Here is a 54,255-nt window from a genome sequence, read left to right as displayed (position 1 = left end):
CGACCCTGACCTCGCTGGTCGACCTGGTCGTCTCCACCGTCCTCGGCGGCGGGTCGCCCACGCTCCCGACGCTCCCGGTCACCGCGCCCGAGCTGCCCGTCGCCCCGCCGGTCACCGCGCCCGAGCTGCCCGTCGCTCCGCCGGTCACCGCGCCCGAGCTGCCCGTCGCTCCGCCGGTCACCGCGCCCGAGCTGCCCGTCCGGTAGCACCCCGCACGCCCGTACCGGCCCGGTATCCACCGGGCCGGTACGGCTGTGCGATCGGCAAATAGCACCGGCTCTCATCGATCGGGTGCAGTACCGAGAAATCCTTCCTCCCGGAGTTTCCGGGGCGCTCACTCCTCGTTACAGAAGCAGAACGAAGTACAGGATTCGGCCAAGAGCCCTGTACGGAACGTGACTTGAAAGCACAGAGGAAGGACTCACTCCATGAAGCCCACCAAGGTCGCCGCGGTCGTCGCCGGTTCGCTGATGGCCCTGGGTGCCGCCGCGCCCGCCATGGCCTCCGAGGCGCTGACCCCCACCAGCCTGAACGGTGGCCTCGAAGCGATCGCCGCCAACGGGCTCAAGAGCGACATGCTGAGCAGCACCACGGACGGCTCCCCGGTCCAGACCGTGACCAAGGCGGCCGACCAGCTGAACACCGCCACCAAGGGCGCCAAGCTCCTCGGCGGCCTCCCGGTCCCCGGCGGTCTTCCGCTGGGCGGCTGACAGCACCTCAGTACCCCTGTCCCCACGGGCACTTACGGCGGGCCTCCGGGCCGCTGTTCCTCACGGTCGGCTGATCGAATGATTTTCTGATCAGCTGCCGTGTGGCCCCGGCTTCACGCCGGGTGCCGACCCATACCCTCTGGCCAATCCCACATGAACGGCGGTGTGGATCAGGCCGGGCGGAGCGAGGGGGGATCCTCGCCGGTCTCTCCCTTTGTCCAGAGGAAGAGCGGTATGCGGTCCATCATCAGCAGGAAAGTACTCACCGCGGCGGCAGCGACCGGCGTCCTGTCACTGAGCGGCGGATTCGCCCTGGCCGCGAACTCCCACTCCGGTGCGGGCGACGGGCCGGGCCCCGGCACGGCCCGCCATGTCCAGGCACCCTTGCCGCCCGGCGTCTGCGACATGCACCACGTCGCGGCAGCCGTCGGCGACCTCTGCGGCCAGCCGGCGGAGGAACCCGACGGCTACGGCGACAACGGGCAGGGCCCGACGGGCCACCCGACCCACCACCCGACGGGCCATCCCACGGGCCACCCGACCGGCCATCCCACGGGTCACCCGACGGGTCATCCGACCGGTCACCCGACGGGGCACCCCACTGGCCATCCCACGGGCCATCCGACGGGTTATCCCACCGGCCACCCGACCGGCCACCCGACGGGTCACCCGACCGGCCACCCGACGGGTCACCCGACGGGTCATCCGACGGGTCATCCGACCGGTCATCCGACGGGTCATCCGACCGGTCATCCGACGGGTCACCCGACGGGTCACCCGACGGGTCATCCCACGGGTCACCCGACGGGTCACCCCACCGGCCACCCGACGGGCCACCCCACCGGCCATCCCACGGGTCACCCCACCGGCCACCCGACCGGCCATCCCACGGGCCACCCCGGTGGTCACCCCTCGGGGCACCCCACCGGCCACCCGACGGAGCACCCCACGGGCTACCCGACCGAGCACCCCACCGGGAAGCCCACCTGTGAGCAGCCCGCTCCCGGTGAGGGGCCGCATGGGTGTGGGGAGCTGCCCCACACGGGCAGTGAGCCGATGCTCATGGGGGCGGCCGCGGTGAGTGCCGCTCTGATCATCGGAGGAGGCGTCGTCTACCTCCGGGGCGGACGGATCGCGCGCCGGCACTGATGTCGCGTCAACCAGGGCCCTCGCCTTCACCGGTGAGGGCCCTGCGCGTTGCTGCACATGGGTTAGTACCGCGACGTTTCGGCCGAGGGGCTCGTTCTCCTCACATGAATCTGCGTTCTCACGCGGGCATGGGCCTCCTCATGACCGCAATCGCCTCCGCCGCCCTGGCCTCTCCCGCCGCCGCCGTCGAGGCACCGGTGGTCGTCCCGCTCCAGGGCCTGGAGCCGGTCCTGCCGATGGACGCGCCGACCGTGGCGACCGGCGTTCCCGTTCCGATGCCCGGTGCGCCCACCGGCTTCCAGAAGGGCGTCGGCGCGCTCCCGGACGTCACCCTGCCGAGCGTGCCGCTCACCGGCACCCTGCCGGAGACCGTCGTGGACGCGCCGCTGCCCCGGCTCCTCAAGGGCAGCGAGCCCGGCAGCGCCGGGCTCAGCAGCCCGCACTCGGAGATGAAGGCGTCCACTCCGGGCGCCATCCTCGGCACCCCGGTGGAGGCCCCGCGCGGCAACGGGCTCGCCGGGATCCCGCATCTGGCGAAGCCTCAGCTCGGGCTCCTCACCCCGGTGCTGAGCGGAGCCCTCGACCCCCAGCTCGGGCTGGCGCCGGACGCGGGCTGACGCGGCCGGTTTCCGTTCATTCGTACGACCTTTGACCGGGCGGGTGAAGACACGATTCTTCCCCGCCACCCCAAGGGCTTTCGGTCGTTGCAAGAGAAGGCTTGTCGCATGGCCGCGGCCCGCGGACCGGAGGCGTCCCGCCGCATCCGGCGGCGGACGGAATCCGGGTTCGCGGGCCATTTTTTCGGTTTTCCTTCCTCCCGTTCGGCCCAATGCCCGTGACCAGGTGAGGGGGCGGGCGTTGAACGGAAGTGACGGCCGTGATTCCTGCGGTCGCTTTCCAGCCCAAGGAGTTCTTGATGTCTCGCATCGCGAAGGCTGCCGCTGTTCTCGCCGGCACGGGTGCCGTTGCCCTCAGCGGAGCCGGCCTGGCCGTCGCCGACGCCGGCGCCGAGGCCGTCGCCGCCCACTCGCCCGGTGTCGCCTCCGGCAACGTCCTGCAGGTCCCGATCCACGTTCCGGTCAACGTCTGTGGCAACACCGTGAACGTCATCGGTCTGCTGAACCCGGCGTTCGGCAACACCTGCGCCAACGTCGACGGTGGCCACGGGCACGGCGACGGCGGCTACGGCGGCTACGGCGACTGATCGCCCCCCGCTTCACACGGATGTCCCCCCGGCCGCTGGGCCGGGGGGACATCCGTGCGTGGGGGCTCAGACGTACCGGTAGATCCGGCTGTGGTCGAACATCGAGGCCGGGGTCACGCCCCAGGGCGCCATCGGCTCGTGCCGGGCGGCGACCTTGCGGTACTGGGAGTCCCCCAGCGGCGGCGGCTCGGCCGGCAGGTAGGCGGCCCCGGGGTTCCGCTGCTGCCAGCGCGACCAGATCAGGTCGACGAAGGAGTGGTGCAGCCAGAAAACCGGGTCGTTCACGGAGCCGCCGCCGAGCATCAGGCCGCCGACCCAGCGGTGCACCCGGTTGTGGACGCGGAAGCGCTCGTTGCCCCGGCCCGGCGCCCAGCCCTCCAGGGCGTTGCGGAAGCCGCTGGAGCTCGTCGAGTTCCAGGGGGCCGCGTCGTACACCCGCTCGCGCATCACCTCGTCGAGCTGGGCCGGGGTGGGGAGCGTGATCGGGTCGCGGGGGCGGCCGAAGTCCCTGGTCAGGTACCGGACGTCGGTCATCGACTGGGTGATCGTCCAGCGTCCGGCGGAGGCCGCGAAGGGCCCCGTCATCACCTGGAGGTCGGCGCGGCGGCCGTTGCCGCCCATGAAGTCCTCGCCCCAGATCGAGGAGGCGGGGGAGTTGTCCCGGGTCCAGTCCCAGTACGGGACGGAGACCGTCGGGTCGATCCGGCGCAGGGCCGTCTCGAACTCGAGCAGGAACTTGCGGTGCCAGGGCAGGAAGCTCGGCGTCATGTGGGCGATGCGGAGCCGCCCTTCGCCGTCGGCCGTGTAGTAGTCGATGTGGGTGCGGACGAAGCGGTCGTACGCACCGGTGCGCTTGAGCTCCAGGACGGCGGCGACGAACTTGCGGCGCTCGGCGCCGGTCAGATCGCGCTGGTTCTTACGCGTGTACACCACGCGGGCTCCCTCCCGTCGGATCGGTGTGGACGCCGTGGGCGCCCGCGAGGGGGGAGAGCCGGGCGGTGCCCAGCTCGTCCACGGCCGCGCGGGTGGCCGCCAGGGGCGTCGGGCAGGACTCGTAGTGGTCGATCGGGGTGACCCAGCCGCCGTCGGCGCAGCGCATCAGGTGCAGCGGCCGGCCGTCGACGAGGGCCGTCGGCTCGCCCCCGGGACCGGAGAAGCCGAGCAGCCGGCGGCCCCGGTACATCTCGTCGAAGGCATGCGGATCGCGCGTACCCCCCGATTCCGGCAAGGCCGGTTCCGGCCGGGCCGTGATGCGGCCGAGCGCACCGCCGGTGAAGGCGGTGACGGCCAGGGCGAACAGGGACCGCAGTGCGACGCGGCGCGGGACGATCATCAGTGATCTCCTGGTGGTCGGCTTATGCCCTCAGGGCACAACGATGAAAACCCGCGTTCGTTGCGGCGGATATGGCAGCGGCGTGAATGTCGGCCGTTCGAGTGAATTCGGCACGGGGAACGGGTGGTTGGAGCATTAGCATCCCGATTCATGACCACTTCCAACGTCGTTTCCTCGGCGCGCAGCGCCTCTCCGCTGGGAACTCTCACGGTGATTCCGTGGTCCAGCGAGCCCTCCGCCGAATCGGCGGGAACGCCGTTCCTGATGGCGTATTCGCTCGGCGACGGCCGGGACGGGCCGGAGGCCGGTCAGCAGGCGATGCGCGCGGCCCTGGAGTCGATGGACCTCACGGTCGGCGACCGGCTCTTCGACCTGGAGAAGGACGCCGGGATCAAGGCCTCGCTGCTCGTCGAGGCGGGTTCGGCCGTCCTCACCCTGCCCTTCCTGAAGGTGCAGTGCCCGGTGCCGGACGAGTGGCAGGCGGCGGCGCGCGAGCAGGGCAAGGTGTACTTCATCTGCTCCGTACGCCCCTGGGCCGAGGGCGTGCCCGGACAGCCCGTCGACGAGGCGCGGCTGCGGGCCTTCGTCTCGGACGAGGAGATGCTCGCCGACAGCGCCCACGTCCTGCTGCCGGTCCGCCGCGTCCAGGGCTGAGCGGGAAGGGGCGGGCCATGGCGACGGTGGACGTACGGGGAGGGGTGCCGGGTCAGCGGCGGGACGGGGCCGCGCGGGAGACCGACGGGACGGTCGGCGCGAGCCGGGCCCTGGGCTGGCTGCTCGTCGTCACCGGGGCGGCGGGCGTCCTCGCCGGCTGGGTGATCACGATCGACAAGTTCAAGCTCCTCGAAGACCCCGGTTTCCAGCCGGGGTGCAGCCTGAACCCGGTCGTGTCCTGCGGCAGCGTCATGAAGAGCGAGCAGGCGGCGGTGTTCGGCTTCCCGAACCCGATGCTCGGGCTCGTCACGTACGCCGTCGTCGTCGCCGTCGGTGCCGGGCTCCTCGCCGGGGCCCGCTACCGGGGCTGGTTCTGGCTCGGCCTCAACGCGGGGACGCTCTTCGGGGTCGGCTTCTGCACCTGGCTGATGTACCAGTCGCTGTACGAGATCAACGCGCTGTGCCTGTGGTGCTGTCTGGCCTGGACCGCGACCATCGTCATGTTCTGGTACGTCACCGCGCACAACGTCCGGGAGCGGGTGCTGCCCGCCCCGGCGGGGCTGCGGACCTTCTTCGGCGAGTTCGCCTTCGCCCTGCCCGTCCTGCACATCGGGGTCGTCGGGATGCTGATCCTGACCCGCTGGTGGGACTTCTGGACGAGCTGACGTGAGCCGACCTTCCTCCCGGCTCCCCCGGTTCACCTGGCCGCGGGCCGCACTGACCGTGCTGCTCGCGGCCGTCGCCGTGTGGCTGCTCGTGCCCGACCGCGGCGGGGCGCCGACCGCGCCCGAGGGGGAGCCGGAGCCGCTGACGGGAGTCCCCTCGGGCTTCTTCACCGGCTCGGACGAGGCCGGGGTGCGGCGGATCGCGCAGGTGCAGGAGTGGCTCGGCGGCGACTCCCTGACCGTCGGGCACACGTATCTGCCGGGCGACCGCTGGTCCAACATCGAGGGGCATCCGGCGCTGTTCACGCCCTGGGCGCGCTGGAAGGCGGAGCGGCCGGGGCGCCTGTTCGTGCTGAACGTGCCGATGCTCGACCGCAACGAGGCCGGGCTGCCGGACGCCGAGGTGCGGGCGGGGCTGCGGCGGGGCGCGGCCGGCGGGTACGACGGGCACTTCCGGACCCTGGGGGAGCGGCTCGTGGCGCACGGGCTCGGCGACGCGGTCCTGGTGCTCGGCTGGGAGATGAACGGCACCACGTACAGCCATCGCTGCCGCCCGGACCCGACGGCCTGGAAGGCGTACTGGCGGCGGGTGGCGGGGGTGCTGCGGGGGGTGCCGGGGCAGCGGTTCCGGCTCGACTTCACGCCGAGCCGGGGTCTGGACGCCATCCCGTGGCCGCACTGCTACCCGGGCGACGACGTCGTCGACATCATCGGCATGGACGCGTACGACCAGCCGGCCGGGCTCCCCTTCGAGGAGCAGGTGGACGAGGAGTACGGCCTCGCCCACCACGTGCGCTTCGCGGCGGCGCACGGCAAGCCCGTCTCGTACCCGGAGTGGGGGCTGTTCCGGAACGGCGACGACCCTGCGTACGTACGGGGGATGCTGGCCTGGTTCGCGACGCACCGGCCGGTCTACCAGACCGTCACCGACTACTGCCCGCACGGGGTGTGGGGGTGCACCGACAATCCGGCGTCCGCGCGGATCGTCAGGGGCGCGCTGGGGGCACCGTCAGGCCGGTCCTGAGGGTGTCGACCGTGCGGTCGAGGAGGGTGACGAGGTCGTCGGTGCGGCCGTGTTCGGCCCAGTGGAGGGTGGCCTCGCGGAGCGCGCCGAGGACGGCCGCCGTGAAGATCCGTACTTCGAGGCCGTCGGCGTCCCGGCCGGTGCGGTCGGCGATGGCGCGGGCGAGGCGGCGGCCGGTGGTGGCGGTGGTCTCGGTGAGCCGGGCGCGGACGGCGGGGATCTCCACCATGAGCCGGGCGCGCAGCCGGGTCTCCTCGGGCTCCGTGTCGAGGGCGGTGCGGACGGCTTCGAGGACGACCGCCCGGAGCGATTCGAGCGGCTCCTCCGCGGCGGGGCGGGCGCGCAGCCGGGCTTCGAGCAGGTCGTCGTCCTCGTCGCCGAGGAGGATGTCCTCGCGGACGGGGAAGTAGCGGACGACGGTGGAGGGGGAGACCTCGGCGGCCGCGGCGATGCGGTCGGTGGTGGTGGCGTCCCAGCCGTGCTCGGCGGCGAGCCGGTAGGTGGCCTTCCGGATCGCCGCGCGGGTCTTGGCCTTCTTGCGTTCGCGGAGGCCGGGGCGGTCGTTCATGACCCCATCGTCCCAGCTCAGGCGTGCTGGTAGGCCACCAGCGAGATGCCGACGTAATGGACGATGAAGGCCGCGAGGGTCAGCGAGTGGAAGACCTCGTGGAAGCCGAACCAGCGCGGGGAGGGGTTCGGGCGCTTGATGCCGTAGATGACGCCGCCCGCGCTGTAGAGCAGTCCGCCGACGATGACGAGGACGAGGACGGCGATGCCGCCGGTGCGCATGAAGTCGGGCAGGAAGAAGACGGCGGCCCAGCCCATCGCGATGTAGCAGGGCGTGTACAGCCAGCGAGGGGCGCCGACCCAGAAGACGCGGAAGGCGATGCCGGCGGCGGCCGCGGCCCAGACCGCCCACATGAGCGGCTTCGCCGTGGAGTCGGGGAGCAGCAGCAGGGTGAGCGGGGTGTAGGTGCCCGCGATGATCAGGAAGATGTTGGCGTGGTCGAGGCGCCGGAGCACGGCCTCGCCGCGCGGGCCCCAGTTGCCGCGGTGGTAGAGCGCGCTGATGCCGAAGAGCAGGCAGGCGGTGAGGACGTAGATCCCGCAGGCGATGCGGGCGCGGGGCGAGTCGGAGAGGGCGACGAGGACGAGGCCCGCGACGATCACGGCGGGGAACATGCCCGCGTGCAGCCATCCTCTGAGCCGGGGCTTCGTCGGGAGCGGCGCGGTGCGCTCGGTCGGGATCACTTCCGGCGTGGCTGCAGTCATGGAACGGAATCCTAGCTACGCCTCCGTAGGTACCGGATATGAGTGGCGATGCTCACGTGTGCACCCCCCTGGACATATGGGCGAATGAGTCGGATGATCAAATGAGTGCGGTCGGCACCGGATGAGCAGCTACGACGCATCCGGGTCGCAGCCCCCACGGGGCATACAGCGGAATACACCCCTCAACAAGGAGCAATCGTGGCGCGCGACAACGCGGCTCCCCTTCCCACCCAGCACCAGGAGCTCGTCTCCTGGGTGAACGAGATCGCCGAGATCACCCAGCCGGACAACATCGTCTGGTGCGACGGATCCGAGGCCGAGTACGAGCGCCTGTGCGAGGAGCTCGTCGCCAAGGGGACCTTCAAGAAGCTCGACCCGGTCAAGCGTCCGAACTCGTACTACGCCGCCTCCGACCCGTCCGACGTCGCGCGCGTCGAGGACCGGACCTTCATCTGCTCCGAGAAGGAGGAGGACGCGGGCCCGACCAACCACTGGAAGGCCCCGGCGGAGATGAAGGAGATCTTCGCGGGCGAGAAGGGCATCTTCCGCGGCTCCATGCGCGGCCGCACCATGTACGTCGTGCCCTTCTGCATGGGCCCGGTCGGCTCCCCGCTCTCCGCCATCGGCGTCGAGATCACCGACTCCGCGTACGTCGCCGTCTCCATGCGCACCATGACCCGCATGGGACAGGCCGTCCTCGACGAGCTCGGCACCGACGGCTTCTTCGTCAAGGCCGTCCACACCCTCGGCGCCCCCCTGGAGGAGGGCCAGGAGGACGTGCCGTGGCCGTGCAACTCCACCAAGTACATCTCGCACTTCCCCGAGACCCGCGAGATCTGGTCGTACGGCTCGGGCTACGGCGGCAACGCCCTGCTCGGCAAGAAGTGCTACGCGCTCCGCATCGCCTCCGTCATGGCGCGTGACGAGGGCTGGCTCGCCGAGCACATGCTCATCCTGAAGCTGACGCCGCCGCAGGGCGAGGCCAAGTACGTGGCCGCCGCCTTCCCGTCGGCCTGCGGCAAGACCAACCTCGCCATGCTGGAGCCGACCGTCCCCGGCTGGACCGTGGAGACCATCGGCGACGACATCGCCTGGATGCGCTTCGGTGAGGACGGCCGCCTCTACGCCATCAACCCCGAGGCCGGCTTCTTCGGCGTCGCGCCCGGCACCGGCGAGCACACCAACGCCAACGCCATGAAGACCATGTGGGGCAACTCCGTCTTCACGAACGTCGCGCTCACCGACGACGGCGACGTGTGGTGGGAGGGCATGACCGAAGAGGCGCCCAAGCACCTCATCGACTGGAAGGGCAACGACTGGACTCCGGACTCGGAGACCCCGGCCGCCCACCCGAACGCCCGCTTCACCGTCCCGGCCGGGCAGTGCCCGATCATCGCGCCGGAGTGGGAGGACCCGAAGGGCGTGCCGATCTCGGCGATCCTCTTCGGCGGCCGCCGCGCCTCCGCCGTCCCGCTGGTCACCGAGTCCTTCGACTGGAACCACGGCGTCTTCCTCGGCGCGAACGTCGCCTCCGAGAAGACCGCCGCCGCCGAGGGCAAGGTCGGCGAGCTGCGCCGCGACCCCTTCGCCATGCTGCCGTTCTGCGGCTACAACATGGGCGACTACATGGCCCACTGGGTCAAGGTCGGAGCGAACGCGGACGCGGAGAAGCTCCCGAAGATCTACTACGTGAACTGGTTCCGCAAGAACGACGCGGGCAAGTTCGTCTGGCCCGGCTTCGGCGAGAACAGCCGCGTCCTGAAGTGGATCGTCGAGCGCCTCGACGGCAAGGCCGAGGGCGTCGAGACCCCGATCGGCGTCCTGCCGACCGCCGAGTCCCTCGACACCGACGGCCTGGACCTGCCGGCCGAGGACCTGGAGTTCCTCCTCACGGTCGACCGTGACGTGTGGCGCGAAGAGGCCGCCCTCGTCCCCGACCACCTGAACACCTTCGGCGACCACACGCCGAAGGAGCTGTGGGACCAGTACAACGCGCTCGTGGAGCGCCTCGGCTAGTCCCCCTCGAACTCGTGGTGGGCTGCCCCGAAACACCGCCCTGACCAGTGGGGTCACGACGGTCCACCACGACGCAACCGGCCCCCGGAGCCCCCTCAGGCTCCGGGGGCCGGCGCATGTCCTCAGTCTCCCCGCTCCTCCACGTACCGCGTGTGGATCTCCTGGCGGATCGCCTCCGCGTCCCGGAGGGCGGCCGCGATGGCCGTCGCCTCCTCGTGGAGCGCGGCCAGTTGGCGTTCGAGGTGGCTCTCCGGCGGCTCGGCGCCCGGTGTGAACCGCGACCACCACCGGGTCCGTACGAAGGTGTCGACGGCCTCCGGGATGTCCTGCCGCACCGCGCGGCCCAGGACGTGCAGATGGTCCGGGTCGCTCACCCAGCCCGGTTCGAGCAGGGCCTCGACGAGGGTGGCGAGCCCGGTGAGCTTCTCGCGGGCGGACGGCGGCAGCTCCACCTCGGTGAGGTACGCGCGCAGGGTCGCGAAGTCGGCCCGCAGGGCGTCGAGCTGCTCGCCCGCGTCCGGGAAGCGCGGGGTGCCGGGCCGCTCGGGCGGGGCGATCAGCGCCCCCGCCGCGTACAGGCCGCCGACCACCAGCGGCCACAGTCCGCCGGCCGCGCCGGTGAGGGCGATCCCGACGCCGACCAGGCCGAGGGCGCTGCCGGTGAGGTTCTTGCGGGACTCGGCGTACCGGAGCAGCCGGCTACTGGTAGCCACGGATCTCCTCGAAGGCGCCGTCGAGCGAGCCCTTGGTGGCGTCGAAGAGCTTGCCGCCGGTCAGGCTCGCGATGTGGTCGAGCTCGCCCCGGTCGGAGTCCCCGAAGAGGATCGGGAAGACCGGGGTGCGCTGCTGCCCGGCCGGGAGGGAGCGGTAGAAGGCGTCGAAGGCGGTCGCCGGGTCGCCGTCGGTGTTCTCCCCGTCCGTCATCAGGACGACCGAGGTGAAGGAGTCGTCGCCCGGGGCCTTGCCGAGGAAGCGGTAGGCCTCCTGGAGGCTGGAGTAGACGGCGGTGCCGCCGGAGGCCGAGAGCTTCCCGGCGTCGGCGCGGATCGCGTCGAGCGCCGCCTTCGGGGAGGCCGGGTCGACCGTGTGCGTACGGACCTCGTCCTGCTTCACCGAGGAGCCGAAGGGCATCAGGGTCACCTCCTCCCGGTCGCGGAAGTCCTCGGTCAGCTCGGTGAGCGCCGACTTCAGCCGGTCGAGCCGCTCGCCGCCCATGGAGCCCGAGGTGTCGAGCACGTACACCGTGCGGGAGGGCCTGCGCAGGGTGTTGTCGTACGCGTCGAGCAGCCCGTCGGCGACGGCCCGGCTGCCCGGGAACGGCAGTTCGCGGCGCGGGTCCCGGGCGAGCGCCGGGGCCGGGGGGACCCCGGCGACGACCGGGCGGCGCAGGGTCGTCCCGGTGATCCGCCGCTGGGCGTCCGGGGTGCGCAGCCAGGTGGTGAGCCGGCCCGCCGCCTCCTTCGCCTCGGGGCGGGCGGAGGTCAGCAGGGTGAGCGGGTAGTCGGCGGTCACGACACCGTCGGACGGGCGGATCACGGTCAGCTTCTCGGGCGCGGACAGCAGCACGGACTCGTAGTTCACGAGCGCGTCGACGTCGGTGCGGCGGGCGTAGGCCGTGGCGAGCCAGCCGGAGGAGCCCGAGGTCAGCTTCTGGCCGGTGAAGAACTCCTTGAGCTTCGGGGTGGCCTTGGTGACGTCCTCCTTGGTGAGGGCCGACTGGGCGCCGGAGAGCCCGGAGGCGACCGAGACGAGCGCGGAGAAGCCGGAGTTGGAGCGCTTGGGGTCGGTCATGCCGTACGTCAGTCGACCATCGGCGACGGCTCGGTGCAGCTGTGACCAGGTGACCTTCGCCGGGTCCCAGCCGAGCCGGGCGACGGCCGCGGGCCGCACGCCGACGGCCACCGGCGAGGTCATGATCGGCGTCTCGCCGGTGATCTTCTTCGCGGTGTCCGGGCGGAGCCGGAGGTAGTCGTTCGAGGAGAGCCAGACCGCGTCGTACGCCTTGTCCGCCTCGCCGGACGCGATGCGCTCGACGGCGTCCAGGGTGCCGGCGTAGGTGGGGCGGACGGTGATCCCGGTCGCCTTGGCGGCCTCGTCGAGGACGGGGGCCATGTCGGCGAGCTCGGAGGAGGCGAGGACCCTCAGGGTGCCGGTCCTGTACTCCGTGCTCCGGGCTTCGGGACGGCCGCTGTCGTCACCGCCGCCGTCGCCGCCGGAGCAGGCGGTGGCGAGGAGGGCGAGGGCCAGGCCCGCGGCCGCGCGGGTCAGGGTGCGGGTTCTCATACGGGTTCTCATGCGGGGCCGCCCTCCAGGGAGCTCGTCCGGTGGCTGCGCTCCAAGTGGGCGCTCGCCTCCTGGAGTTCGGCCGTCAGGGACTCGACCGTCGCCGCCATCGACTCCGTCGCCCGCGCCTTGTACGTGTCGATGGCGTCGAGCGTGCGGTAGATCTGCTGGAAGGCGGTACGGAGCGTCTCCGCGCCCACCGCCGGGTCCGCCGCGATCCGCTGGATCTCGCCCGCCTGGCCTTCGAGCATCGCGGCGTTGCCCTCGATCAGCTTCTCGGTCGTCGAGCGCAGCGCCTTCACCTGCTCGGTGACCTTCCGCTGGTTCTCCAGGGCGGCCGCGAGCATGACCGCGATCCGCAGCGCCGACACGGTCGTCGTCGCCGCCCGCTCCACGCCCTTGATCAGCTCGTCGTTGTTCCGGCGGACCACGTCCATCGCCAGGTATCCCTGGGCGCAGACGGCGAGCTGGGTCAGCAGGTCCTGGTGCTTCTGCCGGACCGGGAAGAGGACGTCGGCGCGGAGCGCGTCCGCCCGCGCCGGGTCGGGGGCGAGGGCGATGCGCTCCTCCACGGCCGCGTCGAGGGCGTCGGTGAGCACCGCGTACTCCTGGAGCTTGCCCATGGTCTCCCACAGCCGGGCCCGCTCGGTCCGCAACGCGGCGTTGTCGCGGTGCAGTTCGTCCCGGCCGCTGCGCAGCGCGTCGACGATCCGGTTCAGGGTGGCCTGCGAGGAGGCGTACCGGGCGACGTGGTCGCGCAGCTTGTTGCCGCCGGGCAGCTTGGAGAGGAGGCCCTTGAAGCCCTTGGCGGGGGTGTCGCGGGGGTCCAGGTCCTCGACCGTGCGCCGGAGTTCGACGAGGGAGGAGCCGACCCGGGCCTGCGCGTCGCCGCCGCCCGCGCCTTCGCTCAGGGAGCGGACCGTGCGGTCCAGCATCCGGTTCGACTGCTGGGCGGCGGAGCGCATCTCGCCCGAGCCGAGCGCCGTGATCTCGTCGACCCGGCCGGCGAACTCGGGGGAGCGCGGGTCGAGTCCGGACAGCGCGCCGACGTACTCCTCGGCCCGGCGGGACATCTCCGTGCGGACCGACTCGTCCAGCGGCACCAGGCCGGAGGCCTGCTCGGCGCGGACGGCGGGCACGGGCTCGGGCGGGGTGAGGACGAGCGGGGCGTCGTCCTCGGGCGGTGTCAGGGCCATCGTCCTTCTCGGATCGTTCGGCGTCGTCATGCGGTGTCCCCCTGGTCGCGGGCCCGCAGCGCCATCTGGTGCAGCACCTCGCTGGTGGGCACGGGCGCCTGGCGGACTCCGGTCAGCGTCTGGTTGAGGTATGCGGTGTGGCCGTCGGTCGCGGCGGTGAACTCGCTCGCCGCGCCCTGCGGCCGGAAGCCGTGGCGGACCGCGAGCTTGCGCAACTCGGGGTCGGTGGAGAGGAGTTCACCGAGCGCCCGGCCGTTCTCGGTGAGCGGTACGAGGGTGTGGTCGCTGTTGACCGTGGTGTCCGGGTAGAGGACGACGAGGTCGCCCATGGGGCGCCCGGCGAGCAGCTGGGCGGCGACCTGCGACTCGTACACGAGGACGAGCGGGTTGCCGACGCCGCTGACGAAGTCCCGGAAGGGCGCGTCCGAACTCGACTGCTGGGCGCCCTGCACCTCGACGAGCTTGCGCATGAGCGGGGCCGTGCGGGTGACGGCGGCCTTGTCGCCCGCGACCCGCCCGCCGTCGGCGACGTAGCTCGCGGCGGCGAGGTACAGCGCGCCGGAGCTGGAGGCCACCGGGTCGGTGGAGGTGATGAAGAGGGTGCCGCTCAGCTCGGCGTGCCCGGCGGAGCCCTTGAGCTGCTGCCAGGTCCGGTCGGCGCGGGCCGCCGCGAGGTAGGCGTCCATCTTCAGGGTGCCGCTCGTGCCGCGCGGGCCGAGGGTCGCCAGGCCGTTGGCGGCGAGGACCTGGGCGGCGGCGCTGTGCGCGACGACGACGAGCGGCGAGTAGAAGGGCCGGAGCGGGGCCGACAGCGCCTTGTCCTTCGCCTTCGCCTGCGCCTTGGCGCGGATCTCGTCCGCCGGCCCCTTGGAGGAGGGGAAGGCGAAGTCGTAGCCGTCGAGGGGCAGTTCCTCCATGTCCCAGGACCCGGAGGTCTCGGTGGCCACGGTGAAGCCCTTGGCGGACAGGGCCTTCACCACCTGCGGATCGGCGAAGAACTCGGCCTTCTCCGACCCGATGACTCCTCGCACGGTCTTCGTTGCCGTGCCCGTGTCCTTGTCGCCGCCCGTCACGAGGACGGCGGCCACGCCGCCGAGGAGCAGGACGGCCAGGACGATTCCCAGGATGCGTCTCACGCGGGCAGCGTGCTCGCGGAAACCCACATTCCAGGGGGAGTTGGGTGTACGGCGGGTGAAGGAGCGATCCCGGTACCGAACCGGAGCGGGGGCCGCCGTATCCCGGGTGTTCGGGCTTTGGTGGGCGCCCGGCCCGCGTGGTTCGTGCCACGCGGGCCGGGGCCGTCAGGGGGCGGCGACCAGGGGGGTGTCCCCGGCCAGTGCCGCGGTGTGCGCGTCCATGCGCCCGGCGGCGAGGATCGCGGCGGCCGTGTCGGCCCGGGAGGCGGCGACGACCAGTGCGCGGCCCGCGAGGGCGTGGGCCCTGCGGTGCAGCTCCTGAGCGGACGAGCCGCTCAGTCCCGCGTGCCGTGCGGGGGGTGCGCCGCGCAGCCGCGCCACCTGCCGGGCGATGAGCTCGCCGGCTTCCGTCTCGCCCAGCTCGTCGGTGACGGCGAGCAGGGCGGCGAGGTGTCCGGCGAGCTGGATGTCCAGCTCCTCCTCGCGGGAGCGGTGCGGGTACGTGGCCTGGGCGTCGTCGGCCATCCGGTGGACCGACTTGGAGCGGATCGGTTCGTACATGGGGATGGCCTCCTGAGGTGCTCTGCGGCCATCCTAGCTTAGATTCGGTCTAAAGTTGAGTGTTGTCCGGAGTGGTGGGCTACGGCTGGCTGTACCCGTCCAGGAACCGGCCGATCCGCGTCACCGCGTCCGCCAGGTCCGCGGCCGCCGGCAGCGTGACGATCCGGAAGTGGTCGGGCTCGTGCCAGTTGAAGCCCGTCCCGTGCACCACCATGATCTTCTCGGCCCGCAGCAGGTCCAGGACCATCTGCCGGTCGTCCTTGATCTTGTACACGTTCGGGTCGAGGCGCGGGAAGAGGTACAGCGCGCCCTTCGGCTTCACGCACGTCACGCCCGGGATCTGCGTCAGCAGCTCGTACGCCGTGTCCCGCTGCTCCAAGAGCCGCCCGCCCGGCAGCACCAGGTCCTCGATCGACTGCCGGCCCTGGAGCGCGGCGGCCACCGCGTGCTGCGCCGGCATGTTCGCGCACAGGCGCATGTTGGCGAGGATCGTGAGGCCCTCGATGTACGAGGACGCGTGGTGCTTCGGACCGCAGACCGCGAGCCAGCCCGAGCGGAAACCGGCCACCCGGTAGTTCTTGCTCATCCCGTTGAAGGTCAGGACGAGGAGATCGGGGGCGATCGCGGCGGTCGGGGTGTGCGTGGTGCCGTCGTAGAGGATCTTGTCGTAGATCTCGTCCGAGCAGACGACCAGGTTGTGGCGGCGGGCGATCTCCGTCAGCGAGCGGAGCATCTCGTCGTCGTAGACGGCGCCCGTCGGATTGTTCGGGTTGATGATCACGATCGCCTTGGTGCGGTCGGTGATCTTCCGCTCGATGTCCGCGAGGTCCGGCATCCAGTCCGCCTGCTCGTCGCAGCGGTAGTGCACGGCCGTACCGCCCGCGAGCGAGACCGAGGCCGTCCACAGCGGATAGTCCGGGGCCGGGACGAGCACCTCGTCGCCGTCGTCGAGCAGCGCCTGCATCGACATCTGGATCAGCTCCGAGACGCCGTTGCCGAGGTAGATGTCCTCGACGGAGAGCGGGATGCCCTTCGTCTCGTAGTGGCTCATCACCGCCCGGCGGGCCGAGAGCAGCCCCTTCGCGTCACCGTAGCCGTGCGCCTCGGAGAGGTTGCGCAGCACGTCTTCCAGGATGGCGGGCGGACACTCGAAGCCGAAGGCGGCCGGATTGCCCGTGTTCAGCTTGAGGATGCGATGACCCGCGGCTTCGAGCCGCATCGCCTCTTCGAGCACCGGACCCCGGATTTCGTAACAGACGTTGGCGAGCTTCGTGGACTGGATCACCTGCATGACGAGAGCTTACGGCGAGGTCGGCCGCGACGCGGGGTGTTTTGGGACACGTCGGACAGCGGGCGGGTGCGCCGGCGTGTGACCCGGATCGCATCGACGCTGTCGTGCTCCCTACAATCCGGCCCATGAGCCACCACGACCCCGGAGCCTCCGGACCCCGGCGCGCCCGCCGCCGCCACGCCCCCGCACGCCGGGGCCGCGGAGCGGTGTGGCTGCTCGCAGGCGGCGGCGCCACCGTCCTCGGGCTCGCCGCCGCCCTGCTCGCGGGCGGCCTCGGCAAGAGCGGCGGCTCACGGCCCCCCGTCGAGGGCGGGGCGGACGGGCCGCCCGCGATGATCCAGGCCGACCCGTCGGACGGCACCCCGGACTCCTCCGGCTCCTCCGCCTCCCCGGGCTCCTCGGGCGGCGGCGCCACGTCCGTGCCCGGCGGTGCGTCCCCGTCCGCGTCGCCCACCGCGACGACCAAGGGCACCGCTGCTCCGTCCGGGGCCGCGACCACCGCCCCGGACGCCCAGCCGTCCGCCACCGCCACCACCCCGGACGGCGACCGGCCGGACAAACCGGGCAAGGGGCGGGGAGTCGGCAGGAAGCCGAGGTAGCGGGGCCCGCGCGCGCCTGCGGACCGGCAGCGAATCGGGGGACCCCGGGCGGTCGGGATAGGTTGGCACGTCATGTGGGTCTTCAGTGCTTCCGGATGCCGGTGGCTGGGTGCGGGCGGGTCGCTCGCCGTCGCCGCGGGCGGGTACGCGGCCGGCACCCTTCCGATACTCGGCGGCGGGCCGCTGTGGGAGCCGCGCGGCTCCGCGCCCGCCCTCGCCGGCGCCGTCCTCGCGACCCTCGGCCTGACCCTCCTCGTCGCCGCCTGGTGGCGCTACGGCGTCCTCCTCGCCCGCGGCCTGCGGCACGGGGTCCTCGCCACCCTCGCCTGCTGGACCGCGCCGCTGCTCCTCGCCCCGCCGCTGCACAGCGCCGACGTCTACAGCTACATCGCCCAGGGCGCGATGGTCCTCGAAGGCCACGACGTGTACGGGGCCGGGCCGTCGGTTCTCGGGCCGGGGGATCTCGGGGCCGACGCGGCGGCGAGCGTCGGCGGGAACTGGACCCACACCCCCGCCCCGTACGGGCCCGCCTTCCTCCTCCTCGCCGCCGGCGTCGTGAAGCTGACCGGCGGGGCGATCGTGCCCGCCGTCCTCGGCATACGGCTGATCGCCCTCGGCGCGCTCGCCCTGATCGTCTGGGCGGTACGGGGATCCGGCGGCGGCGGGGGCGCGCTCTGGCTCGCCGCCCTCAACCCGCTGCTCCTCGTCCACGTCGTCGGCGGCATGCACAACGACGGGCTCATGATCGGCCTCATGCTCGGCGGCGTCCTGCTCGCCACGCGCGGGCGGTGGGTGCTCGGCAGCGTCCTCGTCGGCCTCGCGATGATGATCAAGTCACCGGCGGCGGTGGCCCTGCTCTTCATCGGGGTGATGATCGCGCGAGGCGGCGGCGTACGGGGCCTGCTGAAGGGCCTCGTCCTGCCCGGCGCCGTCGCTGGGGCGGTGGCGGCGGGGGCTTCGGTCCTCGCCGGGACCGGTTTCGGCTGGCTGCGGACGCAGAGCGTGGCCGCCGCCATCCACACGCCCTTGTCGCTGACGAGCGACCTCGGCCTCGGTCTCGGGCTGCTCCTCGGGGGCGAGGCGGAGCCCGTGAAGGGCGCCGTCCAGAAGCTGGGGCTGCTTCTCGCTTTCGCGGTCATTGTGGCCCTCGCGTGGCGGGCCTACCGGGGCCGTCTCGATCCCGTCCTCGGGCTCGGGCTCTCGCTGGTCGCGCTCGTGGCGCTGTCGCCGATGGTGCAGCCCTGGTACCTGCTGTGGGGGACGGTCGTCGTCGCGGCGGTCGCCTGGCGGGGACGGGCGGGGCAGGTGCTTGCCGTGCTGTCGGCGGCGCTCGTGTACGAGACGCAGCCGTCGGGGCACACGCCTTGGTACGGGTTCGTGCTGGCTGGGGCGGTGCTGGCGGTCGGGCTTGTGTGGGTGCGGCGGGAGCCGTGGGTCTCCGGAGGAACCGTGGCGGACGTCGTTCCGCCCCAGCGCACGCGCGGTCCGCGACCGGCGGTGGCCCGGGACTCAGTGGACCTCCGTCCTCCGGACTGAGCGGCCCGCCAGGGTGTCCGTCCTCCGGCCGTCCTCCACGACGAACTTCCCGTCGACCAGGACGTGCGGGATGCCCACCGGGAGCGTGCGGGGGTTCTCGTACGTCGCGCCCGACGCGACCGTCGTCGGGTCGAAGAGGACGAGGTCGGCGACGTAGCCCTCCTTCACCAGACCCCGGTCCGGGAGGCGGAGACGGGCCGCCGGGCGGGAGGTGAGGTGGGCTACGCATTCCTCCAGGGAGAGGACGCCGAGCTCGCGCACGTACCGGCCCAGGTACTCGGGGAACGTGCCGTACGCGCGCGGGTGCGGCTTGAGGCCCTGGAGGATGCCGTCCGAGCCGCCCGTGTGCACTCGGTGGCGCATGATCGTCCGGACGTTCTCCTCGTGGCCGACGTGCTGGAGGATCGTCGTGCCGAGGCGGTCGTCGAGGAGGAGGCGGCGGGCGGTGGCCCAGCCGTCCAGCCGACGGCCCACGTGGTCCGCCAGCCCCGGGTCCGTGACGCCCGAGATCTCGATCGTCGCCCAGTCGACCGGCACCCCGTGGCAGCCGTCGGAGCCGAGCTCCTCCAGGTGGTGCCGGACGCGTTCGGCCGTCGTGTCGTCCCGGAGGCGGGACAGGGCGGCCTCAGGGCCGCCCTCGCTCGCCCAGCTGGGGAGCAGTGCGAGGAGGGTCGTGCTGCCCGGGGTGTACGGGTACGTGTCGAGGCTGATGTCGGCACCCGCGTCGAGGGCCGCGTCGAGGAGGGCCAGGAGCTCCGGGGCCCGGCCCTCGTTCACGTCGAAGTTCATGGTGGCGTGGGCCAGGTGCAGGGCGCAGCCCGCCTCCCGGGTGAGGGCCACCATCTCCTCGTACGCGCGCAGCGCCCCCGCCCCGTACGAGCGGTGGTGCGGGCAGTAGTAGCCGCCGTACTCCGCGACGACCCGGCACAGCGCGGTGAGCTCGGAGTCCGGCGCGTACATGCCGGGGGTGTAGGTGAGGCCGGAGGACATGCCGACCGCGCCCTGCTCCAGGCCCTCGGCCACGAGGCGTCGCATGCGGCCGAGCTCGGCCTCCGTCGCGGGCCGGTCCTCCCAGCCCATCGCGTACATGCGGACCGTGCCCTGGGGGACGAGGTACGCGGCGTTGACCGCGATCCCCCGGCCCCCGTGCGCCCGGTCGAGCCGGTCCAGGTACTCGCCGACCGTGCGCCAGTCGAGGTCGACGTCCGAACCGTCGCCGTTCCAGCCGGTGATCGCCCGGCGGACCCCGTCGAGCGTGCGGTCGTCGACGGGGGCGTACGACAGTCCGTCCTGGCCCAGGACCTCCAGGGTCACGCCCTGCGCGGCCTTCGCGCCGTGGTCCGGGTCGCGGAGCAGCGCGAGGTCGCTGTGGGCGTGCATGTCGATGAAACCGGGGGAGAGGACGAGGCCCTCGGCGTCCAGGACGCGGCGGGCCGTCGGGCGCTGGCAGCCGGCGGCCGCGGCCTCCTTGACGATCGAGACGATCCGGCCGCCCTCGACGCCGACGTCGGCCCGGTAGGAGTCACCGCCGCTGCCGTCGACGACCTCGGCGTCCCGGAAGACGAGGTCCATGCCCCTGCCCCCTCTTTCAGAAGAACGTGCGGATGTGGTCGACCACCGTGCCGTCCGCCTCGACGACGGGGATCAGCTGCCACTTGTCGAAGATCGTGCAGGGGTGCGACAGGCCCATCCCCACCCAGTCGCCGACCTCCAGGTCCGCGTCCGGTCCGGTGGCGAGCCAGGCGTGCTGGTCGGAGAGGCCCGTGACGGTGATGCCCTCCGCGGGGCGGATCTCACCGGTGCGGGCGTCGCGGACCACCTGCGCCTCCGGGAGGTGCAGGTCGTGGGCGGCGTCCCGCTTGCCCGCGTTGGTGAAGGCCTGCCCGTCGGTGGGCCGGGAGACGACCTGCGACCAGAGCCGGAACGCGGGCTGGAGCGCACCCTCCTCGGGGATCCGGTTGAAGGGGGTGCGGTCGCGGTACTGGCCGTCGTCGTGGGAGACGTACGCGCCGGAGCGCAGCAGCTTCAGGACCGGGAGGGAGAAGTCGGGGATCTCCGCGAAGACCTCGGCGACCGTGTCGAACCACTCGCTGCCGCCCGCGCTCACGACGATCTCGCCGATGGCGGGGTCGAAGCGGCCCGCCTTGTCGAAGTCGGCGGCGAGCCCGACGAGCCGGTGCAGCCACTCCCGCACGCTGTCGGCGTCCGCGCCGGGCATCGTGCCCTCGTAGCCGGCGACGCCGACGAGCCGCAGGGTGTCGGTGGCCGCGACGGCGTCGGCGACGGCCGCGCACTCCGCCTCGGTCCGTACGCCCGTCCGCCCGGTCGCGCCGGCGGCCAGCTCGACGACGACGTCCACGGGGCGGCCCGCGCCGGCCGCCCGCAGGGCCTCGTCCATCAGCTCGACGCCGCGCACGGAGTCGACGTAGCAGACGAGGCGGAAGTCGGGGTCGGCGTCCAGCTCGGCGGCGAGCCAGCGCAGCGCGACCGGGTCGACGACCTCGTTCGCCAGGAAGATCCGGGCGATGCCGTGGGCGCGGTAGACGCGGGCCTGGTGCGGGACGGCGGCGGTGATGCCCCAGGCGCCGTGCTCCAGCTGCCGGTCGAAGAGCTGGGGGGCCATGGAGGTCTTGCCGTGCGGGGCGAAGGCCAGGCCGTGCCGCTCGGCGTACGTCTCCAGGAGGCGGAGGTTGTGCTCGACCGACTCGGCGGAGAGGGCGAGCACCGGGGTGGTGTAGCCGCCGGTGAAGAGGCTGCGCCGCTGGGCGGAGAGCTCGCCGACGGTCAGGCCCTCGGCGTCCGGGGGCAGGGCCTTGAAGCGGTGGTCGACGCGCTCGTTCGCCAGATCGGGCGTTCGCGGCATGAGGCCTCCTCGTCGTGGGCGTTGCGATATGTGCAACGCTCATTGCGCATAGTGCTCAGGGCTGTCTAACATCCGGGCCAAGGCCGGGTCAATGGACCCGTACGAGTCCGAGGGGGCCCGAGCGTGAGCGGACCAGCGCCCGTCACCATGGCGCCGGACGTCGTCTGCCTCGGCGAGTCCATGGTGACGTTCCTGCCCTCCCGGCCCGGCCGCCTCGCCGACGTCCCCTCCTTCACCCGCGCGATCGGCGGCGCCGAGTCCAACGTCGCCTGCGCGCTCGCCGCCGCCGGGCACCGCGTGCGGTGGGTCGGGCGCGTCGGGCGCGACGGCTTCGGCGATCACCTCGTCGAGACGGTCGCGGCGCACGGCGTCGACGTCGCCGCCGTCGGCCGCGACCCGCACCGGCCGACCGGCGTCTACTTCCGCACGGACGAGGACCGGGCCACCGACGCCCACGAGGTCGTCTACTACCGGGCCGGTTCCGCCGCCTCCGCGATGTCGCCCGCGACCGTCCCGTACGACTCCGTCGCCGACGCCCGGATCCTCCACCTCACCGGCATCACCGCCGCGCTGTCCGCGGACTGCCTGGCCCTGCTGCGGGACCTCACGGCCCCGCGCCCCGGGCGCCCGCTCGTCTCCTTCGACGTGAACCACCGGCCGGGGCTGTGGCGGGACGGCGCGGCGCCGGAGGTGCTGCTCGAACTCGCGAGGCGGGCGGACGTCGTCCTCGTCGGAGCGGACGAGGCGGAGCGGTTGTGGGGGGTGAGCGATCCGGACGCGATCCGGGGCGTTCTGGCGGAGCCGGGAGTGGTGGTGGTGAAGCGGGGCGGGGAAGGCGCGGTGGCGTTCGAGCGCCGCGCGGCCTCCCCGCGCGGCGACACCGTCACCCGCGCCCCCGCCCCCCGCGTCACCGTCGTCTCCGCCGTCGGCGCCGGCGACGCCTTCGCCGCCGGGTTCCTCTCCGGCACCCTCCGGGGCCTCGATGCGAGGGCCCGGCTCCGGCACGGGCACCTCGTGGCCGCCGCCGCGCTCACCGTCCCCGGGGACGTCGCCGTGCCGCCCCAACGGGCCCGCGCCGACCGCCTCGCCGCGCTCGACGACGAGGCCTGGGGCACACTTCACCTCGGCCCCGGCTGGACGGGGGACGACCAGGAGGTACGCACGCCATGAGCCAGACCGTCGACCGGGCGCTCAGCATCCTGCCGCTGCTCGCCCAGGGCCCCGCCGACCTCGGGCAGGTCGCCGAGCGGCTCGGCGTGCACAAGTCCACGGCGCTGCGGCTGCTGCGCACGCTCCACGAGCACGGGCTCGTCCACCGGCAGCAGGACCAGCGCTACCGCCTGGGCGCCCGGCTGTTCGCGCTCGCGCAGGAGGCCGTCGAGAACCTCGACGTCCGCGAGATCGCCCACCCCTACCTCGCCGCCCTCAACGAGCGGATCGGGCACACGATCCACCTCGCGGTGTACGAGGAGGGCGAGGTCGTCTACATCGACAAGGTCGAGTCCCGCTACCCGGTCCGCATGTACTCGCGCATCGGCAAGCCGGTCGCCATCACCGTCGCCGCCGTCGCCAAGCTGCTCCTCGCCGACCTGCCCGAGCCGGAGCGGCGCGCGGTCGCCGCGCGGCTGGACTACCCCCCGTACACGCCCCGTTCGACGCCGAACGCCGCCGCCTTCCTCAAGGAGCTGGCGACCGTACGCGAACAGGGCTGGGCCACCGACCTCGGCGGCCACGAGGAGTCCATCAACTGCGTCGGCGCGCCCATCCGGGGCGCCGACGGGCGGGTCGTCGCCGCGATGTCGGTCTCGGCGCCCAACGTGGTCGTCACCGCCGAGGAACTCCTCACCCTCCTCCCGCAGGTGCGCGGCACCGCGGAGGCCATCAGCCGCGAGTACTCCGGCGAACCTGCTACGAAGGACAGCGCATGACCGAGAAGACCGCTCTCACCCCCGCCACCCACACCGCCCCGCCCGCGAAGTTCTCGCACGGCGTCCGCAAGGGCAACATCCTCCAGGTCGCCGGCCAGGTCGGCTTCCTCCCCGCCGTCGAGGGCCAGGCCCCGACGGTCGCGGGCCCGACCCTCCGCGAGCAGACCCTCCAGACCTTCGCCAACGTCAAGGCGATCCTGGAGGAGGGCGGCGCGAGCTGGGACGACGTGATGATGATGCGCGTCTACCTCACGGACGTGGACCACTTCGCCGAGATGAACGAGATCTACAACCAGTACTTCGAGGACCAGAACCTGAAGGCCCCGGCCTCGGCCCGCACGACGGTCTACGTCGGCCTCCCGGCCGGTCTTCTGATCGAGATCGACGCGCTGGCGGTCCTGTAGGGACAGAGGACCGAGGGGTGCCCCGGCGGTGATCCGCCGGGGCACCCCCTTCACGTACGGGCCGTCAGGCCGCGCAGTACTGCGCCTGCTTGCCGATCGAGCGGTACATGCAGTCCGCGTTCTCCAGGAGCTGGAGGACGGCGTCGCGGTTGCGGGCGGTTTCGCGGTCGATGACCTCGTCGGGCGGGTAGAAGCCGCCGCCGCCGTTCGAGGGGTACATCTCGAAGGTGTAGGCGAAGATCTTCTGGGTGCCCCAGAGGTAGTCGTCGATGGAGCCGTCCGTGATGTACAGGTCGCTGGACTGCTCGGGGGTGTAGCCGTTGCTCGCGGCCATCGACTTGCCGATGGTCGCGAAGGCGTCGCGGTCGTCCTGGGTCATGCCGGTGGCGGTGTCGGCGGTGGTCCAGCCGAAGGGCCAGAGGACGAGCTCGCTGTACGTGTGGAAGTCGATGGCGGCCGTGATCTGCTGCTTGCCGCCGATGACGCGGGAGCGGACGAAGTCGGCGACGACCTTCACCTCGGGGGCGGACTCGGGGGCGGCGCCCCGGTAGGTCTCGGAGCTCTTGGTGCCGGAGGAGCCGCCGCAGCAGCCCCACTTGAAGTCCCAGTTGCGGTTCAGGTCGGTGCCGATGTACGAGGAGTTGGCGTTGGGCTGCCGGTTCTTGCGCCAGCTGCGGTAGGACCCGGTGGCGATGTCGTACTCGCCGCCGTCCGGGTTGAGGTCGGGGACGATCCAGATCTCCCGGTTGTTCACCATGTTCGTGATGCGGGGGTCCGTGCCGTAGCCCGCGCCGAACTCGCGCAGCAGGTAGAGCGCCATCTCGACGGTGAGGTGCTCGCGGGCGTGCTGGTGGTGGGTGAAGAGGACCTCGGGCTCGTTCTCGTCGGTGGCGACGTTGTCGCTGATCTTGATGGCGACGATGTCCCGGCCCTGGTACGTCTTGCCGATGACCCGCTTGCTCATGATCGAGGGGTAGGCGGCGAGGCGCTGGTCGATCTCCGCGTTCATCTCCGCGTAGTTGTGGTACTTCGCGTCCGCGGAGGGGAAGTCGGCCGGTCCTGCCGTCTTGTCGGCGTCCGTGCGGCGGTCCGGCGGACCGGGCAGGGCGACCGGCCGGTAGCCGAGGGCCTTGAGGCGGGCGAGCTGTTCGGTGTTGGCGCTGACGACGACCGAGCGGGCGTCGACCTCGTCGATCGAGACGCCGGTGGCGGTCAGCGCGGTGCGGGCGGCCGGGGTGGCCGGTCCGGCGATCTCGTACTGCCGGATCACCTCCTCGGCGCCCGACGCGATGCGGGCGGCGGTCGGCGCCGGGTCGGCCCCGGCGGGCGTGGTGAGGGCGGAGAGGGGCGCCGCGAGGGCGAACGCCACGAGGGCCGCGAGGGTGGCGGACCTTCTGCCGCGGAGGGGACGTCGCATGCTGTCTCCTGGGTGGGAGTGTGGGGGAGTGCGACCGGGTCAAGTGGTGCGGGTGTCCGGGCCATATGGTCCGGTGGTGTCATGGACCGGTCAAGATGGGGAGTTCGGCCATACTGTCCCGCGTGGGGACCCTCATCGGTAGATACGTCATCGAGCACAAGCTAGGCGAAGGCGGCATGGGCACCGTCTATCTGGCCCGATCGCGCGGCGGGCGCGCCGTCGCCGTCAAGGTCGCCCGGCCGGAACTCGCCGCCGACCCGTCCTTCCGCGCCCGCTTCCGCGCCGAGGTCGCCGCGGCCCGGCAGGTCGGCGGATTCCACACCGCGCAGGTCGTCGACGCCGACCCCGAGGCGGAGGCCCCCTGGCTCGCCACCGCCTACATCCCGGGCCCCACCCTCTCCGGACTCCTCACCGCCCGGGGCCCCATGGACGAGACCCGGCTCCGCTCGCTCGGGGCCGCGCTCGCCGAGGCCCTGGAGGCGATCCACGCCTGCGGGCTCGTCCACCGCGACCTCAAGCCCGGCAACATCGTCATGGCCCCCGACGGGCCCCGCGTCCTCGACTTCGGGATCGCCCGCGCCCTGGAGTCCACCCGCCTCACCGCCACCGGCTCCGCCTTCGGCACCCCCGGCTACCTCGCCCCCGAACAGGCCCTCGGCGAGGAGGTGACCGGCGCCGCCGACGTCTTCGCCCTCGGCGCCGTCCTCGTCGCCGCCGCCGGCGGGAAGCCCTTCGGCGAGGGCACCCCGATGGGCCTCATGTACCGGTCGGTGCACGAGGCCCCCGACCTCGGCGCCGTACCGGAGGCCCTGCGCGGCCTCGTGGCCCGCTGCCTCGCCAAGGACCCGGCCGAACGTCCCACTCCCGACGCCCTCATGGACGAGCTGGCGGGGACGCCGTACGCGTCCGGGGCCGCGGCTCCGGAGGTGCCGGTGGAGTCGGCGGGGTCGGCGCCTGAGGTGGTGCCGGACCCCCGGGTCGTGCCGGGGCCGCCCGTCGACGCGGTGCCGTCGCCGTGGTCCGGCGGTGTCCGGGACGCGGTGCCCGCGCCCGTACACCAGCCCGGGCCCGTCCCCGCGCCCGTACACCCGCCCGGGCCCGTCCCCGCCCCCGTACCGCACCCCGCCTACCGGTACGTTCCCCCGCCGCCCCTCGCGCCGCCGCTGCCCGCGCCGCAGTTCACCGCCGCCGACCGGAACTCCGGGATCGACGTCGACGGGACCGGCGTGTTCCTGAACTTCTTCGGGGAGGAGGCCGACTTCCTGTGGAGCGAGATCGGGGCCGTACGGTACGAGCGCGTCCGGCGCGACCGGGTGCTGAGGGTCGCCGTGACGCTCTACGACGGCTCGGTCTACGACTGCGAGGTCGACGGCCGCAGGGCCGCCCGGGTCGACGAGTGGATCCGGCTGCTCGACCCGGTGCTGCGTCACTACCTGCCCGCGTGAGGCCCGCCCGACGGGACGGCGCAGCGCCGCCGGGGGAGCGGCGGCGCTGCGGGACGGGCTCCCGAGGGGCTACGGGAGGGCGTGGACGTGCGTGCCCACCGCGTTGGACCAGGCGTTGCCGGCCGTCGCGTCCCAGTTGGTGGACCAGGTCATGGCGCCGCGGAGCGTGGGCCAGGTCTGGGCGGGCTTGAAGGTGCCGCAGCCGGTGCCCTTGGCGAGGCAGTCCAGCGCGTTGTTCACGATCTGCGGGTCGACGTAGCCGCTGCCCGCGCCCCGGGTGGAGGCGGGGACGCCCAGGCCGACCTGCGAGGGGTCGAGGCCGCCCTGGAGCTGGATGCAGGCGAGCGCGGTGAGGAAGTCCACCGAGCCCTGGCTGTAGACCTTGCCGTCGCAGCCGAGCATCGAACCGCTGTTGTAGTACTGGGTGTTGACGACCGTGAGGATGTCCTTCACGGCGAGCGCGGTCTTGAAGTACTCGGAGCCCGTGTTCTGCATGTCGATGGTCTGCGGGGCCATCGTCAGGACCATCGAGGAGCCCGCCTTGGCGGAGAGCTGGCGCAGCGCCTTGGTGAGGTACGTGGCGTTGACGCCGTGCTCCAGGTCGATGTCGACGCCGTTGAAGCCGTACTCCTGCATCAGGGCGTACGCGCTGTCGGCGAAGGCGGTCGCGGTGGCGTCGCTGTTGATGGTGACGTTGCCCTTCTCGCCGCCGACCGAGAGGATCACGGACTTGCCGGCCGCCTTCTTGGCCGCGATGTCGGCCTTGAAGTCGGCGGTCGAGGCGTAGCCGACGGCCGGGTCGAGGTTGAAGGCGATCTGGCCGGGCGTGGCCGTCGAGTCGGCGAACGAGACGGCGATGATGTCGTACGCGGCCTGGACGTCCCGCAGTTTCTGCTTGGCGGCGCCGTTGTCGAAGTTCTGCCAGTAGCCGGTGACGGCGTGCTTGGGCACGGCCGGGCCCGGGCCCGGGTCGGTGGCCTTGGCCGTACGGGCGGACACGGCGGCTGACTTCGCGGACTCGCCCGCGGAGTTCGTCGCGGAGACCTGGAACTGGTACGCGGTGTCGGCGGTGAGCCCGGTGACGGTGGCCGACGTGCCGGTGACCGTCTGCGGGTTGGCGCCGTCCCGGTACACCTTGTAGGCGGTGGCGCCGGTGACCGCGCCCCAGCTGAGGGCGACGGAGCTGCTGGTGACCGTGCCGGCGGCGAGACCGGACGGGGTGGCCGGGGCGGTCGGGTCGGGGTCCTGGCCGCCGCCCCCGTCGGGGCCGAAGACGCTGACGTCGTCGACGAGGTAGGGGGAGGTGCCGTACCAGCCGTGGGTCCAGATCTCGACGGAGGTGGTGCTCGCGCCGGTGGTGAAGGTGGTGGTGAGCTGCTTCCAGGAGGGGCTGTCGGGCGTCCAGGTGGAGACGGTGCCGGTGCCGGTCCCGGTGTTGTTCGCGCCGAGGTAGGCGTAGCCGCCCTGGACCCAGGCGCTCAGCGTGTATGTCGAATTGGGCTTGACGGCCACGGTCTGCGCGCACTGGGCGTAGTCGAGACCGGCCGGGGTGGCCTTGAGCGCGCCGGTGCCGGTGCGGACCGGGGAGGAGACGGCGGCGCCGCTCCCGGCGGAACAGGACCAGTTGGCGAGGCCGTTCTCGAACCCGGCGTTCCTGGCGACGTTGACGTCCGCCGCCTGCGCGGTGCCGGCTCCGCCGACGAGGACGAGCCCGGAGCCGAGGGCGAGCGCGAGGGCTCCGCCGAGCGCGCGGCGTCCGTGCGGGCGGGTGGTGGTGCGGTCCACGTGCATCCTCCGGTGGGGAGTGGGGGAAGTGGGGGAGTGGGGATGTGGAGGTGCCGTACGCCGTCGTACGGAGGGGATGCGGGTACGGGGGTACCGGCGGTGGCCACCGCTGTCGCACAAGTTGGTCCAGACCAATCGCGTTGTCAATACCTCGCGCGGCGAAGGACGTTCGGCCGGGCCGCCGGGAAACCCGAATTGGTGGGGGCAGCTTGGCGGATTGTGTGTTCACCACCCCAGGGGACGCGGATAAGGTGCAGAGACGGCGGCACCCTGCGGTGACGCCGCGAACGCGGTAAGTGATCCGCGGCCCCCGGGACACCGGAGGCCGGAGGGGACGGGGGGTCCGACGTGCCGACAGCGATCGCCGTCACCGGCACCGACCTGGTGCTGCCGCCGACCGACCCCGGGACCCCGCAGGCCGCCGTGCTCCCGCCCCCCGAGAGCCGCTCGCTCGACGCCTCCCTCGCCGACATGCAGCAGCTCCTCGCCCGGTACGGACACGTGGTCGTCGTCTGCCCCACCTCCGCGCCGACCGCCGTCGAACACCGCCTGCACGCCGTCCGCGCCCTCCTGGAGAGCGACCGGATCGCCCTGGTCAGGACCGATCTGCCGCCGCTCGGCGCGGCCGTCCTCGTCCGCCAGCTGCGGCAGCTCGCCGGCTGCGACTTCAGCCCCGGAGTCCTCGCCTCCGCCGCCCGGCTCCTCGCCCACTACATCTACGCCGGGGCCGTCCTCGGCTCCGTCTCCCGCCTCGACCGCGTCCCCGTCGGCCTCGGCTCCCACCTCAAGGGCTGGCTCCCCGGCGCCCACTTCGCCGTCCTCGCCGGGCCGGTCCCGCAGATCGTGCGGGTCGGGGCGGCGGAACAGGCGCTCGCCGGACCGGAGTTCGCCACCGAGCTCCTCCTCGCCCGCGGCCAGCTCCAGACCGACTGGCCGGCCACCACCCTCGTACCCCGGTGGCGGATCCCCGGACCCGTGCACGAGGTGCCGCTGCCCGCCTCCTCGCCCGGCTGGTGGGGCACCGGCAAGCTCGTCGAGTTCGTCGCGTACCTGCCCGACCTGTCCGTCCTCCACCAGCTCGTCTCCTCCGTACGCCGGGAGACCTGCCACTGGTGCGGGATGGAACTCATCGGCGACCGCTGCGGCTTCTGCGCCGCGCCGCTGACCGTGGGCGGCCCGCCGCCCCCCGGCCCCGGCGGCCGCGCCCTCGGACCCGGCGCCCGCTCGGCCCGCGCCGCGCTGCCGTGAGCGGCCCCGCCCACCGCCGTCGCCACCGGCACCGCCCCACGTCTCCGATGTCTCCGACCGAGGAAGTACGGCCATGAACTCCCGCCAGCGCCGCGGCGTGATCCTGCTGCTGCTCTCCGTCCTGTGCGCCCTCGGCGCCTTCGCCGGCGTGCTCGCCGTCATCAGCGACGTGAACTCCAAGGTCGGCCCGGAGACCACGGCGTACCGGGTCAAGGACAAGGTGCTCCCCTACAAGCCCCTGAGCGCGGGCGACTTCGAGAAGATCTCCATGCCCGAGCGCTGGCTCCCGTCGACCGCCGTCACCGACCTCCGCCAGATCGAGGGCAAGACCGCCGTCACCGAACTCAAGGCCGGCTCCCTCCTCCAGACCGACATGATCGTCGCGCGGCCCGAACTCCGGCCGGGCCAGCAGGAGATCGCCATCATGATCGACGCCGCCACCGGCGTCGCCGGAAAGATCGACCCCGGCGCCACCGTCAACATCTACGCGACCTTCGCCGGCGAGAAGAAGGGCGACCCCGACCAGTCCCGGCTGATCGTCGCCGGCGCCCGCGTCCTCGACGTCGGCAGGCTCACCACGGCCGCCGAGAGCAACGACCGCGCCGGCCGGGCCACCACCACCGTCCCCATCACCTTCGCGCTCTCCGCCCTCGACACCCAGCGCGTCGCGTACGCCGACTCCTTCGCCGAGCACGTACGCCTCGCCCTCGTCGCCCCGACCACGGCCGGCTCCCCGGCCACCCCGGGGGGCGACCGCATCTACACGCTCGAAAAGGACAAGTGAGGCCGGTATGACCACCAGGATCCTGCCGGCCGTCGGCGACCCCGACGCGGCCCGGTCCGTCAGTACGCTGCTCAGCCAGCTCCCCGACGCCGAACCCGCCCAGCCGGTCACCGACTCCACCCAGCTCGTCGACACCCTCGCGCGCCTCGCCGCCGCCTCCCTCGACGAACTCCCCGAGGTCGTCCTCGTCCACGAGCGCATCGGGCCCGTCCCCGCGCTCGAACTCGTCCGCGAGGTCGCCCTCCGCTTCCCCGCCGTCGGCGTCGTCCTCATCACCGCCGACGCCAGCCCCGTCCTCTTCTCCGCCGCCATGGACTCCGGCGCCCGGGGCCTCGTCACCCTCCCCCTCGGCTACGAGGAACTCGCCAGCCGCGTCCAGGCCGCCGCCCAGTGGTCCCTGGGCGTCCGCCGCCACCTCGGCGCCGGCGCCGAGCGGATCACCGGCCCCGGCGGCACCGTCGTCACCGTCAGCGGCGCCAAGGGCGGCGTCGGCACCACCGTCACCGCCGTCCACCTCGCCCTCGCCGCCCGCGCCTCCGGACGGACCGTCGCCCTCGTCGACATGGACCTCCAGAGCGGCGACATCGCCTCCTACCTCGACGTCCAGTTCCGCCGCTCCGTCGCCGACCTCGCGTCGATCGCCGACATCTCGCCCCGCGTCCTCCAGGACGCCGTGTACGTCCACGAGACCGGCCTCTCCCTGCTCCTCGCCCCCGCGGAGGGCGAGCGCGGCGAGGAGGTCACCGACCGCTCCGCCCGCCAGGTCGTCAGCGCCCTGCGCGGCCGGCACGAGGTCGTCGTCCTCGACTGCGGCTCCCGGCTCGACAGCGCCAACGCCGCCGCGATCGAGATGGCCGACACCGCGCTCCTCGTCACCACCCCGGACGTGATCGCGGTCCGCGCCGCCAAACGGACCGTACGGATGTGGGAACGGCTCCAGGTCCGCAAGGCCGAGGAGACCGTCACCCTCGTCAACCGCCACCACCGCACCAGCGAGATCCAGCCGCCCCTCGTCCAGAAGATCACCGGCACCCGCATCGCGGGCACCGCCGTCCCCGCCCACTTCAAGGAGCTGGCCGCGGTCGTCGACGCGGGCCGCCTCCACGAACTCGACGCCAAGTCCACCGTGAAGCAGGCTCTGTGGGCCCTCGCGGGCGAACTCGGCCTCGTCCAGCCCGCCGCCCAGCCCGCCAAGGAACTCACCCGCGCGGGCGACCGGGGCTCCCTGGGGCTGCGGCGGCGCGGGGGAGTGCGCTGAGCGATGCGTACACACCGGGACGACGACAGGGGGCAGGTGGCGGTGGAGTTCCTCGGCATGGTGCCGCTGATCCTGCTGACGCTGGCGCTGCTGTGGCAGGTGGTCCTGGTGGGGTACACGTACACGCTGGCGGGGAACGCGGCGGATGAGGCGGCGCGGGCGTGTGCCGTCGGCGACGACGGGGCAGCGGCCGCCGGCCGCCACATCGACGGCGCCTGGAGCGTCTCCGGCGGGGGCTGCGCCCCGGGCGGCGACGGCATGGTCCGCGTCGAGGTCACGGTCGAGGTCCCGGCCCTCGTCCCGGGCTTCGGGGGCCTGTTCCCGGTCACGGCCGACGCGGGCGCGGTACTGGAGGTGCCGGACTCATGAGTACGCGTACGGGCAAGAAGTCCCGCGACCGGGGCCAGGCCGCCATCGAGTACCTCGGCTTCCTTCCCATCCTGCTCATCGTCGGCCTCGCAGGCCTCCAGCTCGGCATCGCCGCGTACGCGGCCCAGCAGGCGGGCACGGCGGCCCGCGCCGCCGCACGCGCCGAGAGCGACGACGACCCCGCGACCACCGGGGAAGCCGCCGGCAAGGCGGCGGTGAGCGGTTGGATCGCCAAGCATGCGCAGATCGACCCCGGCCGGGGCGCCGACGAAGCGACCGCCACCGTCACCATCACCATCCCCTCCGTCGTGCCCTTCTGGAACGACCTCGGAACCGTCCAGAAGACCGCCACCATGCCGCTGCCCGAGACGTCCGAAGGCGAGGACCTGCCATGAGCCTGCGTGCCCGGATCAACGCCCCCGAGGACAAGGGCGGAAGCGCGGCCGCAAGGGAGGACGGCCATCTGGTCGCCGCCTTCCGGGCCAAGCTCCTGGAGGAGATCGACCTCACCGAGATGTCCGCGCTCGCGGCGGCCGAGCGGCGGGCCCGTCTGGAGCGCGTCCTCGGGCACATCATCAGCCGCGAGGGCCCGGTCCTCTCCACCGCCGAGCGGTCCCAGCTGATCCGCCGGGTCGTCGACGAGGCCCTCGGCCTCGGCGTACTGGAACCGCTCCTCGAAGACGCCTCCATCACGGAGATCATGGTCAACGGCCCCGACCAGATCTTCATCGAGCGCGGCGGCCGCGTGGAACTGCTCCCGCTCCGCTTCGCCTCCCACGAGCAGCTGATGCAGACGATCGAGCGGATCGTGTCGACGGTCAACCGGCGCGTGGACGAGTCGAACCCGATGGTCGACGCCCGGCTCCCCTCCGGCGAGCGCGTCAACGTGATCATCCCGCCGCTCTCGCTCACCGGCGCGACCCTCACCATCCGCCGCTTCCCCCGCGCGTACACGCTCCACGAGATGATCGGCCTCGGTTCCCTCGACGAGCAGATGCTGCTCCTGCTGTCGGGACTGGTTCAAGCCAAGTTCAACCTGATCGTCTCCGGCGCCACCGGCACCGGGAAGACCACCCTCCTCAACGCCCTCTCCGGCCTCGTCCCGGACGGCGAGCGGATCATCACCATCGAGGACTCGGCCGAACTCCAGCTCCAGCAGTCCCACGTGATCCGCCTGGAGGCCCGCCCGCCGAACATCGAGGGGCGCGGGGCCATCTCCATCCGCGACCTCGTCCGCAACTCCCTGCGCATGCGCCCCGACCGCATCATCGTCGGAGAGGTCCGCGGCGGTGAGACGCTCGACATGCTCCAGGCGATGTCGACGGGCCACGACGGCTCGCTGGCGACCGTCCACGCGAACTCGGCCGAGGACGCCCTGATGCGCCTCCAGACCCTGGCCTCCATGTCCGAGGTGAAGGTGCCGTTCGAGGCGCTCCGCGACCAGATCAACAGCGCGGTCGACGTCCTCGTCCAGCTCACCCGGCATCCGGACGGCACCCGCCGCATCACCGAGATCTCCGTCCTGGCCTCGCACGGCCGGGAACGGTTCCTGCTCGCCACGGTCTGCCGCTTCCAGGCCGAGCCGGTCGCGGCCGACGGGCGGGTGTACGGCCGGTTCACGTACCACCCCCTGCCCCGGCGCGTCGCCGAACGCCTCTACCTGGCGGGGCAGCCCATCCCGCAGGCGTTCGGGGTGGCGGCGACGGACGCCCATCTGGCCACCCGAGAGGCGGAATGATGACGAACGCGTGCACGGCGACGACCGACCCCACATGGCGCCCGGGAGGCGGGGCGATGGCGACCGACGACCCGACCTGGAGCCCTGAGGCACAGCGATGACGGACGACCCCACCTGGAGCACCGAGGGGGCGCGGCAATGCTGACCGACCCCACCTGGAACACCGAGGGGGCGCGGGAATGCTGACCGACCCCTTCTGGCTGACGGCCGGCGTGACGCTGCTCGCCTGTGTCCTCGGCGTCGTCGGCGTGCAGACGTACGCGAGCGGGGCCCGCCGCCACGCCGCCCTCGTCGCCCGCCTGGACGAGAGCGGCGAGCCGGAGGCCGTGACCGGCCGCCGCAGGCGCCGCTTCCGGGGCGTCGACAAGCGCGTACGGAAGACCGCGCTCGGCCGGAAGCTGGAGCTGCGGATCGCGGCGACGGGCCTTGACGTCACGCCCGGCGAGTTCACGGTGGCGCTCGCGGCGACCGTGGCGGTCCTGTGGGTGGTGGGGCAGGCGGCGCTGTCCCCGTTCTTCGGCCCGATCTGCGGGCTGCTCGGCATCTGGGTCGCGCTCGGTTACCTCAACTGGCAGCGCCAGAAGCGCATCGAACGCTTCATCAACCAACTCCCGGAACTCTCCCGCATCCTGGCCAACGCCACCCAGGCCGGCCTCGCCCTCCGCATGGCCCTCAGCCTCGCCGCCGACGAGCTGGAGGCCCCGGCGGGAGACGAACTGGAGAAGGTGGCCCAACAGCTGGCCGTGGGCACCTCCCTCGACGACGCCCTGGGAGAACTGGCCGAACGGCTCCCCTCCCGCGAACTCGTCGTCCTCGTCACGACCCTCGTCCTGGCCAACCGGGCCGGCGGCACGGTCGTCTCCTCCCTCCGCAACCTCACCGAGACCCTGGAGGAACGCAAGGAGACCCGGCGCGAGGTCCGCACCCAGCTCTCCCAGGTGAGCATGACCGCGTACTCCGTCCCGGTCATCGGCGTCGGCTCCCTCCTCCTCATCGACAACATGCAGCCCGGCGCCCTCGACCGCATGACCAGCACGGGCCTCGGACAGTTCGCCGTCGTCGCCGCGTTCGCGCTGTACGTGGTCGGCTTCGCCGCCATCCGCCGCTTCTCGAAGATCGACGTATAGGGACCGCCGCCGTGGACCTCCTCCTCGCCCTCCTGGCCGGACTGGCCGTCACGGGCTTCGCGTACGGCCTGCGCCTCTACCGCGCCGACGCGAAGCTCCCCGACGACCTCAAGCTGGCCCTGGAGGTCGGGGCCACCCGCACGGGCGCGGTCGACTCGGCTGTCGACCGCCTGGGCATGCGCTGGTCACCGATGGTGCTGCGCCTGATGGGCCCCAAGCGCGTCAACGCGGTCCGCCGCCGCATCGACCTGGCGGGCAACCCCGGCGGCCTGACCATCGACCGGTACGGGGCGAGGCGGGCCGTCTACGGCTTCCTCGGCGGCCTCGGCGGCCTGGTGATGCTCAGCAAGGGCTCGTACCTGACGGCCCTGCTGCTCCTGGCCTTCGGCGCGTTCTGGACGGAGGTCGGCATCTGGTCGGCGGTCCGCATCCGCAAGGACCAGATCGAAAGGACCCTCCCGGACTTCCTCGACGTCCTGGCCGTGGTCGTCTCGGCGGGCCTGGGCTTCCGCCAGGCCCTGGAACGGGTCGCGGAGAAGTACGAGGGCCCCTGGGCCGACGAACTCCGCATCACCCTGCGCCAGATGGACATGGGCGTCAGCCGCCGCCAGGCCTTCGACGAACTCCGCCGCCGCAACGACTCCGAGCAGGTGGCCCAGTTCGTGACGGCGCTCCAGCAGGGCGAGGAGCTGGGCGCCCCGATCGTCGACACCCTGATACAGATCGCCAACGACATGCGCCGCACGGACGCCCAGAACGCCCGCCGCAAGGCCGCGAAAGCGGTCCCCAAGGCGACGATGGTGATCACCACCCTGATGGTCCCGGCCACGATGATCCTGCTGGGCGCGGGCCTCTTCCTCGGCACGGGCACGGACTTCGGTTCGGTGACGGGTGGACGGTGAGCCCCAGGGCGACGGCGCCAACTGTCTCAATCTCAACCCAGCTTGAGAATCCTCCTTCGCGCACACAACCGCATGTGACAGAGTGCGGACCGAGTGTGAGAGGGGTGGTGTGATGAACCTGATCGCCATGAGCCTGAACAACCGGCAGGTCGCCGCGCCTTCCGTCATCACCCAGAAGCCGCCCGAGCACCACCCCGGCCACGTCTTCGCCCAACCCCGCCCCCACACTCGCCCCGAGGCCATAGCCTCCTCGCAGGCCACCAGGCCCACCCGATGACCGGGGCCCACACCAGGCCCCACGGGCCCTGTCCGCCGACCTGCCCGTCGGCGTACCGTGCCCAAACGCAGGCGTCCGAACGCGGAGGGGACCACGATGAACGACGCGATGCTGAAGGCCCTGACCGAGGTACGTACGCGGCTCGCCGACTGGACGGAGAGGCGGACGCGGGACCGCGGGCAGACGGCGGTGGAGTATTTGGGGATCATTGTGGTGGTGGTGGCGATTGTTATCGCGATCACTGGTACGGATATCGGCAGCTCGATTCTGTCGGCGATCAAGAGCAAAATTGCCGAGCTGACGGGCTAACCCTGCCGGGCGGAAGAAGCGGTGATTCAGGGCAAGCGTTTCCTGCCTACATCGCGGTCATTGCTGGGCTCTTGTTTCTGGCGTTCGCCTACTTCTTGGTGGGGCAGGCCGCTTTGACGCGGAACAGCGCCCAGACCGCCGCGGACGCAGCAGCCCTCGCAGCGGCTCAGGATGCCCGCGAGCAGCTGCGCGACGGCTGGATCGAAGTGATCCTCGATCCTGGGCAGTGGAGCAGGTTCCTTCAGGGCGAGGCGGACACTGGTGCCTCCCCGTGTCAGCAAGCGGAGGAGTTTGCGGCTCGGAACGAGGCGGCGCTCACGGGCGACAAATGTGTACCTCTCACGACTGGGGAACACGGTTTCAAGGTGACCGTAAGCACGACGGGCCGAGAGCCGGATCATGCAACAGCATCTGCTGAAGCCGTAATCGAACCGCGCTGCACCTTCGATCCGCCGGCGCCCACCCCAGACCCATCAGAGCCCACCCCGGACCCGACGCCTACGAGCCCCGATGGGGGCGAGGGGGAGCCTGACGACGAAGAGCCCGTTGTCGACCTCGTATGTGGTGGCGAACAGTGGGCGATCGATCTTGAAAGCCCGACCCTCCCCAGTGCCTCAGATCTCTTCAGAGTCCGACTGTCGAACTGACCCGCGACGAGCAAAGGAAGCACGCTTCATGAACGCGCGCCACACAAGGAAGACCCGCAGAGGGATGGTCGCCGTCGCGATCGCGTCCGTGGCACTCCTCGCGGCCGGGTGCGGCGCCGAGGAGAAGCCCAGCGAGGACAAGCCCGCCGCAACGAGTGCCGCGCCTCAGCAGGGAGCATCAGCCACTCAGGGCTCGCCGACGGCCGAAGAACCCGCAGAGACGCTGGCGGTCGTCAAGGGGCAGAACGGGTTTGAGTTGGTCATCAATTCTGCAGTGCGTGACGCTGGTGGGTTCTTGACGGTCAAGGGGGTTCTGAAGAACACCTCCGACAAGGGGCGTTTCGTTCCTGACGGTGTCAGGGGGGATGAAACGGAGGTTCTGAAGCACGGCGCATCTCTGGGAGGAGCCACCCTGGTGGACGGTGTAGGGAAGAAGCGCTACTACGTCCTGCGGGACACGGACGGGCGGCCGCTGACCACGTCGGGTCTGGGGATCGTCTCGGCCGGCGCCTCGGTCGACGTCTTCCTGCAATTCCCCGCACCCCCCGCCTCCACCACCGAGGTCTCCTTCCAGCTCCCCACCTTCGAACCCGCCACCCTCAAGCTCTCCTGAGGCGACGACATGACGACGACGACAAACCGCCGCCTCGCCGCCCTGGCCCTCGTCTCCGTCGCGCTCTGGCCGGTCGCCGCCCCGACCGCTCACGCCGACACCCCGCCCGGGCCCGCCGGTACCTCCTCGCCCGCTCCCGTCATCGACCCGAATGCGCCCGGGCTGATGCTGCCTGACGGTGCCACGCTCGCCCCTGCCAAGGTGCTCGACATCAAGCAGATCGTCGAGGACGAGGGCGGGCAGGAGCGGCGGCAGGACACGAACGTGGACGTGACGTTCGCGCTGCAGGCCGAGGTGTTGTTCCCGAAGAACAGCGCGAAGTTGTCGCCCGACGCGACGACCCGTATCGCGGCGATCGCAGCGGAGATCAACAAGATGGGGTCCGGGCGGGTGCGGGTCTTCGGGTTCACCGACAACCTGGGGACGTACGAGCACGGGTTGAAGCTGTCGAAGGAGCGGGCGGTGGCCGTGCAGCAGGTGCTGGCGCGGGCGCTCGACCCGGGGACGACGTACGACATTCGCGGGTACAGCGAGGACTATCCGATCGCCGACAACCGGTCCGAGGAGGGCCGGAAGAAGAACCGGCGGGTCGAGATCTCCTTCCCCCGCACCACGAGCTGAGGGTGAGGGGTGGTGCCGGCCGGCCCGGTCGGCATCATCCCTCAGACGTCCTCGAGGTGAGCTCCGCTTCAGGCCGGCGTTCACGGTCTTCGGCAGGCCTTCGCTGTCGAGTAACGGAATTGCGCGCTCTCCCGGAGGCTTTCGGGCTCGCTGCCCCGCCTTGAGCGGGCTTCATCTGCCCCAACCTCAAATGTTGATCAGGTAGTTGATCAACTGATGGATTCGTGAACGTCCGGGTCCTACTCTTCGGGAAGTTGATCGTCGGGGGACGATCCCGAAGAGAGGTACCTCATGGGTATCTGCACACGTAAGACGCTGATGAGTTCTACGGCGGAGCTTCCTGCGGAATCCACGGGGTGGAAGTACGGGGAGGCTTCCTCGTGACGGCCGACGGTGCCGCGTCCTCGTCCTTCCGCCGGGCCTGGCCGGTCGGGTCCGCTCTGGCCGCTGGCCTCCTCCTCGCGGCGTGCACGTCGAGTACGGGGGCGCACCAGCCCGAGCGGCCCCGCTCGTCGGCTCCCGCCACCTCATCCAGTGGAGTGTCGTCCTCCGTGCAGGCGGAGGAGCAGAAGCTCGGCGCCCAGGCGAAGGCGGTTCTGGGCGCAACCGACCCCGACGGAGAGGGTTCTGTCGCGTCGGGGGAGGAGCGTGTCCGGGACGGAGTGCACACGCAGGCCGGGCTGGACAAGGGGACCGCGTACAAGCTTGCCGTTGTGTGTGCGGGGAGCGGGGAGGTGGAAGTCTCCTTCGCGCCTCCCACGGGCACGGCGTCCAAGGTCGTTCCTTGCGAGGGGGCCGTGGCGTTCGTGCGCTTCCCGGGCTCCCCCGACCTGCTGGTCCATGTGAGAGGAAAGGCGGGCTCGAAGGGCATGATCGCCTGGCGAATCAGCAAGGTCTGACATCTGGCAACGGCATCGCGGGGGCCGCCCGACCGGCTGGATGACCCCATGCCCCCGTGCCCTCACTCGGGTACGTGGAGTTCCGCGTCGTCACAGGCTCAGCGCCGCCCGGACCGTCGCCACCATCCGCTCCGGGTGCTGGAACACCTCCCGTGCCGTGAAGCGCAGCACGCGGCGGATCTCCGGGCAGGACTGGAGGGCGTTGAAGCGGGCGATGTCGCGCTCGTGGGCTCGGCGGGTGCCGTGGAAGGCGTACCCCTCGATCTCGACCGCCAGGCCCGCCGTCCGGAAGAGGAAGTCGGGGCGCAGAACCCGGCCCTCCCGTGTCCGTACCGCCGGCTGCGACTCCGCGAAGAGGCCCACGTCGCCCATGCGCAGCCGGGCGACCGTCTCGGCGGGAGAGCCCGAGGCCGGTTCGGCCAGCCGTAGCCAGGTGCGGGCGCGGGCGGCGCCGCGCCGGGGTGCGGCGAGTTCGGCGGTCAGTTCCTCGTAGCGGACGACGGCCTCGCGCCGTACGCCTCCGACGGCCCGGTGGGAGAGGGCGGAGTCCGCGACGACCACGGCTTCCTCCCGGGTGGCGGAGGTCCGTATCAGGTCGCCGACCGTCCGGGCGGGGGTCGTGGTGCGCAGCCCGCGCCGTGTCGACCGGTCCTGGGGCGTCAGGGAGGTGGTGCTGTGGATCCGTACGGATGGGCCGAGTGCCGAGCGGGCCGGTGCCGGGGCGGTGAACTCCAGCGGGAAGTCCAGTGGGGACTTCAGGGGGGATCTCAGGGGGGACTTCAGGGGGGACTTCAGTGGGCCGCCCGAGACCGCCGTTCCCAGGCGCTCGATGCGGTGCAGTCGCGCCGCCGTGCCGTGGCTGCACACCAGTTCCGGGCGGAGGAACTGGAGGGCCGTCGCCCTCAGCCGCCAGTCCACCTCCCTCCCCGGGGCGGCCCAGGCGCCCCGGCAGATCCGCTGCCAGCCGTCGCGGCGGAGGCGTCCGGACAGCCGGCCCGGGGGCCAGCCCGCCGCGACCGCCCAGACCGTCAGGAGTACCCCGCCCCTGGCGAGGATCGACAACTCGTACATACGCCCAACGATCCACGGAAGAGGGACACTTCGCACCCCCTGTGGAAAACCTGTCGAAAGCAGTCGCCAGGAAAGCGTAAATACGGCGAGCCGTACGTTCCGGGCAGGAGCATTCTGGACAGATGACGGCGAGCCCGAGCGCGACCCCAAGCGTCACCCCCAGCGCGAATCCCGGCGCGACTCCCAGCGTCCAACTGGTCAGTGACCTCGTCACCCGCATCCCCGAGTTCCGGGGTGCGTACGAGACCCATGTCTTCCATCAGGGCGGTGTCCTGCCGCACGTGTTCTTCTGGGACGTCGTCCAGGACACCGTCCGGTCCTTTCTGGGGGAGGCCCCCGGCGCCGCCGACTGGCGCCGCACGCTCGACTTCCTGGAGGAGCAGAGCGCGCGCGGGGTCCTCGGCATCGACGAGGTCATCGTCACGTCGTTCCTCGGCGACCTGCCCTCGCCGCACGAGCCCGGGCACGGCATCGTCGAGCAGCTCGGTCCCGTCATGGCCGCGAAGTTCGTCCGCATAAGGCCCCTCGGGTGATCCCTGGGCGCGCCCCCGGATAATCGGGCGCATGTCCCTGACCAGGCCCGACCGATCCGACCGACCCGACCGTCCTGACCGACTCGACCGTCCCACCCTCGCCGCCCTCGGCGGCTACGCCGCCGCCCGGCTCGTCGGCCTCCTCGTCCTCGCGGTGGCCGCCGCCGCGACGGGCGAGGACGGGCTGCACCGGCTCAAGGGGCGCTGGGACTCCGTCTGGTACGTACGGATCGCCGAGCACGGATACGGGTACCAGGTCACCCTGCCGAACGGCGACGTCCACTCCGACCTCGCCTTCTTCCCGCTCCTCCCGGCCCTGGAGCGCGGTCTCTCCGCCCTCCTCCCCGTCGACGCGGCGACCGCCGGGCTGCTCGTCTCCTGGACCGCCGGGCTCGCCGCCGCCTGGGGCATCCACGCGTGCGGGGCCCATGTCGCCGGTCCACGCGCGGGCGTGCTCCTCGCCGTCCTCTGGGGGGTGTACCCGACCGCCTTCGTGCAGTCGATGGCGTACACCGAGACCTTGTTCACCGCGCTCGCCGCCTGGTCGCTGTACGCGGTGCTGCGCGGGCGCTGGATCCTGGCCGGGGTCCTGTGCGCGGCCGCCGGACTCACCCGGCCGACGGCCGCCGCGCTGATCGCCGCCCTCGGCATCACGGCCCTGGTCACCCTCGTACGGGAACGGCGGCTGCCCGTGCGGACGGTGGCCGGGGTGCTGATCGCGCCGCTGGGCTGGCTCGCGTACGTCGCCTACGTCGGGGTCCGCGAGGGCGGTCCGACCGCCTACTTCGACGTCCAGGCCGCCTGGGGCAACTCCATCGACTTCGGCGTCGCCCTCGCCCTGTTCATCGCGGGCCTGCCGTGGCCCGCCGCCCTCGGGCTGTGCGCGGCGCTCGCGCTGCTCGGGTGGCTGGTCGTCCTGTGCGTGCGGCAGCGGCAGCCGCTGCCGCTGCTCGTGTACACGATCGGCGTCGTGTTCGTCTCGCTCGTCGGCGCCGCCTACTTCGGCTCCCGGCCGCGCCTGATGATGCCCGCGTTCGGGCTGCTCCTCCCGCCCGCCGCGGCCCTCGCGCGCGTGCGGACCCGTACCGCCGTGCCGGTGCTCGCGGGACTCGTCCTCGCCTCCGCCGCGTACGGGGCGTTCACCCTTCTCGGTTCGGGGCCCCCGTGACCTGACCGCGGGACACGCGCACGCGTACCCCCGGTTCCAACCCCCACCCCGCCATCGCCCCCGCCTCCGCCTCGAGGACGTGCCGGCCGCGCGGCCGGATCATGCCGAGCCGTCCCGGGCGCATCGTGACCACGGACCGGACCGTGAACGAGCCGTCCAGGTGGGCGACGTCGATCGGGAAGCGCATGCCGAAGGTGTGCACGCTGTTCGTCCGCACGATGAGCAGTGCCCCCGTGATGCCGTCCCGGCCGAGGAGCCCCCGCCGCCGGGCCCGGTAGGAGGCCGCCAGCTCCAGCGGGACCTCCAGGGGGCCCACCGTCAACGTCCCTGTCCCGTCCGCCCATTTCCCCATGCGGCAGACCGTAGCGGTACGGGCGCCTAGGGTCTCGTCCGTGTACGTCACGCTGATCGCCGTCGCCGCCCTGTGGGGGGCCGCCGCCGGGCTGCTCGTGCCCAGGGCCGCGTACCGGCTCTCCGTGGAGCCGGAGGAGCCGTGGCGGGACCGCTGCCCCGCCGGGCACGTGCTCGCCGGGCCCGGGCGCGGCTGGCTCGGCGGGCCCGGGCGGGAGGAGTGCGCGACGACCGCGAGCCCGCTGCTCGCGCCGCTGCTCACGGCCCTGGTCTGCGCCGTGCTCGCCGCCGCCACCGGCGGGCCCCGGCCCGAGCTGGCGGTCTGGCTGCTCGTCGCCCCGGCCGCGGTCCTCCTGGCCACGGTGGACGCGCGCGTGCACCGGCTTCCGGACGGTCTGACGCTGCCGCTGGCCGTCGTGGTCCCGCTGCTCCTCGGCGTCGCCGAGCTCCTCCCGTACGACGCGGGGTCCTGGCTCCACGCGCTGCTCGGGGGGCTCGTCCTCGGCGGGGCCTATCTGGTGCTGTTCCTGATCAGCCCGAGCCAGCTCGGCTTCGGCGACGTGAAGCTGGCGGTCCCGCTGGGCGCGGCCCTCGGCTGGTACGGCTGGGGGGTGCTCTTCGCGGGAGCCTTCGCGGGCTTCCTGCTCGGCGCGCTGTACGGCCTCGGTCTCGTCCTGCTGCGGCGGGCCGGGCGCTCCTCGGCGATTCCCTTCGGGCCCTTCATGCTCGTCGGCGCGCTGCTCGGCCTGCTTCTCGGCGCGTTCACCGCGATTCCCTGAAAGCCCGCCCCTAGCATCGCCGCACATGCTGACAATTGCGAGCGAAGCACCCGTAAAGGGCACGGCGTCCGCGCCCCCGGCCCGCTGGTCGCCCGTCCCCTGGGTCTGGGCCGCCGGGCTCTTCCTCCTCTACGCGACCGTCGCCGTGCGCCGCCACCAGCTCCTCCGCACCACCGGCTACGACCTCGGCATCTTCGAGCAGGCCGTCCGGGCCTACGCCGAACTCCGGGCGCCCGTCGCCCCCTTGCGCGGCGAGGGGTTCAACCTGCTCGGCGATCATTTCCACCCGCTGCTCGCCGTCCTCGCCCCCCTCTACCGGATCTGGCCCTCCCCGCTCTGCCTGCTCCTCGCCCAGTCCGCGCTGCTCGCCCTCGCCGTGGTCCCGCTCGCGCGCCGGGCCGGGGACGTCCTCGGGGCGCGGGCCGCGCACGTCGTCGCCGCCGGGTACGGGCTGAGCTGGGGGATCGCCTCCGCCGCCGCCTTCGACTTCCACGAGGTCGCGCTCGCCGTGCCGCTGCTCTCCTTCTCCCTCGAAGCGCTCGCCCGGCGGCGCTGGCGGCAGGCCGTCGGCTGGGCGGCGCCGCTGCTGCTGGTCAAGGAGGACCTGGGGTTCACGCTCGCCGCCGTCGGCGCGTACACCGCCCTGAAAGGGCCCCGCAGGCTCGGGCTCGTCACCGTGGCGGCCGGTGTCCTCGGCTCGCTCCTGGAGGTGGAGGTGCTGCTGCCGGCCTTCAACCCCGGCGGCGGATACGCCCACGGCGGCAACCTCGCCGACGCGCAGGGGTCCCTGCTCTCCACCCTCGCGCACGCCCCGCTCGACCTGCTGCGACCCGAGGTCAAGGCGGTCACCCTGGTCCTGGTCTTCGCCCCGTCGGCGTTCCTTGTGCTCCGGTCACCGCTCGCGCTGATCGCCGTCCCCACCCTCGGCTGGCGACTGCTCTCCGAGAACGGCTTCCACTGGGGCACGGCCTTCCACTACAGCGCGATCCTCATGCCGGTCGTCTTCGCCGGTCTCGTCGACGCGCTCGGCGACAGGCCCCGGCGCGAGCTGCGGGCCGTCCTCGCGACCGTCCTCGCCGTGACCGTCGTGCTGCTCCCGTCCTTCCCGCTGGCCCAGCTCGCCCAGCGGGCCACCTGGCACACCACGCCGCACGTCGAGGCGGCCCGCGCGCTGCTCGCCCGGATCCCCGACGGAGCCACCGTCGCCGCCTCCAACCGGCTCGCGCCGCAGCTCACGGCCCGCTGCACGGTCGTCCTCTTCCCGACGTTCCCGGTGGGCGGCGAGCTGTACCGCCGCGACGTCCCGCGCATCCCGGCGCCGACCGCCGCGTGGATCGTCCACGACGAGGAGGCGCCCGAGGCCTGGCCGTACCCCTCGGGCCACTGGCCCTACCCGGTCGAGCGGCAGCGGGCCGAGCTGGAGGCCGCGGTCCGGACGTACGGCTACGAGGTCGTCGCCCGGCGTGACGGCATCACCCTGCTGCGCCGGCGGTCCGAGGCCTGACCTGCCGGAAGGACCCCCCGGACGTCAACCGCGCGCCCGTGCGGGCCGGTCCCCCGTGGGAGGGACGGAACCCCGCCGCCACGCCGGGGCGCAAACCCGCCACAGGGCCTCGGAGCCCTTGTGCCGCCTGGGATCCGGCGCCTCCGACACGCTTTGGCCGGCGCACGTGGCACGCAACACGACTATCGAAGGGTTATGGTGGAAACCCCCCCTCGGGCCGGTCCGTATCCCCCCCACGGACCGGCCCGTTTTCTTTCCCCCGGGTTCTTTCCGGCGGCCCCCCGGACCCTTTCCGGCGGACCCCCGGGTTCTTCCCGCGGAGGCGGATCAGCCCCGGCCGGCCCAGATGTTCGTGCCGGCGGTGTCCACCGCGAACGAGTCGATCTCCTTGAGCTCCTCGTCCGTCAGCGGCGCGCCCGCGAGCGCGGCCACGTTCTCCTCCAGCTGGGCGACGCTGGACGCGCCGATCAGCGCCGAGGTCATCCGCTCGTCCCGCAGCACCCACGACAGTGCCAGCTGGGCGAGGGACTGCCCGCGCCGCTCGGCGATGTCCGCGAGGCCGCGCAGGCGCCGCAGCACCTCCTCGGAGAGCAGGTTCGGGTCGAGGGACTTGCCCTGGGTGGCCCGCGAGCCCTCCGGGATGCCCTTCAGGTACTTGTTGGTGAGCAGCCCCTGCGCCAGCGGCACGAAGGAGATGCAGCCCATGCCGGCCGCCTCCAGGGTGTCGAGGAGGCCGTCCTCCTCGGTCCACCGGTTGATCATGGAGTACGAGGGCTGGTGGATGAGCGGCCGGACGCCCATGTCCTGGAGGATCCGCGCGGCCTCGGCGGTCTGCTCGCTGTTGTACGAGGAGACGCCGACGTACAGCGCCTTGCCCTGCTGGACGGCGGAGGCCAGGGCCCCCATCGTCTCCTCCAGCGGGGTGTGCGGGTCGAAGCGGTGCGAGTAGAAGATGTCGACGTAGTCGAGGCCCATCCGCTTCAGGGAGGCGTCGAGCGAGGACATCAGGTACTTGCGGGAGCCCCACTCGCCGTACGGGCCGGGGTGCATCAGGTACCCGGCCTTGGTCGAGACGATCAGCTCGTCGCGGTGGGAAGCGAAGTCCTGGGCGAAGATCTTGCCGAAGTTCAGCTCGGCGGAGCCGGGCGGCGGCCCGTAGTTGTTCGCCAGGTCGAAGTGGGTGACGCCGAGGTCGAAGGCGCGGCGCAGGATCGCGCGCTGGGTGTCGAGCGCCTTGTCGTCGCCGAAGTTGTGCCAGAGGCCGAGGGAGATCGCCGGGAGCTTGAGGCCGCTGCGGCCGCTGCGGCGGTACTCCATGGCGTCGTACCGGTCGGCGGAGGCGCGGTAGAGGGGGGAATCAGTCACGTATCTCTGCTTATCACGGACTTGTGACAGTCCCGGGCTGGGAGCTCGTTACCCGTCCGCAGTAATGTGGCGGCCTCGGGGGCCGACACTGCATGGAGGGGTAAAGAACAGTGAACCTGCGCGACCTGGTGTACGGGCTCTACGCACGCCGGGTGGAAGGCCGCCTCGACCACAACCAGGTGCCCAAGCACATCGGGGTCATCCTCGACGGGAACCGTCGCTGGGCTAAGGCGTCCGGCGGGACCCCCGAGCAGGGACACAAGGCCGGCGCGGACAAGATCCAGGAGCTGCTGGGCTGGTGCGCCGAGACGGACGTCGAGGTCGTCACGCTCTGGATGCTCTCCACGGACAACCTGAACCGCCCCGAGGAGCAGCTCGTCCCACTGCTCGGCATCATCGAGAACGCCGTGCGGTCGCTGGCCGCCGACGGCCGCTGGCGGGTCCACCACGTCGGCACGATGGACCTGCTGCCCGCCCGGACCCAGACGGTGCTGAAGGAGGCCGAGGAGGCCACCCGCGCCAACACCGGGATACTCGTGAACGTCGCCGTGGGCTACGGCGGCCGGCAGGAGATCGCGGACGCGGTCCGCTCGCTGCTCCTGGAGCACGCGGAGCGGGGGACGAGCTTCGAGGAGCTCGCCGAGATCGTCGACGTCGAGCACATCTCGGAGCACCTCTACACGCGCGGGCAGCCCGACCCGGACCTGGTGATCCGCACCAGCGGCGAGCAGCGGCTGTCCGGCTTCATGCTGTGGCAGAGCGCCCACTCCGAGTACTACTTCTGCGAGGTCCACTGGCCGGCCTTCCGCAAGGTCGACTTCCTGCGGGCGCTGCGGGACTACGCGGCCCGGCACCGGCGCTACGGGACCTGACCCTCCCCGAGACCTCATCCGGACATTCCCGGTCGGAAGTGATCACCTCGTGTTCATGAACACGTCGTCATATGCCATGGCATGGCAAGGGGCGTTCGAGGGCATGTTCCTGGTGAAGTGAGCGGCACGGAGACCGCCACCCGGGAGGCCCCTTGCACCAGGACGACCGTGCGGGACACGTACGGGAGAAGCGGAGGGCCGTGGTTCGGCCCGCGCATCGCGGCCTGAGCCCGGTCCCATTCCGCAGCGACACCGGTTCCGTCGCACCCCGACCTCACAGGGGTCTTCCGAGGGGGTCTGTCCTTCCGTGGTGACCAGCACGAAGCGCCGCCTTTCCGACCGGCGCACCTATGTTCTCGACACCAGCGTCCTGCTGGCCGACCCCAACGCCTTCTCGCGCTTCGAGGAGCACGAGGTGGTGCTCCCGATCGTCGTCGTGACGGAGCTGGAGGCCAAGCGGCACCACCCCGAACTCGGCTACTTCGCCCGGCAGGCCCTGCGCCTGCTCGACGACTTCCGGGTCCGGTACGGGCGCCTGGACGCCCCGCTCCCCATCGGGGACCTGGGCGGCACCCTGCGTGTCGAACTCAACCATTCCGACCCCGGCGTCCTGCCCGCCGGCTACAGGTTGGGGGACAACGACTCACGGATCCTCGCGGTCGCGCGCAACCTCCAGGCGGAGGGGTACGACGTCACGGTCGTCTCCAAGGACCTGCCGCTGCGCATCAAGGCCTCCTCGGTCGGACTCCTCGCCGAGGAGTACCGCGCCGAGCTCGCCATCACGGACGCCAACGGCTGGACCGGGATGTCCGAGCTGGCGCTCTCCGGGGAGCAGGTGGACCTGCTCTTCGAGCAGAACACGCTGTACGTGCCGGAGGCCGCCGAGCTTCCGGTCCACACGGGTCTCGTGCTCCAGTCGGAGCGCGGCAAGGCGCTCGGCCGGGTCACCGCCGAGGGGAACGTACGGCTGGTCAGGGGCGACCGGGAGGCCTTCGGGCTGCACGGCCGCAGCGCCGAGCAGCGGATCGCGCTCGACCTGCTCCTCGACCCGGACGTCGGCATCATCTCCATGGGCGGCCGGGCCGGCACCGGCAAGTCCGCGCTCGCGCTCTGCGCGGGCCTGGAAGCGGTCCTGGAGCGCCGGCAGCACCAGAAGGTGATGGTCTTCCGCCCGCTGTACGCGGTCGGCGGCCAGGAGCTCGGATACCTGCCGGGCAGCGAGTCCGAGAAGATGAGCCCGTGGGCCCAGGCGGTGTTCGACACGCTGTCCTCGGTCGCGAGCCGCGAGGTCATCGAGGAGGTGCTCGGGCGCGGGATGCTGGAGGTCCTGCCGCTCACCCACATCCGGGGCCGCTCCCTCCACGACGCCTTCGTCATCGTGGACGAGGCCCAGTCCCTGGAGCGGAACGTCCTGTTGACCGTTCTGTCCCGCATCGGGGCGAATTCCCGGGTCGTCCTGACCCATGACGTGGCCCAGCGGGACAACCTCCGGGTCGGCCGGTACGACGGAGTCGTCGCCGTCGTCGAGAAGCTGAAGGGGCATCCGCTCTTCGCCCACGTCACCCTCACCCGCTCCGAGCGCTCCCAGATCGCCGCGCTCGTGACGGAGATGCTGGAGGACGGACAGATCTGACCGGTTCGTACCCGTCTGTACGGGTAAGGCAGTTGACGCCGCCCGGCAAAGCCCAGGAGCTTAGCCGGGCGGCGTCCTGCTGTCCTCGTATCCGTCAAAACACCTGCGTCCACTCAGGTGTGAGCTTTCACACGCGGCCCAGAATTGCCTTGCGCCGCCGCCGTCCGGCAGAGTCTTGCTTCCGTCAGGCCCCGCATACGGCACACGTGCACCCTCAGGGGTGCGCACCGCACCACACAACTCCACAGCCGTCGCCGTATGCCGCCCACAGCACCACGGGCCCGTGTCTTCTGTGACCCCGTACGTCGGAGACCAGTGCCAGGGGCAAGATTTCGCCCGCGTGGTCACCTGTGCGGGCGTGCTGGAAGGAAACCGTGTGAGCCGGATCTCGGTCCGGGGATTCGCGGTGGCTTCGGCCACTGCGGTCACCACTGTCGGCGCCATCGCGGGTGTTGCCACGGGCAACGCCCCCCAGGCCTCGGACGACAACTTCGAAGCCACCGCGGCCGACACCACGCTGCTCGCGGACATCCCCGCGGGCGAGCAGGCCCAGGTACAGGTCTCGTCCCTCTCGGAGCAGGCCGACGTCCAGGCCGCCGCCGCCGACGCCGCCGCGAAGAAGTCCGCGGAGGAGACGGCCCGCATCCGCGCCGCCAAGGACGCCGAGGCGAAGAAGGAGGCCGCCGACAAGGCTGCCGCCGAGGCCAAGGCCGAGAAGGAGCGCAAGGAGGCCGAGGAGCGCGCGAGCCGTTCCGCCGCCCGCGACATCTCGTCCTTCTCGGCCCCCGCGGGGGGTGGCGGCTCCTACAGCGTCTCCGAGATCAAGGCCATGGCCCGGTCGATGATGGCGTCCGACCAGTTCCAGTGCTTCAGCAACATCGTGGACCACGAGTCCGGCTGGAACTACCGCGCGACCAACGCCTCTTCGGGTGCCTACGGCCTCGTGCAGGCCCTCCCGGGCTCCAAGATGGCCTCGGCCGGCGCCGACTGGCAGACCAACCCCGCCACCCAGATCAAGTGGGGCCTCAGCTACATGGACGGCCGCTACGGCAGCCCCTGCGGCGCCTGGTCGTTCTGGCAGGCCAACCGCTGGTACTAGTCACCAGCGCGCTCAACCCCCGAGAACCCCCCGCCGTCCTACGGTGGGGGGCTTCTTGCGTGTAGGTTCGCGAGGAGGAATCGGCGGGGCAGGACCTGCGGGGGGAAAGGCGAAAGCGATGTCCAGAGTGCCAGGGTGGCTGTCCGGGCTCGGCGAGAGCCTGAGCCGCATGGGTGAACGCCTCGACGAGCGCCGGGCCGAGGCGGAACGGGACGACCCGCTCGGACCGCCGTACGAGACCGCCTACGAGACCGCCTACGAGGCCCCGCACCAGGCCCCGCCCGCGGCCGCCCCCGCACGGCCGGACGTCGCCCCCGACACCGCCGCGCCCCTCCCGGCGGCCGAGACCGCCGAGCCGGGCCGCTCCGTCCCCGCGCCCCCCTCGTACGCCCCGGCCGTCGCCGCCCGCCCCGACCCCGTCGCCGCCATCCCCTGGGGCATGCGCGTGGCCGCCGAGGCGGGCTGGCGGCTGCTCGTCCTCGCCGGCACGGTCTGGGTGCTGATGAAGGTGATCAGCTCCGTGCAGCTGGTCGTCCTCGCCTTCGTCGCCGCGCTCCTCGTCACCGCCCTGCTCCAGCCCACCGTGGCCCTGCTGCGCCGCAAGGGCCTGCCCCGGGGGCTCGCCACCGCCGTCACCGCCGTCTCCGGCTTCGTCGTCATGGGCCTGGTCGGCTGGTTCGTGGTCTGGCAGGTCATGGACAACATCGACAACCTGTCGGACCAGATCAAGAACGGCATCGAGGAGCTCAAGCGAGGACTCCTCAACAGCCCCTTCCACGTCACCGAGCAGCAGATCAACGGCATCGCGAAGAACCTCAGCGACTCCGTCGGCGCCAACGCCGAACAGATAACACAGGTCGGACTCCAGGGCGTCACCGTCGTCGTCGAGGCCATGACCGGCATCCTGCTCGCCATGTTCTCGACGCTCTTCCTGCTCTACGACGGGAAGAAGGTCTGGGAGTGGACGCTCAAGCTGGTGCCCGCCCAGGCCCGGCCGGGCGTCGCCGGCGCCGGCCCGCGCGCCTGGCGCACCCTCACCGCCTATGTGCGCGGCACGGTCCTCGTCGCCCTCATCGACGCCGTCTTCATCGGCATCGGACTCTGGTTCCTCGACGTGCCGATGGCGGTGCCGCTGGCCGTCTTCATCTTCCTGTTCGCCTTCATCCCGCTGGTCGGCGCGGTCGTCTCCGGCGCCCTCGCCTGCGTCGTCGCCCTCGTCACCAACGGCGCGTTCACCGCCCTCATGGTGCTCGTCGTCGTCCTCGCCGTGCAGCAGATCGAGGGCCACGTCCTCCAGCCGTTCATCCTCGGCCGGGCCGTCCGCGTCCACCCGCTCGCCGTCGTCCTCTCCGTCGCCGCCGGCGGCCTCACCGCCGGCATCGGCGGCGCCGTCGTCGCCGTCCCGCTGGTCGCCGTCGCCAACACGGTGGTCGGCTACCTGCGCGCGTACAGCACCGAACAGGCCCTCCGCAGCACGCCGGAGCCGCGCGGGGCGACGGCCTTCGCCGTGGCGCCGGTCCCGGCGCCGGGCGCCGTCGAGGGGGACCGCGCGTGATATCGGAGCCGGAGCTCGTCGGCGGGGCGGAGTTCGACGCCCCCGAGGTCCTCACCGACGCCCCGCCGCCGCGCCCGCCCCGGGGCCGCCGGCCCTGGCTGTGGGCGCTGGGCGGCGCGGTGCTCGCCTCGGCGGTGTGGGGCGGCGGGCTGTACGCGTACGGGCAGCGGAAGGACCCGGGCCCCGACCTCGGCGGGTACCGGACGCTGGCGGAGGAGGGCGAGCTCTGCAGGACGGCGAAGCTGAAGGCGCTCGGCGGGATCCTCGGCAAGCGGAGCGAGGACGGCCACGGGCCCGAGATCGACGATCCGGCCGTGTACGAGGCGTCCTGTTCGATGAGCTTCGGCGGTCCGGACACCGGGTACAGCGCCGACCTCACGTACACCCTGCACAAGGTGGCGGACCCGGAGCCCGAGTTCGCGGCGCGGGCGAAGCACGCCGAGATCACCACGCCGATCGACGGTCTGGGGGAGCGGGCCTTCTTCAACGACGCGGGCGGCGAGGGCGGAGAGCTCCGGGTCCTCGACGGCCAGGTCGAGATCGAGTTCCGCCTCTACCGGTACACCAACACCGACGAGAACGGGAACCCGCTCGGAAAGGCCGAGCCCGTCGACCTCTCCGGCATCGACGTCCCGATGACCCAGGACGTGCTGGCGCTGATGGCGGAGCTCAGGAAATGACGGAAGGGCCCCGGGGTGTGAAACCCCGGGGCCCTCCTCGTACGGCGCTGCCCTACTCGGCGAGGACGGCCTCCGCGTCGAGCGTGACGCCGACCGCCTGGATCACCGCGGCGATCTTCACGGCCTCCTGGATCGTGGCGCGGTCGACACCGGCCTGGCGCAGGACCTGCTCGTGCGAGTCCAGGCACTGGCCGCAGCCGTTGATCGCGGAGACGGCCAGCGACCACAGCTCGAAGTCGACCTTCTCGACGCCCGGGTTGCCGATGACGTTCATCCGCAGGCCGGCGCGCATCGTCCCGTACTCGGGGTCCGACAGCAGGTGCCGGGTCCGGTAGAAGACGTTGTTCATCGCCATGATCGCGGCGGCGGACTTGGCGGCCTGGTACGCCTCGGGCTTCAGGTTGGCCTGGGCCTCGGGCTCCAGCTCCTTGAGCACCTTCGGCGAGCGCGAGGCGATCGCGCAGGCGAGGACGGTGCCCCACAGCTGCTGCTGCGGGAGGTCGCTGTTGCCGATGACCGAACCGAGGTTCAGCTTCAGGTCCTTGGCGAAGTCCGGTATGGCGGACTTCAGTTCGTCGAGAGCCATGTCAGATCCGTTCCTACTCGCCGGCGAGGAGCGCGGCGGCGTCGAGGGTGCTCTCGCCCTTGTTCCAGTTGCACGGGCAGAGCTCGTCGGTCTGCAGGGCGTCGAGGACCCGCAGGACCTCCTTGGGGTTACGGCCCACGGAACCGGCGGTCACCATCGTGAACTGGATCTCGTTGTTCGGGTCGACGATGAAGACGGCGCGCTGGGCGAAGCCGTCCTCGCCGCGGACGCCGCAGTCGCTCATGAGCTCGTGCTTCGAGTCGGCCAGCATCGGGAAGGGCAGGTCACGCAGGTCGGCGTGGTCCTTGCGCCAGGCGTGGTGGACGAACTCGGAGTCGCCGGAGACGCCGAGGATCTGGGCGTCGCGGTCGGCGAACTCGTCGTTCAGCTTGCCGAACGCGGCGATCTCGGTCGGGCAGACGAAGGTGAAGTCCTTCGGCCAGAAGAACACCACGCGCCACTTGCCCTCGTAGGACTTGTGGTCGATCTGCGCGAACTCCTTGCCGCTCTCCAGCGACACGCAGGCGGTCAGGTCGTAGGTGGGGAACTTGTCACCGACAGTGAGCACGCGCTCTCCTTGCAGGGTGGAAGGCTCCCTTTTGGGGGCTTCCGTGGGGGTTGGACGTCTCACATACTGGCACGGGGTGCATTGATCAGTGAAATAGCTAGACTCGGTCGTGTTGATCGAAGGTGGTTATCAGTGGTGTCCGTCCGGCGCGCGAAGCAGCCCAGCCTCTCCCAGCTCAGAGCCTTCGCGGCGGTCGCCGAGCATCTGCACTTCCGCGACGCGGCGGCCGCCATCGGCATGAGCCAGCCCGCGCTCTCGGGCGCGGTTTCGGCTCTCGAAGAGGCACTCGGTGTCCAGCTCCTCGAGCGTACGACGCGGAAGGTGCTGCTCTCGCCCGCGGGGGAGCGGCTCGCGGTCCGCGCGCGGACGGTCCTCGACGCGGTGGCGGAGCTGGTGGAGGAGGCGGAGGCGGCCCGGGCGCCCTTCACCGGGGTCCTCCGGCTCGGCGTGATCCCCACCGTCGCGCCGTACCTGCTGCCCACCGTCCTGCGGCTGGTCCACCGCCGCTACCCCGAGCTCGACCTCCAGGTCCACGAGGAGCAGACCTCCTCGCTCCTGGAGGGACTCGCCGCCGGTCGGCTCGACCTGCTGCTGCTCGCCGTGCCGCTCGGCGTGCCCGGGGTCACCGAACTCCCGCTCTTCGACGAGGACTTCGTCCTGGTCGCCCCCGAGGGGCACCCGCTGGCCGGGCGGGAGGGCATCCCGCGCGAGGCCCTCAGGGAGCTCCGGCTGCTGCTCCTCGACGAGGGGCACTGCCTGCGCGACCAGGCCCTCGACGTCTGCCGCGAGGCCGGGCGCACCGACGGCGCCGAGGTCACCACGACCGCCGCCGGGCTCGCCACCCTGGTCCAGCTGGTGGCCGGCGGTCTCGGGGTGACCCTGCTGCCCCGCACCGCCGTGACCGTCGAGACCGCCCGCAACCCCGCCCTGTGGACCGGGCGGTTCGCCGAGCCGGCGCCCTCGCGGCGGATCGCCCTCGCGATGCGGACGGGCGCGGCCCGGCACGCCGAGTTCGAGGAGCTGGCGGAGGCCCTGCGCGGGGCGATGAAGGAGCTTCCCGTACAGGTGACCCCCGGCGAGTGAGGGGTGCCGGGGCCTGACCCGTATTCCCGTACGAGGGAGGGGCGGGGGGGGGGGGGGGCCCCCCCCCGCCCGCCCCCCCCCCCCCCCCCCCCCCCCCCCCCCCCCCCCGGCCCCCCCCCCCCCCCCCCCCCCCCCCCCCCCCCCC

Annotated in this window: 57 protein-coding genes (1 of these 57 running past the window's edge); 38 read left to right on the top strand and 19 right to left on the bottom strand. The window is 72.2% G+C overall.

Annotated features, from left to right (window positions below):
• The 4 genes from ACH4TP_RS02680 to ACH4TP_RS02665 form a co-directional block, all read left to right on the top strand.
• Positions 1-206: the end of a hypothetical protein gene (locus ACH4TP_RS02680; RefSeq protein ID WP_398435360.1), read on the top strand. It extends 403 nt beyond the left edge of the window; 206 of the gene's 609 nt are visible here — the last part of the coding sequence; the start codon falls outside the window, past its left edge; the stop codon is at positions 204-206.
• A gap of 222 nt (positions 207-428) precedes the next feature.
• Positions 429-710 carry a hypothetical protein gene (locus ACH4TP_RS02675; protein WP_389220220.1) on the top strand — a complete coding sequence of 94 codons (282 nt, stop codon included), beginning with the start codon at positions 429-431 and terminating at the stop codon, positions 708-710.
• Positions 711-1,963: 1,253 nt separating this feature from the next.
• Positions 1,964-2,476: a hypothetical protein gene (locus tag ACH4TP_RS02670; protein ID WP_389220216.1), complete on the top strand. Its 513-nt coding sequence runs from the start codon at positions 1,964-1,966 to the stop codon at positions 2,474-2,476.
• A gap of 299 nt (positions 2,477-2,775) precedes the next feature.
• Positions 2,776-3,063: a chaplin gene (locus ACH4TP_RS02665; RefSeq protein WP_398435358.1), complete on the top strand. Its 288-nt coding sequence runs from the start codon at positions 2,776-2,778 to the stop codon at positions 3,061-3,063.
• 66 nt (positions 3,064-3,129) lie between these two features.
• Here the strand turns inward: ACH4TP_RS02665 and ACH4TP_RS02660 are convergent, their stop codons facing one another.
• Entirely contained in the window at positions 3,130-3,996 is an 867-nt protein-coding gene (locus ACH4TP_RS02660) for a tyrosinase family protein (RefSeq protein ID WP_389220210.1), read from the bottom strand.
• A complete protein-coding gene (locus ACH4TP_RS02655) occupies positions 3,980-4,396 on the bottom strand; it encodes a tyrosinase family oxidase copper chaperone (RefSeq protein ID WP_389220207.1) in 417 nt (138 codons plus the stop codon). Before ACH4TP_RS02655 ends, ACH4TP_RS02660 begins: the two co-directional genes overlap by 17 nt.
• Before the next feature lie 150 nt (positions 4,397-4,546).
• Between ACH4TP_RS02655 and ACH4TP_RS02650 the strand changes: the two genes are divergently transcribed.
• The 3 genes from ACH4TP_RS02650 to ACH4TP_RS02640 are packed head-to-tail and all read left to right on the top strand — an operon-like array spanning position 4,547 to position 6,739.
• Positions 4,547-5,050 (top strand): DUF5949 family protein, encoded by a 504-nt coding sequence (locus ACH4TP_RS02650; RefSeq protein ID WP_398435356.1) that lies wholly within the window; start codon positions 4,547-4,549, stop codon positions 5,048-5,050.
• 17 nt (positions 5,051-5,067) lie between these two features.
• On the top strand, positions 5,068-5,715 hold the full coding sequence (locus ACH4TP_RS02645; protein WP_398435354.1) for a vitamin K epoxide reductase family protein: 648 nt from the start codon (positions 5,068-5,070) through the stop codon (positions 5,713-5,715).
• A gap of 1 nt (position 5,716) precedes the next feature.
• Complete coding sequence (locus ACH4TP_RS02640; protein WP_398186882.1) at positions 5,717-6,739, top strand: glycoside hydrolase family 26 protein; 1,023 nt, start codon at positions 5,717-5,719, stop codon at positions 6,737-6,739.
• Here the strand turns inward: ACH4TP_RS02640 and ACH4TP_RS02635 are convergent.
• Entirely contained in the window at positions 6,702-7,307 is a 606-nt protein-coding gene (locus ACH4TP_RS02635; RefSeq protein WP_398435352.1) for a TetR family transcriptional regulator, read from the bottom strand. The genes ACH4TP_RS02640 and ACH4TP_RS02635 overlap by 38 nt on opposite strands.
• Positions 7,308-7,324: 17 nt before the next feature.
• Positions 7,325-8,011, bottom strand: a complete 687-nt coding sequence (locus tag ACH4TP_RS02630) for a hemolysin III family protein (protein ID WP_398186876.1) — start codon at positions 8,009-8,011, stop codon at positions 7,325-7,327.
• 198 nt (positions 8,012-8,209) lie between these two features.
• Here ACH4TP_RS02630 and ACH4TP_RS02625 point away from each other — a divergent pair, with 198 nt between their 5' ends.
• Positions 8,210-10,027 (top strand): phosphoenolpyruvate carboxykinase (GTP), encoded by a 1,818-nt coding sequence (locus ACH4TP_RS02625; RefSeq protein WP_398186874.1) that lies wholly within the window; start codon positions 8,210-8,212, stop codon positions 10,025-10,027.
• 122 nt (positions 10,028-10,149) lie between these two features.
• Here the strand turns inward: ACH4TP_RS02625 and ACH4TP_RS02620 are convergent, their stop codons facing one another.
• From ACH4TP_RS02620 to ACH4TP_RS02595, 6 genes are all read right to left on the bottom strand, one after another.
• Positions 10,150-10,740: a hypothetical protein gene (locus ACH4TP_RS02620; RefSeq protein WP_398435350.1), complete on the bottom strand. Its 591-nt coding sequence runs from the start codon at positions 10,738-10,740 to the stop codon at positions 10,150-10,152.
• Positions 10,727-12,310, bottom strand: a complete 1,584-nt coding sequence (locus ACH4TP_RS02615; protein WP_398435348.1) for a substrate-binding domain-containing protein — start codon at positions 12,308-12,310, stop codon at positions 10,727-10,729. Before ACH4TP_RS02615 ends, ACH4TP_RS02620 begins: the two co-directional genes overlap by 14 nt.
• 8 nt (positions 12,311-12,318) lie before the next feature.
• Complete coding sequence (locus ACH4TP_RS02610; protein WP_398435347.1) at positions 12,319-13,536, bottom strand: toxic anion resistance protein; 1,218 nt, start codon at positions 13,534-13,536, stop codon at positions 12,319-12,321.
• Positions 13,533-14,669 (bottom strand): hypothetical protein, encoded by a 1,137-nt coding sequence (locus ACH4TP_RS02605; RefSeq protein ID WP_389238541.1) that lies wholly within the window; start codon positions 14,667-14,669, stop codon positions 13,533-13,535. The genes ACH4TP_RS02610 and ACH4TP_RS02605 overlap by 4 nt, the downstream gene beginning before the upstream one ends.
• Before the next feature lie 138 nt (positions 14,670-14,807).
• Positions 14,808-15,203 (bottom strand): hypothetical protein, encoded by a 396-nt coding sequence (locus ACH4TP_RS02600; protein ID WP_398186862.1) that lies wholly within the window; start codon positions 15,201-15,203, stop codon positions 14,808-14,810.
• Positions 15,204-15,282: 79 nt separating this feature from the next.
• Complete coding sequence (locus tag ACH4TP_RS02595; protein ID WP_030693207.1) at positions 15,283-16,494, bottom strand: pyridoxal phosphate-dependent aminotransferase; 1,212 nt, start codon at positions 16,492-16,494, stop codon at positions 15,283-15,285.
• A 125-nt stretch (positions 16,495-16,619) separates the two neighbouring features.
• Here ACH4TP_RS02595 and ACH4TP_RS02590 point away from each other — a divergent pair, with 125 nt between their 5' ends.
• Entirely contained in the window at positions 16,620-17,093 is a 474-nt protein-coding gene (locus ACH4TP_RS02590; protein ID WP_398186859.1) for a hypothetical protein, read from the top strand.
• Between the two features lie 72 nt (positions 17,094-17,165).
• Positions 17,166-18,629, top strand: coding sequence for a polyprenol phosphomannose-dependent alpha 1,6 mannosyltransferase MptB (gene mptB / locus ACH4TP_RS02585; RefSeq protein ID WP_398435344.1), 1,464 nt, complete (start codon positions 17,166-17,168; stop codon positions 18,627-18,629).
• On the opposite strand, the gene ACH4TP_RS02580 is transcribed toward mptB, so the two are convergent.
• Together ACH4TP_RS02580 and ACH4TP_RS02575 are read right to left on the bottom strand one after the other, a co-directional pair.
• A complete protein-coding gene (locus ACH4TP_RS02580; RefSeq protein WP_398435342.1) occupies positions 18,603-20,201 on the bottom strand; it encodes an amidohydrolase family protein in 1,599 nt (532 codons plus the stop codon). The two genes, mptB and ACH4TP_RS02580, sit on opposite strands and share 27 nt — an antisense overlap.
• Before the next feature lie 16 nt (positions 20,202-20,217).
• Positions 20,218-21,492, bottom strand: coding sequence for an alanine racemase (locus ACH4TP_RS02575; protein ID WP_398435341.1), 1,275 nt, complete (start codon positions 21,490-21,492; stop codon positions 20,218-20,220).
• Positions 21,493-21,615: 123 nt separating this feature from the next.
• Between ACH4TP_RS02575 and ACH4TP_RS02570 the strand changes: the two genes are divergently transcribed.
• The 3 genes from ACH4TP_RS02570 to ACH4TP_RS02560 are packed head-to-tail and all read left to right on the top strand — an operon-like array spanning position 21,616 to position 23,824.
• On the top strand, positions 21,616-22,662 hold the full coding sequence (locus tag ACH4TP_RS02570) for a sugar kinase (protein ID WP_398435339.1): 1,047 nt from the start codon (positions 21,616-21,618) through the stop codon (positions 22,660-22,662).
• On the top strand, positions 22,659-23,420 hold the full coding sequence (locus tag ACH4TP_RS02565) for an IclR family transcriptional regulator (RefSeq protein WP_398186845.1): 762 nt from the start codon (positions 22,659-22,661) through the stop codon (positions 23,418-23,420). The genes ACH4TP_RS02570 and ACH4TP_RS02565 overlap by 4 nt, the downstream gene beginning before the upstream one ends.
• Positions 23,417-23,824: a RidA family protein gene (locus ACH4TP_RS02560; RefSeq protein WP_398435336.1), complete on the top strand. Its 408-nt coding sequence runs from the start codon at positions 23,417-23,419 to the stop codon at positions 23,822-23,824. The genes ACH4TP_RS02565 and ACH4TP_RS02560 overlap by 4 nt, the downstream gene beginning before the upstream one ends.
• A 64-nt stretch (positions 23,825-23,888) precedes the next feature.
• On the opposite strand, the gene ACH4TP_RS02555 is transcribed toward ACH4TP_RS02560, so the two are convergent.
• Positions 23,889-25,241 carry a M14 family metallopeptidase gene (locus ACH4TP_RS02555; RefSeq protein ID WP_389238558.1) on the bottom strand — a complete coding sequence of 451 codons (1,353 nt, stop codon included), beginning with the start codon at positions 25,239-25,241 and terminating at the stop codon, positions 23,889-23,891.
• A gap of 176 nt (positions 25,242-25,417) precedes the next feature.
• Between ACH4TP_RS02555 and ACH4TP_RS02550 the strand changes: the two genes are divergently transcribed.
• Positions 25,418-26,686, top strand: a complete 1,269-nt coding sequence (locus tag ACH4TP_RS02550) for a serine/threonine-protein kinase (RefSeq protein ID WP_398435768.1) — start codon at positions 25,418-25,420, stop codon at positions 26,684-26,686.
• A gap of 69 nt (positions 26,687-26,755) precedes the next feature.
• On the opposite strand, the gene ACH4TP_RS02545 is transcribed toward ACH4TP_RS02550, so the two are convergent.
• Positions 26,756-28,477 carry a chitinase gene (locus ACH4TP_RS02545; RefSeq protein ID WP_398435334.1) on the bottom strand — a complete coding sequence of 574 codons (1,722 nt, stop codon included), beginning with the start codon at positions 28,475-28,477 and terminating at the stop codon, positions 26,756-26,758.
• 342 nt (positions 28,478-28,819) lie between these two features.
• Between ACH4TP_RS02545 and ACH4TP_RS02540 the strand changes: the two genes are divergently transcribed.
• The 14 genes from ACH4TP_RS02540 (at position 28,820) to ACH4TP_RS02475 (ending at position 39,263) form a co-directional block, all read left to right on the top strand.
• The gene (locus ACH4TP_RS02540; RefSeq protein WP_389238563.1) at positions 28,820-29,719 is read left to right on the top strand and encodes a hypothetical protein; all 900 of its coding nucleotides are present in this window, start codon (positions 28,820-28,822) and stop codon (positions 29,717-29,719) included.
• A 73-nt stretch (positions 29,720-29,792) separates the two neighbouring features.
• Positions 29,793-30,503 carry a Flp pilus assembly protein CpaB gene (cpaB, locus tag ACH4TP_RS02535; RefSeq protein WP_398186837.1) on the top strand — a complete coding sequence of 237 codons (711 nt, stop codon included), beginning with the start codon at positions 29,793-29,795 and terminating at the stop codon, positions 30,501-30,503.
• Positions 30,504-30,510: 7 nt separating this feature from the next.
• Positions 30,511-31,761 carry a CpaE family protein gene (locus ACH4TP_RS02530; protein ID WP_389238567.1) on the top strand — a complete coding sequence of 417 codons (1,251 nt, stop codon included), beginning with the start codon at positions 30,511-30,513 and terminating at the stop codon, positions 31,759-31,761.
• Positions 31,762-31,764: 3 nt separating this feature from the next.
• The gene (locus ACH4TP_RS02525) at positions 31,765-32,130 is read left to right on the top strand and encodes a TadE/TadG family type IV pilus assembly protein (protein WP_389238569.1); all 366 of its coding nucleotides are present in this window, start codon (positions 31,765-31,767) and stop codon (positions 32,128-32,130) included.
• Entirely contained in the window at positions 32,127-32,525 is a 399-nt protein-coding gene (locus ACH4TP_RS02520) for a TadE/TadG family type IV pilus assembly protein (protein WP_389238571.1), read from the top strand. Before ACH4TP_RS02525 ends, ACH4TP_RS02520 begins: the two co-directional genes overlap by 4 nt.
• Entirely contained in the window at positions 32,522-33,868 is a 1,347-nt protein-coding gene (locus ACH4TP_RS02515) for a CpaF family protein (protein ID WP_388844567.1), read from the top strand. The genes ACH4TP_RS02520 and ACH4TP_RS02515 overlap by 4 nt, the downstream gene beginning before the upstream one ends.
• Before the next feature lie 179 nt (positions 33,869-34,047).
• A complete protein-coding gene (locus ACH4TP_RS02510) occupies positions 34,048-34,995 on the top strand; it encodes a type II secretion system F family protein (protein ID WP_398435332.1) in 948 nt (315 codons plus the stop codon).
• A gap of 11 nt (positions 34,996-35,006) precedes the next feature.
• On the top strand, positions 35,007-35,897 hold the full coding sequence (locus ACH4TP_RS02505; RefSeq protein WP_398435331.1) for a DUF5936 domain-containing protein: 891 nt from the start codon (positions 35,007-35,009) through the stop codon (positions 35,895-35,897).
• Between the two features lie 112 nt (positions 35,898-36,009).
• Positions 36,010-36,174 (top strand): hypothetical protein, encoded by a 165-nt coding sequence (locus tag ACH4TP_RS02500; RefSeq protein WP_389238577.1) that lies wholly within the window; start codon positions 36,010-36,012, stop codon positions 36,172-36,174.
• Positions 36,175-36,270: 96 nt separating this feature from the next.
• Complete coding sequence (locus ACH4TP_RS02495; protein ID WP_398435328.1) at positions 36,271-36,483, top strand: Flp family type IVb pilin; 213 nt, start codon at positions 36,271-36,273, stop codon at positions 36,481-36,483.
• A gap of 2 nt (positions 36,484-36,485) precedes the next feature.
• Positions 36,486-37,130: a pilus assembly protein TadG-related protein gene (locus ACH4TP_RS02490; RefSeq protein WP_398435766.1), complete on the top strand. Its 645-nt coding sequence runs from the start codon at positions 36,486-36,488 to the stop codon at positions 37,128-37,130.
• A gap of 28 nt (positions 37,131-37,158) precedes the next feature.
• Positions 37,159-37,743, top strand: a complete 585-nt coding sequence (locus tag ACH4TP_RS02485) for a hypothetical protein (protein ID WP_398435326.1) — start codon at positions 37,159-37,161, stop codon at positions 37,741-37,743.
• Positions 37,744-37,752: 9 nt separating this feature from the next.
• On the top strand, positions 37,753-38,364 hold the full coding sequence (locus ACH4TP_RS02480; protein WP_398435324.1) for an OmpA family protein: 612 nt from the start codon (positions 37,753-37,755) through the stop codon (positions 38,362-38,364).
• A 551-nt stretch (positions 38,365-38,915) separates the two neighbouring features.
• Positions 38,916-39,263, top strand: coding sequence for a hypothetical protein (locus ACH4TP_RS02475; RefSeq protein WP_398435322.1), 348 nt, complete (start codon positions 38,916-38,918; stop codon positions 39,261-39,263).
• Between the two features lie 90 nt (positions 39,264-39,353).
• On the opposite strand, the gene ACH4TP_RS02470 is transcribed toward ACH4TP_RS02475, so the two are convergent.
• Positions 39,354-40,334: a hypothetical protein gene (locus ACH4TP_RS02470; protein WP_398435321.1), complete on the bottom strand. Its 981-nt coding sequence runs from the start codon at positions 40,332-40,334 to the stop codon at positions 39,354-39,356.
• Between the two features lie 122 nt (positions 40,335-40,456).
• Here ACH4TP_RS02470 and ACH4TP_RS02465 point away from each other — a divergent pair, with 122 nt between their 5' ends.
• Positions 40,457-40,867, top strand: coding sequence for a hypothetical protein (locus ACH4TP_RS02465; protein WP_389238589.1), 411 nt, complete (start codon positions 40,457-40,459; stop codon positions 40,865-40,867).
• Positions 40,868-40,898: 31 nt separating this feature from the next.
• Positions 40,899-42,035, top strand: a complete 1,137-nt coding sequence (locus ACH4TP_RS02460) for a hypothetical protein (RefSeq protein WP_398435319.1) — start codon at positions 40,899-40,901, stop codon at positions 42,033-42,035.
• Here ACH4TP_RS02460 and ACH4TP_RS02455 read toward each other — a convergent pair.
• The gene (locus tag ACH4TP_RS02455) at positions 42,007-42,387 is read right to left on the bottom strand and encodes a DUF192 domain-containing protein (RefSeq protein ID WP_398186809.1); all 381 of its coding nucleotides are present in this window, start codon (positions 42,385-42,387) and stop codon (positions 42,007-42,009) included. The genes ACH4TP_RS02460 and ACH4TP_RS02455 overlap by 29 nt on opposite strands.
• A 40-nt stretch (positions 42,388-42,427) precedes the next feature.
• Here ACH4TP_RS02455 and ACH4TP_RS02450 point away from each other — a divergent pair, with 40 nt between their 5' ends.
• Both ACH4TP_RS02450 and ACH4TP_RS02445 read left to right on the top strand, forming a co-directional pair.
• Complete coding sequence (locus ACH4TP_RS02450) at positions 42,428-43,165, top strand: prepilin peptidase (protein ID WP_389238595.1); 738 nt, start codon at positions 42,428-42,430, stop codon at positions 43,163-43,165.
• A gap of 25 nt (positions 43,166-43,190) precedes the next feature.
• Positions 43,191-44,669, top strand: coding sequence for a DUF2079 domain-containing protein (locus ACH4TP_RS02445; RefSeq protein ID WP_398435317.1), 1,479 nt, complete (start codon positions 43,191-43,193; stop codon positions 44,667-44,669).
• A 327-nt stretch (positions 44,670-44,996) separates the two neighbouring features.
• On the opposite strand, the gene mgrA is transcribed toward ACH4TP_RS02445, so the two are convergent.
• The gene (mgrA, locus tag ACH4TP_RS02440) at positions 44,997-46,034 is read right to left on the bottom strand and encodes an L-glyceraldehyde 3-phosphate reductase (protein WP_389238599.1); all 1,038 of its coding nucleotides are present in this window, start codon (positions 46,032-46,034) and stop codon (positions 44,997-44,999) included.
• Between the two features lie 110 nt (positions 46,035-46,144).
• On the opposite strand from mgrA, the gene ACH4TP_RS02435 reads away from it, so the two are divergent.
• From ACH4TP_RS02435 to ACH4TP_RS02415, 5 genes are all read left to right on the top strand, one after another.
• On the top strand, positions 46,145-46,906 hold the full coding sequence (locus tag ACH4TP_RS02435; protein ID WP_389238601.1) for an isoprenyl transferase: 762 nt from the start codon (positions 46,145-46,147) through the stop codon (positions 46,904-46,906).
• A 307-nt stretch (positions 46,907-47,213) separates the two neighbouring features.
• The gene (locus ACH4TP_RS02430; RefSeq protein WP_389238603.1) at positions 47,214-48,539 is read left to right on the top strand and encodes a PhoH family protein; all 1,326 of its coding nucleotides are present in this window, start codon (positions 47,214-47,216) and stop codon (positions 48,537-48,539) included.
• Positions 48,540-48,915: 376 nt separating this feature from the next.
• The gene (locus tag ACH4TP_RS02425; RefSeq protein WP_389238605.1) at positions 48,916-49,638 is read left to right on the top strand and encodes a lytic transglycosylase domain-containing protein; all 723 of its coding nucleotides are present in this window, start codon (positions 48,916-48,918) and stop codon (positions 49,636-49,638) included.
• A 118-nt stretch (positions 49,639-49,756) separates the two neighbouring features.
• Positions 49,757-51,193 carry an AI-2E family transporter gene (locus ACH4TP_RS02420; RefSeq protein ID WP_398435315.1) on the top strand — a complete coding sequence of 479 codons (1,437 nt, stop codon included), beginning with the start codon at positions 49,757-49,759 and terminating at the stop codon, positions 51,191-51,193.
• The gene (locus ACH4TP_RS02415; RefSeq protein WP_398186798.1) at positions 51,190-51,873 is read left to right on the top strand and encodes a hypothetical protein; all 684 of its coding nucleotides are present in this window, start codon (positions 51,190-51,192) and stop codon (positions 51,871-51,873) included. Before ACH4TP_RS02420 ends, ACH4TP_RS02415 begins: the two co-directional genes overlap by 4 nt.
• A 52-nt stretch (positions 51,874-51,925) precedes the next feature.
• On the opposite strand, the gene ACH4TP_RS02410 is transcribed toward ACH4TP_RS02415, so the two are convergent.
• Both ACH4TP_RS02410 and ACH4TP_RS02405 read right to left on the bottom strand, forming a co-directional pair.
• A complete protein-coding gene (locus ACH4TP_RS02410) occupies positions 51,926-52,459 on the bottom strand; it encodes an alkyl hydroperoxide reductase (protein ID WP_030222466.1) in 534 nt (177 codons plus the stop codon).
• A 13-nt stretch (positions 52,460-52,472) separates the two neighbouring features.
• Positions 52,473-53,027: a peroxiredoxin gene (locus ACH4TP_RS02405; protein ID WP_389238610.1), complete on the bottom strand. Its 555-nt coding sequence runs from the start codon at positions 53,025-53,027 to the stop codon at positions 52,473-52,475.
• A gap of 132 nt (positions 53,028-53,159) precedes the next feature.
• On the opposite strand from ACH4TP_RS02405, the gene ACH4TP_RS02400 reads away from it, so the two are divergent.
• A complete protein-coding gene (locus ACH4TP_RS02400) occupies positions 53,160-54,110 on the top strand; it encodes a hydrogen peroxide-inducible genes activator (RefSeq protein ID WP_398435312.1) in 951 nt (316 codons plus the stop codon).
• Positions 54,111-54,255: the final 145 nt, after the last annotated feature.

The sequence above is a fragment of the Streptomyces sp. NPDC021012 genome (assembly GCF_044333355.1).
Lineage (GTDB): Bacteria > Actinomycetota > Actinomycetes > Streptomycetales > Streptomycetaceae > Streptomyces.
Note: the sequence above shows the minus strand (reverse complement) of the source record. Positions and strands in the feature narration are given on the sequence as shown.

What these genes read in the sequence shown, in the direction of transcription:
- ACH4TP_RS02675 (WP_389220220.1), top strand. Translation starts at nt 429, where the DNA reads ATGAAGCCCACCAAGGTCGCCGCGGTCGTCGCCGGTTCGCTGATGGCC.
- ACH4TP_RS02670 (WP_389220216.1), top strand. Translation starts at nt 1,964, where the DNA reads ATGAATCTGCGTTCTCACGCGGGCATGGGCCTCCTCATGACCGCAATC.
- ACH4TP_RS02665 (WP_398435358.1), top strand. Translation starts at nt 2,776, where the DNA reads ATGTCTCGCATCGCGAAGGCTGCCGCTGTTCTCGCCGGCACGGGTGCC.
- ACH4TP_RS02655 (WP_389220207.1), bottom strand. Translation starts at nt 4,396, where the DNA reads ATGATCGTCCCGCGCCGCGTCGCACTGCGGTCCCTGTTCGCCCTGGCC.
- ACH4TP_RS02650 (WP_398435356.1), top strand. Translation starts at nt 4,547, where the DNA reads ATGACCACTTCCAACGTCGTTTCCTCGGCGCGCAGCGCCTCTCCGCTG.
- ACH4TP_RS02645 (WP_398435354.1), top strand. Translation starts at nt 5,068, where the DNA reads ATGGCGACGGTGGACGTACGGGGAGGGGTGCCGGGTCAGCGGCGGGAC.
- ACH4TP_RS02635 (WP_398435352.1), bottom strand. Translation starts at nt 7,307, where the DNA reads ATGAACGACCGCCCCGGCCTCCGCGAACGCAAGAAGGCCAAGACCCGC.
- ACH4TP_RS02630 (WP_398186876.1), bottom strand. Translation starts at nt 8,011, where the DNA reads ATGACTGCAGCCACGCCGGAAGTGATCCCGACCGAGCGCACCGCGCCG.
- ACH4TP_RS02615 (WP_398435348.1), bottom strand. Translation starts at nt 12,310, where the DNA reads ATGAGAACCCGCACCCTGACCCGCGCGGCCGCGGGCCTGGCCCTCGCC.
- ACH4TP_RS02610 (WP_398435347.1), bottom strand. Translation starts at nt 13,536, where the DNA reads ATGACGACGCCGAACGATCCGAGAAGGACGATGGCCCTGACACCGCCC.
- ACH4TP_RS02600 (WP_398186862.1), bottom strand. Translation starts at nt 15,203, where the DNA reads ATGTACGAACCGATCCGCTCCAAGTCGGTCCACCGGATGGCCGACGAC.
- ACH4TP_RS02595 (WP_030693207.1), bottom strand. Translation starts at nt 16,494, where the DNA reads ATGCAGGTGATCCAGTCCACGAAGCTCGCCAACGTCTGTTACGAAATC.
- ACH4TP_RS02590 (WP_398186859.1), top strand. Translation starts at nt 16,620, where the DNA reads ATGAGCCACCACGACCCCGGAGCCTCCGGACCCCGGCGCGCCCGCCGC.
- mptB (WP_398435344.1), top strand. Translation starts at nt 17,166, where the DNA reads ATGTGGGTCTTCAGTGCTTCCGGATGCCGGTGGCTGGGTGCGGGCGGG.
- ACH4TP_RS02580 (WP_398435342.1), bottom strand. Translation starts at nt 20,201, where the DNA reads ATGGACCTCGTCTTCCGGGACGCCGAGGTCGTCGACGGCAGCGGCGGT.
- ACH4TP_RS02575 (WP_398435341.1), bottom strand. Translation starts at nt 21,492, where the DNA reads ATGCCGCGAACGCCCGATCTGGCGAACGAGCGCGTCGACCACCGCTTC.
- ACH4TP_RS02565 (WP_398186845.1), top strand. Translation starts at nt 22,659, where the DNA reads ATGAGCCAGACCGTCGACCGGGCGCTCAGCATCCTGCCGCTGCTCGCC.
- ACH4TP_RS02560 (WP_398435336.1), top strand. Translation starts at nt 23,417, where the DNA reads ATGACCGAGAAGACCGCTCTCACCCCCGCCACCCACACCGCCCCGCCC.
- ACH4TP_RS02555 (WP_389238558.1), bottom strand. Translation starts at nt 25,241, where the DNA reads ATGCGACGTCCCCTCCGCGGCAGAAGGTCCGCCACCCTCGCGGCCCTC.
- ACH4TP_RS02550 (WP_398435768.1), top strand. Translation starts at nt 25,418, where the DNA reads ATGGGCACCGTCTATCTGGCCCGATCGCGCGGCGGGCGCGCCGTCGCC.
- ACH4TP_RS02545 (WP_398435334.1), bottom strand. Translation starts at nt 28,477, where the DNA reads ATGCACGTGGACCGCACCACCACCCGCCCGCACGGACGCCGCGCGCTC.
- cpaB (WP_398186837.1), top strand. Translation starts at nt 29,793, where the DNA reads ATGAACTCCCGCCAGCGCCGCGGCGTGATCCTGCTGCTGCTCTCCGTC.
- ACH4TP_RS02530 (WP_389238567.1), top strand. Translation starts at nt 30,511, where the DNA reads ATGACCACCAGGATCCTGCCGGCCGTCGGCGACCCCGACGCGGCCCGG.
- ACH4TP_RS02525 (WP_389238569.1), top strand. Translation starts at nt 31,765, where the DNA reads ATGCGTACACACCGGGACGACGACAGGGGGCAGGTGGCGGTGGAGTTC.
- ACH4TP_RS02520 (WP_389238571.1), top strand. Translation starts at nt 32,127, where the DNA reads ATGAGTACGCGTACGGGCAAGAAGTCCCGCGACCGGGGCCAGGCCGCC.
- ACH4TP_RS02515 (WP_388844567.1), top strand. Translation starts at nt 32,522, where the DNA reads ATGAGCCTGCGTGCCCGGATCAACGCCCCCGAGGACAAGGGCGGAAGC.
- ACH4TP_RS02510 (WP_398435332.1), top strand. Translation starts at nt 34,048, where the DNA reads ATGCTGACCGACCCCTTCTGGCTGACGGCCGGCGTGACGCTGCTCGCC.
- ACH4TP_RS02500 (WP_389238577.1), top strand. Translation starts at nt 36,010, where the DNA reads ATGAACCTGATCGCCATGAGCCTGAACAACCGGCAGGTCGCCGCGCCT.
- ACH4TP_RS02495 (WP_398435328.1), top strand. Translation starts at nt 36,271, where the DNA reads ATGAACGACGCGATGCTGAAGGCCCTGACCGAGGTACGTACGCGGCTC.
- ACH4TP_RS02485 (WP_398435326.1), top strand. Translation starts at nt 37,159, where the DNA reads ATGAACGCGCGCCACACAAGGAAGACCCGCAGAGGGATGGTCGCCGTC.
- ACH4TP_RS02480 (WP_398435324.1), top strand. Translation starts at nt 37,753, where the DNA reads ATGACGACGACGACAAACCGCCGCCTCGCCGCCCTGGCCCTCGTCTCC.
- ACH4TP_RS02470 (WP_398435321.1), bottom strand. Translation starts at nt 40,334, where the DNA reads ATGTACGAGTTGTCGATCCTCGCCAGGGGCGGGGTACTCCTGACGGTC.
- ACH4TP_RS02465 (WP_389238589.1), top strand. Translation starts at nt 40,457, where the DNA reads ATGACGGCGAGCCCGAGCGCGACCCCAAGCGTCACCCCCAGCGCGAAT.
- ACH4TP_RS02460 (WP_398435319.1), top strand. Translation starts at nt 40,899, where the DNA reads ATGTCCCTGACCAGGCCCGACCGATCCGACCGACCCGACCGTCCTGAC.
- ACH4TP_RS02455 (WP_398186809.1), bottom strand. Translation starts at nt 42,387, where the DNA reads ATGGGGAAATGGGCGGACGGGACAGGGACGTTGACGGTGGGCCCCCTG.
- ACH4TP_RS02445 (WP_398435317.1), top strand. Translation starts at nt 43,191, where the DNA reads ATGCTGACAATTGCGAGCGAAGCACCCGTAAAGGGCACGGCGTCCGCG.
- ACH4TP_RS02420 (WP_398435315.1), top strand. Translation starts at nt 49,757, where the DNA reads ATGTCCAGAGTGCCAGGGTGGCTGTCCGGGCTCGGCGAGAGCCTGAGC.
- ACH4TP_RS02410 (WP_030222466.1), bottom strand. Translation starts at nt 52,459, where the DNA reads ATGGCTCTCGACGAACTGAAGTCCGCCATACCGGACTTCGCCAAGGAC.